This window comes from Methylotenera sp. (genome assembly GCF_013141425.1).
Taxonomy (GTDB): Bacteria; Pseudomonadota; Gammaproteobacteria; order Burkholderiales; family Methylophilaceae; genus Methylotenera.
This window is the reverse complement of the sequence record NZ_JABFRA010000132.1, coordinates 1-42,587: the sequence shown is the minus strand read 5'-3', so window position 1 is coordinate 42,587 and position 42,587 is coordinate 1. Positions and strand designations below refer to the sequence as shown.

The following is a 42,587-nucleotide window of genomic DNA, read 5'->3' as shown; positions in this document are numbered from 1 at the left end:
GGAGAAAAACGGATTAGTAACTTTTTGCTATGGCAACTTGCTTACACGGAATTATATTTTACCGATACCTTGTGGCCAGATTTCAATGAAGAGGCTTTTAAGCTGGCCATTCAGTCCTATCAAAAGCGCGAACGACGCTTTGGTCGAACGAGCGAACAGCTCACTGAAGCTAAAGCTTAGCCATACTTTAAAGATTCCCTATTTCAAACCAATAATTTTAATAAATCATTCTATAAATCATGCTTAAAACTAGAATTATTACCGCTATCGTACTTTTTATTGGCTTTACTGCGGCTTTATTTACAGCCAGTGATTTGGTGTGGAGTTTAATTACTCTGGCGGCAACCATACTCGCCGTCTGGGAATGGTCTAACCTCATTAAGCTAAATAAACATCAAATGTACTTCGCTGTTTCAAGTGCATTGGTTGTTGGATTGACAATAACTTTTGCATCCAAATTAGCCATCACACTTCCACTTAGTCTTTATATTGATGAATGGATATTCGCACTTCTCGGCATTTCAACTATATTTTGGGTTGTTCTTTCACCGATTTGGCTGATTACTAGAAAAAAGATTAATCACAAATTTATATTATCTGCATTAGGGTTGTTGCTTTTGCTCGCTACCTGGGTGGCCCTCGATGGCTTGCACAATATTAGTCCGTGGATGCTATTAGGTATATTGGGTACAGTGTGGTTAGCCGACAGCGCCGCCTATTTTGCTGGGAAAAAGTTCGGTCGTCACAAACTAGCTCCTGAGATCAGCCCAGGTAAAACATGGGAGGGCGTTGCAGGTGCGATATTAGCAGCAACCCTATATGGATTATTGCTCAACCATTATTTATTTTACAGTCATTGGATTATTGTCGGATTGTGGCTTATAGTAATACTTAGTGTGATGGGAGATTTGTTTGAATCGCTACTCAAACGCCAAGCGGGTGTAAAAGATAGTAGCCATCTACTACCAGGCCATGGCGGCGTTTTAGATAGAATTGACGGTTTAATTTCTACGTTACCATTAGTGCTGTTTTATATTTACTTTCCACTTTTTTCAAGCCTGCAATTACATGGCCGATAAATCATCTGGCCACCAGCCACAAAGCGTAACTATATTGGGTGCTACTGGCACCATTGGCACACAAACTTTAGACGTTATTGCACAGCACTCTGATCGTTTTAGCGTCTTTGCTTTATCAGCCAACGATAATGTTAAAAGCTTGTTTGATTTGTGTATGAAGCATGCGCCTAAATATGCGGTCATGCTACAAGAAGCCGCATCAGATGAATTACGTTATAAGCTTAAAACAACTGGATCAGACACGATTGTTTTACAAGGGGTAGATGCCCTGAATAAAATAGCCGCTCATGAACAAGTGGATATTGTGATGGCGGCTATTGTTGGGGCGGCTGGTTTACAGCCAGCCATGGCAGCGGCAAAAGCAGGTAAACGCATTCTTCTGGCAAATAAAGAAACGCTAGTGTTAGCGGGTAATTTGTTTATGCAAGCGGTTATTGAAGGTGGCGCCACTCTACTACCTATAGACAGTGAACATAATGCGATATTTCAAGTAATGCCACAACAGCGCAGCCGTCAACTGAGTGACATGGGAGTTAGACGCGTGTTGTTAACGGCATCTGGTGGACCTTTTCGTAATGCCAGTTTGCAAGAACTTAATACTGTAACACGAGCACAAGCGCTCAATCATCCCAATTGGGTAATGGGGCCTAAAATCACCATCGACTCAGCCACCATGATGAATAAAGGCTTAGAAGTTATCGAAGCGCACTGGTTATTTAATGCGCTTCCTAAGCAGATTGATGTGATTGTTCACCCACAAAGCATCATCCATTCTATGGTTGAATATATTGATGGGAGCGTGTTGGCACAACTTGGCAATCCTGATATGCGAACCCCCATCGCCTATGGGCTTGGTTATCCAACTCGGCTGGCAAGTGGTGTCAGCAGCTTAGATTTACTTAAAATTGCAAGATTAGATTTTTGCGCTCCTGACCTAGAACGCTTTCCGTGCCTGAGGATTGCTTATGATGCATTGAATATAGGCGGTACTGCCCCTGCTATTTTAAACGCAGCGAATGAAGTGGCCGTTGGAGCTTTTTTGGCAGAGAAAATCGGCTTTATGAACATTCCGCAAATTATTGAGACCGTGTTAAGTTCAGCCAAAATTGAACAAGTTGAGTCGATTCATCAATTGGAAATCATTGACGAGCAAGCAAGAAAAGACGCAAAACTAAGGGTCAGTGCTTTATGTTGACTGTTTTCTCATTTATTTTCACCTTAGGCTTGCTGGTCACAATCCATGAGTATGGGCATTTTCAAGTAGCTAAATGGTGCGGTGTGAAGGTGTTAAAGTTTTCCATCGGTTTTGGCAAGCCTCTTTGGGTAAAACGGTTTGGTATTGATAATACTGAATTAGTTATTGCCGCAATCCCTTTGGGGGGCTATGTAAAAATGCTCGACGAACGCGAATTTTCTGACGAGTCGAATGCACCTTCCTATACAGAAACAGAGTTAAAGCGTGCTTTTAATCGGCAATCTGTTTTCAAGCGTATTGCCATTGTCATTGCAGGCCCAGTGGCCAATTTATTGCTTGCCATGTTACTGTATTGGCTATTGTTCATGATGGGGGTCGTTGGCATAAAACCCATAGTTGGCAAGGTCGCTGAGCATAGCCCTGCGGCTGAAGCCAGTCTTGTAGCTGGTGATAGCATTCAAAAAATCAATGGTAATTCTGTTGCCTCCTGGCAAGAGGTCAGTTGGATATTGTTGAAAGAATCATTAAAAAACAATAAGGTAGAAGTTGAGGTGCTGAACAGCCATCAAAAACCCCAAATCCATTCGCTAAATATAGGTAACATTCATGCAGTCAGTAACAATAAAGACCTTTTGAATAGCTTAGGCATCACAGTATTTCAGCCAAATATTCCCGCGCGCATCGATACCGTTATTAAAAATAGCCCTGCTGATTTGGCGGGTTTAAAAACTAACGATTTGTTGCTTAGTATAAATGCCATCAAGATAAAGAGTAGTGATGATTTCATTCAACAAGTTCGAAAAAATCCAAAAGTTGCGCTTGAGGTGATTGTTGAGCGTGAAGAAACTGAAATCCAGATAAAATTGACCCCAGAGCAAGTGTTAGAAAATGATGAAAAAATAGGGCGCATTGGTGCATCATTTAAACAAGATTCAGGGGTGATTGATAAATTTCTTGTTACTACCCATTATTCTGTTTTAGAAGCGTTAATTAAAGCCACAGAGAAAACTTGGGATAACTCAATATTTACCCTAAAAATGCTTGGAAAGATGCTGACAGGTCAAGTCTCGATTAAAAGCATTAGTGGTCCCGTAACTATTGCAAGTTATGCTGGGCAAAGTGCTAGCATGGGATTTAAGGTGTTTATTGGATTTTTAGCGATCATTAGCATTAGTATTGGTATATTAAATCTCTTGCCTATACCAGTGTTAGATGGCGGTCATTTGATGTATTATATGATTGAAATTTTCACGGGTAAACCTACTTCCGAATCGGTTATGATAATCGGTCAGAAAATTGGGTTTACTTTGCTAGGTTTTATGATGATCTTGGCGTTTTATAACGATATCAATCGATTGATAACAGGCTGACTGCATGGCGATAATTAATTTTAAAAACTCAAAAAAAAATGATCAACCCTTAATGAATTTTAAACAAAAATCCTTACTGCTATTAATTTCTGGCTTATTTGCAAATTCTGCATTAGCACTTGAACCCTTTGTTGTTAAGGACATCCGTGTTGAAGGTATACAGCGAACAGAAGCTGGTACGGTATTTACTTATCTGCCAGTAAAAGTGGGCGAGACAATGAACGACGAGCTCGCATCGCAAGCGATTAAATCGCTTTACAACACCGGGTTCTTTAAAGACGTTCGCATAGAGGCGGAAAATGGCGTATTAGTAGTCACCGTGCAAGAACGGTCGTCAATCGCGCAAATTGATTTCAGCGGCAACAAATCATTCCCAACCGATAAAATGAAAGATGGTCTCAAGCAAATCGGCATCGCAGAAGGACAAATATTCGACAAATCACAATTAGATAAGGCCGAACAGGAAATCAAACGGCAATATCTATCTCAAGGTAAATATGGCGCAACGGTAAAAGCTGTCGTTTCACCACTTGAGCGAAATCGAGTTGCAGTGCGCTTTGACATTGAAGAGGGTGCAGTATCTAAAATCCGTAGCATCAATATCGTCGGTAACCAAACATTTTCAACGGATGATTTACGTGCAGAATTTTTACTCACCACGCCCAATTGGATGAGTTGGTGGAATAAAGACGATCAATATTCAAAACAAAAATTAAATGCTGACCTTGAAACATTGCGATCTTTTTACTTAAATCAGGGTTACCTTGAATTTAATATTGATTCAACGCAAGTTTCAATTTCGCCAGACAAGAAAGATATTTACATCACGGTAAATGTGACTGAGGGTGAGAAATATTCGATTTCTGAAGTTAAAATAGCTGGCGAAACCATTGTGCCAGATGAAGAATTGCAACAACTGATCACGATTAAAAAAGGTGATACGTTTAGCCGCGATAAAATAACCCAATCAAGCAAGGCGATAAGTGATCGCTTGAGTAACGATGGTTATGCTTTTTCAAATGTGAATCCAGTACCAGAAGTGAATAAAGAGCAACATACGGCTGCTTTTACCTTTTTTGTCGATCCAGGTAAACGAGTCTATATCAGACGCATCAATATTGCTGGCAATAGCAGAACACGTGATGAAGTGGTGCGCCGCGAAGTGCGTCAATTAGAATCAGCATGGTATGCTTCGAATAAGATTAATCGTTCTAAAGAACGTATTGTTCGTACAGACTTCTTTTCTGATGTGAATATTGAAACTCCTGGTGTGCCCGGCACAACCGACCAAGTGGACTTAAATATTAGTGTCACTGAAAAATCAACGGGTAGCATTCAATTCGGTGCGGGCTTATCGAGTAATGAGGGCGTGGTATTTGGTATTACCGTGAATCAAAACAACTTCTTAGGTACTGGCAATCGTGTTAGCGCACAAGTAAACACTGGTAAAGTAAATACCACGTATTCACTCTCGTTTACTGACCCTTATTTCACGCCAGACGGTGTCAGTCGTGGCTTCGACGTTTATCGTCGTGACGTTAATACCAGTTCACTCAACGTTGCTTCGTACAATAGTTCTTCTTACGGTGGTGGAATAAGATTCGGCGTGCCGCTCAACGAGCGTGATGGCATCAACTTTGGCTTAGCGGCCGACTTTACAAAAGTTGATTTGAATTCACAAAGTCCGACACAGTATCAAAGATTCTGTGGTAATACGACTGGTTGTACTAGTAATTCCGTAGTTGCGTCCGCGGGTTGGGCACACGACACGCGGGATAGCATCATGTTCACAACGAATGGCGTGTTGCAAAAACTAAGCGGAGAAGTTGCGCTGCCGATATTAGACTTAAATTATTATAAGATTGACTACAAGCAAGCTTGGTTCAAGAACGTTTATAAAGACTTTACCTTTATGCTGAATGGTGAAATTGGGTATGCGGACACGTATGGCAATAAAAAATATCCGTTCTTCAAAAACTATTTTATGGGTGGTGTAAACTCCGTTCGCGGCTACGATAATGGCTCATTAGGGCCTAGGGATATCGATCCGATTACGGGTCAAGATTACGCTGTTGGCGGTACCAAACGTATGCTCGGCAACGCTGAATTATTTTTTCCTATTCCAGGCTTGAAAGATTCAAAACAATTTAGACTCAGTGCGTTTGTTGATGGCGGTAATGTTTGGGGCAGTGAATCGGGTTACAGTTTGAGTGATTTGCGTTATTCAACAGGTGTAGGGGTTAGCTGGCTTTCACCATTTGGCCCTTTAAAACTGGTTTACGCAAAACCACTCAATAGCAAAACGGGTGATAACACCCAGAATTTGCAATTCCAATTGGGCTCTCAGTTCTAGCTTAATAAAACAAAGTTCTAGACTGATTTAACGTTAAATCGTTAACCAGTTGATTTTTAGCTGTAAATTTTATGGTAGGTCATAAAAATATTACTTTCGTCTTGTGGCATAATGTGCGAATAGAAATGTAGTTGTTTTAGGAGGTTTTAAGTGAGTAATTTGTTGAAAAAATTAGTATTATCAAGTTTTATGATGTTGACTATCAATGCCTATGCGGTAGATTTAAAGGTAGGTTACGTACAAGTTGATAAAATTCTGCAAGAAGCACCACAAACCGCGGAAAGCGGTAAAAAACTTGAAAAAGAGTTTAGTCCTCGCTCACAAGAACTTGATCGTCTAGCAAAGCAAATCAAAGACTTAGAAACGGCACTTGATAAAGATGGATTGACTATTACAGAAGCAGAGCGACGCAGTAAAGAACGTGATGTGCAAAATATTAAAACAGAGTTTCAACGTAAACAACGTGAACTTCGTGAAGATATTAATCTACGTAAAAATGAAGAACTTGGTAGCTTACAAGATCGCATTAACAAAGCCGTCCAGTCGGTTGCTAAAGCAGAAAATTATGATTTGGTGATGTATAGTGGAGTCGCTTACGCTGCTGATAAAATCGATATAACTGACAAAGTATTAAAATCCCTAGGTAAAAAATAATTCACCTGAACTTTTAATCGTTTATTTCAGAGTCCACTTAATGGGTAAGCGATACTCACTTAGCGATATTGCCAAGACATTAGGCGGCCGCATAGTTGGTGATGAGTCAACTTCAATAGCAAGAGTTGCATCGCTAAGCAAGGCTAGTGTTGGCGACATTTGTTTTATTAATGACGCCAAATACCAAAAAGCACTTGCTTCATGTCAAGCCAGTGCCGTTGTGTTAAGAGAAAAAGATTCCAGCTTAACCAACTTACCTAGAATCTTGGTAGATAATCCGTATGCATATTTCGCCAAGCTCTCCACACTCTTAAATCCTATTTCAGAATATCCTTTGGGAGTTGCATCAAGCGCGGTCGTTGATCCTACTGCAAGCATTCCTGAATCTTGCAGCATTGCACCATTAGCTTTTGTCGGTGCAAATGTTGTACTGGGGGAACACGTTAATATAGGAAGTGGCTGCATTATTGAAAATGATGTGAATATTGCTGACAACACCCGATTAGAGCCACATGTCACCATTAAACACCATTGTTATGTGGGTAGAAATTGTCACATATTTTCAGGTGCTGTTATTGGTTCCGATGGGTTTGGCTATGCAGAAGAATCTGATAAATGGCTAAAAATTCCGCAAGTAGGTCGTGTAATCATTGATGATAATGTTGACATAGGCGCGAATACTACAGTCGATCGTGGCGCATTAGATGATACGATAATAGAAGAGGGCGTTAAACTCGATAATCTCATTCAAATCGGCCATAACTGCATTATTGGAGCCCACACTGTGATTGCAGGATGCACGGGGATCGCAGGTAGCGCAAAAATAGGTAAGCATTGCAAAATAGGGGGGGCTGCAATGATATTGGGGCATTTGGAAATAGCAGATAACGTGACTATTTCACCTGGTAGCATGATTACACGTTCATTGCCTACTGCAGATACCTACACCGCGCTTATGCCTTTTCAAACGCATAAAGCATGGCTTAATACCGCCGCAAAAATTCGCCATTTAGATGACCTTTCGGCTAAAATTAAACAACTTGAAAAAGAAATAGCTCTGTTAAAATCCAACAAGTGAAAACTATAAAACAATATAGTGAAACTATAGAAATGAGCTGAGAAAAACATGACGACAAACACAGATTCTACCAGCATGGACATCCATGAAATACTTGAACATCTTCCTCATCGGTATCCGTTTGTGCTGATAGACCGTGTTATTACAATGGAGCTAGGTAAAGAAATCACCGCCTTAAAAAATGTGACGATTAATGAACCCTTTTTCCCGGGTCATTTTCCTTATCACCCAGTGATGCCAGGAGTGTTAATTGTAGAGGCCATGGCACAAGCTGCAGCAATACTGTCATTTAAGACCATGGGAGTAAAACCCAGCGATGACTCCGTTTATTATTTTGCTGGTATAGATAGCGCGCGTTTTAAAAAGCCAGTTTCGCCAGGCGACCAAATCATACTGAATGTCAAAATCGATCGCATTTTAAAAGGAATTTGGAAATACTCTGGCATAGCAAGTGTAGACGGCACCGTGGTCGCAGAAGCTCAGATGATGTGTATCTTAAAAAATATTGAAAAAAAGTGAACTAAGTAATGTCTGCTGTAAAAATTCATCCAACGGCAATTATAGATGCCTCAGCCGAACTAGATTCAAGTGTAGAAATCGGTCCTTATTCCATTATAGGTGCCAATGTCAAAATTGACGCTGGAACTCGCATTGCTGGCCATGTCATAGTTAATGGGCCAACTATCATCGGTAAACACAACCAAATATTTCAATATTCCTCTCTTGGTGAAGCGCCACAAGATAAAAAATACAAAAACGAACCTACATTGCTGGAAATCGGCGATAACAATACCATACGTGAATTTTGCACCTTTAACCGCGGCACAGTGCAAGATAAAGGCACGACTAAAATAGGCAATGAAAATTGGATTATGGCTTATGTGCATATTGCGCACGATTGCCAAATAGGCAACCACACAATTTTTGCCAATAATTCATCGTTGGCGGGTCATGTAGATATTGACGATTTTGCAATTTTAGGCGGCTTCACACTCATACACCAATTTTGTAAAGTCGGCTCGCATGTGATTACCGCCGTAGGCTCTGTAGTTTTTAAAGATATCCCACCATACATAACGGCTTCTGGTTACGATGCAAAACCGCATGGCATCAATGCTGAGGGTTTAAAGCGTCGTGGTTTTAGTGCAGATAGCATCTTACAAATTAAACGCGCCTATAAAGCCTTGTATCGAAATGGCCTTACCCTGGAAGAAGCCAAGATTGAACTTGCAGCCATGCAAGCAACAAGCCCTGAAATCGGATTACTTACCGACTTTTTGAATATTTCGACACGCGGCATCGTTCGTTAGGTTGCCACATGATTAGAATAGGTATCGTCGCTGGAGAAGCTTCAGGAGATTTGCTTGGTAGTCTCCTCATCCAAGCATTAAAGTCAAAAAACTCTGATATAGAATTTGTAGGGATTGCAGGTCCAAAAATGATAGGTGAGGGCGCACATTCACTTTTCCCCATCGAGCACTTATCGGTACGTGGCTATATAGAAGTTATCAAACACCTGTTCAGCCTACTTAAGCTCAGACGGCAATTGCTAAAGCATTTCTTAAGCAATCGCATCGATTTATTCATTGGTATTGACGCCCCTGATTTTAATTTTTGGTTAGAGAAAAAATTAAAAAACAAAGGCATCAAGACCATCCATTATGTAAGTCCGTCTGTTTGGGCTTGGCGTAAAAACCGAATCAAAAAAATTAAACATGCCGTTTCACACATGCTGGCATTATTTCCATTCGAGCCTGATTTATATCGAAATGCAGGTGTCCCTGTCACCTATGTTGGTCATCCGTTAGCCGACATGTTGCCAATTGAGCCTAACACGACTGCTGCACGTGACCGCTTAAAAATTAGCGCTGGTGCAACTGTCATAGCGATGCTGCCTGGTAGCCGCCAAGGTGAAGTTAAACAACATGCAGAACTTTTTGTGCAAACGGCTAAACTTATTAATGCAATGATTCCGAATACCTTGTTTCTTGTCCCTTTAATTACACGGGAAACACGCCAGATCTTTGAATTGGCGATTTTTCATGAACAAGAGAGCCTGCCAATCCAAATACTATTCGGACACTCGCATGATGCAATGGAAGCGGCTGACTTGGTAATTGTAGCCTCAGGCACAGCGACTCTTGAGGCTGCCTTGTTAAAAAAACCGATGGTAATTACCTATCGAATGTCTAACTTGAGCTGGCAAATACTGAAGCGCATGCGTTTACAACCATATGTAGGTTTGCCAAATATATTGGCTGAGCAATTTATAGTGCCAGAACTCTTACAAGACGATTCAACACCTGAAAAACTTGCTGATGCTTCGTTAAAATTGATGAGTGACACAAAAAATATCGCTAAGATTAAAACTGAATTTACTAGAATTCATCAAATTTTAAGACAAAACACTGCTGAAAAAGCTGCCGAAGCAATTTTCGCACAGCTAAAATAATATTTACAACATATAAAACTATGCAGCTAATTTGTGGTGTGGATGAAGCAGGACGTGGTCCATTAGCAGGCGCAGTCTATGCAGCAGCGGTTATATTAAATCCTGAGAATCCTATACTTGGTTTAGCTGATTCTAAAAAGCTCTCTGAAAAAAAACGTGACTTATTAAGTGTTGAAATAAAAAAGCACGCACTTGCCTGGTCAGTTGAGAGTTGCAGTGTTCAAGAAATTGACGAAATTAATATTTTGCAGGCTAGTTTGTTGGCTATGAAGCGTGCCATTGAATCGCTACAAGTTCAGTTCTCCATTGCGCCTTGCTTAGTGCTAGTAGATGGTAATAAGTGTCCGAGTATTGACATCGCTTGTGAGGCCATCATTAAAGGGGATAGTAAAATCCAGGCAATATCAGCTGCTTCCATATTAGCCAAAGTTGCGAGAGATGCTGAGTTATATCACTTAGACAAGTTATATCCACAATATGGCTTTGCTAAGCATAAAGGATATCCAACCGCTTATCATTTAGCGATGTTACAACTACATGGTGTTTCGCCTGTGCATCGTCTTACTTATGCACCAGTAAAAACATTGCTGTAATATATTATTTTACATAATATACATTATACGAAGTAATTTCCACTTTAATTAAGCCAGAATAATTACTGGCTTAATTCTGCTCTTATAAACTTTTAAGAGAATTTATCGATTGTTGAAAAAAGCAATATTCATCACCTTATCATTGACAAAGGTAATTTCAGTTTCTTTATAGGTGTGTTTTGGATCATAGTTAACTATATTTTTGTAATACCACATTTCAACATTAACACGTTTAGAATTTTTCTCATCTGCACCTACTTTTCCTAAGAAACCAGTTGCACCAGCAGGCTTAACTGATAACTCCTTTTTAAAAGGTGCACCTAATTTCTCGGTTACTATTTTTTTTGTTTTTCCGCTGAATGTGTTTAAAAACTGATCTTCTGTATACTTTTTACTCACGGAAGCGGCTGTAACGGCTGTTGCACCGAATGTAAAAAGTACTGCAGCAACTACACAAAAGCACATTTTGACTGCTGAATTATTCAAATTTAACTGCATGTAAAAATCTCCTATTTTAATCTCTGATTATCTCATTATTATTTTAATTCGTTACATATATCACTATATCTTTTAACAATTAAGATAACGGCTATATAACGCACAAGAACGCTTTTAGCTGACGTACTTATCGAATAATTATTCATTCAATTACTTTTTCAATACTGGTATTTACAGTGACAATTTTAATCCATCGTATCCAACAAAAATGTTTTGAGGCAGTTGATCACTTAATTGTGAAAATTCCAATTCATGCGTCATATGGATTAAGTAAGTCGCTTCGGCATTTATTTGCTTCGCATAGTGCAGACTTTGTTGAAAATTAATATGAGTGTAATGTTTTTCGTATCGAAGGCAATCAAGTAGCAATATTTTTACGCCCTGCAATAGCATTAACGAGCTATCAGGAATGTTTGATACATCCGTAAGATAGGCTATATTACCAATTCTATAGCCGTAGATGTCGCTAATACCGTGTTTGAGTGGGATGGGAATAATTTTTTGTTCAAACAACTCAAATGGCGCATCGATTGAAATGCCTTTAAGTACAGGCAAGTCCCAAAAATTACTTGGTTCGCGTAAGGTATAAGCAAATTTTTGCGAGATGTGTGCAATCGTTTCAGGACTACCATATAGAGGTATTTGACTGCGCTGCAACTGACAAAAAACACGCAAGTCATCAATACCATGTAAATGGTCGGCGTGCGTATGGGTGTATAACACGGCATCTATACGAGTGAGACCCTCCCGCAATGCCTGCTGACGCAGGTCGGGACCAGTATCGATTAGTAGGGTTTTACCATTATTTAACTGAATTACACTGGAGCAACGTGTTCTATTATTGCGAGGATCGTGCGATGTGCAAGTCTGACAATCACAACCGAGCATCGGTGTACCTGCACTAGAACCGACGCCCAGCATTGTTAATTGCATTCAATACAAACCCAAATAAAAAGATTAAGCACGCAATTTTTCTGCGAGACTAAATAAACGAAAAAAATTAGCCGTTGTGGCTTCTGATACCTCTTCAAAAGAAATACCGCGTAAATGTGCAATTTCTTCTGCTACGTGTTTAACATAGGCTGGCTGATTGGTTTTACCGCGATACGGCAAGGGTGCAAGATAAGGAGAGTCAGTTTCCACTAATAATCGATTCAACGGGATTTGCTTGGCAACATTTTTAATTGACTGTGCATTTTTAAAGGTCACAATTCCAGAGAATGAAATATAAAAGCCTAGTTCAATCGCTTGTAAGGCAACTTCTAAATCCTCAGTAAAACAGTGCATCACACCACCAATGTTATGTGCATTTTCTTCACGCATAATACGCAAAGTATCTTCGGCTGCATTACGCGTATGAATTATCAAAGGCTTGCCAGAGGCTATTGCTGCGCGAATGTGCGTACGAAAGCGAGTGCGTTGCCATTCCAAATTACCTGTAAGTCTAAAGTAATCTAATCCAGTTTCGCCAATCGCGACTACTTTAGGGTGATCAGCAAGCTTTAGTAAGGTCTCAAGGCTTGGCTCTTCAATATTCTCATAATCGGGATGCACACCTACCGAGGAAAAGAAATTTTCATTCGTTTCAGCCAAAGCTAATACTTGTGGGAAATCTGGCAGGGTGACGGAAATGCATAAAGCATACCCTACTCCATTATTCTGCATTGCCTGTTTTATGTCAGGCAGGTTGTTAAACAATTCGGGAAAATTAAGATGACAATGTGAATCTACAAGCATATCAGGCCGTTAAAATCACATTGTATTGGTTGGACGAGAAGATTTCAGTGCGCTTCCAAGTAAATTTTCAATTTTATTCTTTGCTTCTAAGCCACCATCTTTATCGCTAAACTGCACCCCTACCCCCTGAGGTCGGCCTGCTTGTGCCGTCGGCGTAACCCAAACCACATGTCCGACCACTTTTAATTTCATTGGGTCGTCGATAAGACTCAGCAGCATAAAAACTTCTTCACCAATTCTGAAAGTTTTACTGGTTGGAATGAATAAACCACCTCCTTTAAGATACGGCATATAAGCCGCATACAGCGCCACTTTCTCTTTAATTGCAAGTGACAATACACCTGGTTTTGGCGTACTTGTAATACTATCCGCAAGGTTCTCAGCCATAATTTATCTCTACCAATTCAAGTTCAGCATTATTAATTAACCTGTTAATTAGGTTGAAAAATCTTTGTATATTCCAACAACAAAGTTTCCATTTGCAACTCGTGATTCAATGGGTGCAGGGCTAATTTACGCAGCGCCTCAATGTTTTTTTGTAACTGAAATAATCTACTCAAGTTTACCTTGTCTGCAAGTACTTGCAAAGCCGTTGTTTGCGTAGCATGATAGCGTATTTTTTGCGTCAAATGCAGCGCCACAATATCATAGATCCATTTCTGCAAGGCAATCACCCCAGATTCTACCGAGCCTGCGATGAACGCAGGTGCGGCAATATGTGGCTGAAGTTTGCTTCCAAGCGCTAACATCCGCCAGATTTCAGTAAGTTGAGTAAACTGAAATTGCTCGGTGAAAACCTTTATTGGCGAACCCTCTAAATAGGCCAACTGCGCTTTTGCATTTGATACGCCCTGCTCGTTAAGCCACGCCAACGCTTGTTTCTCACCTGGAATTGGCATGGTCACTTTTTGACAACGACTGAGAATGGTTGGCAACAAACGTTGTAATTGATGGGCTACTAAGATAAAAATCACACCTTCTGCGGGCTCTTCTAGCATCTTTAACAACGCATTCGCAGAGGCTTGATTTAGGGCTTCTGCGGGGTGTATCAGAATAATTCGCGAGCCTTCGCTACGATGACTTGATAGGCCTAAAAAGTCACTTAATTCACGTATCTGTGCGACTGAAATTTGTGTTTTTTTCTTAGTTTTTTTTGCAGATGAACCCTCTTCATCCGTTTCGGATTCTTGCTCAGGACTAAGCAAACGAAAATCAGGATGACTGTCTTCAGTAAACCAATTACAGCTAGAACAAGTGCCGCATGCATGACCGAGTTCACTTTTATTTGTGCATAAAAGTGATTGGCTAAAATGCCGAGCGAAATCATACTTACCAATTCCTGCACGACCATGCAACAATAAAGCATGTGCTCTACGCTTATCATCTTGGTTTACCAACTGCCAAACTGAAGTTTGCCATGGGTAGAGAGCGGATAAATTTGTCATTAATTTAATCTTTAATTTATTCATAGTGTTGAGAGAATATTCTCAATGGACACTGTAACTTCAGCAAGTGATCTATTGGCATCAATAACACTAAATCTAGCGGGATTATCTTTAGCTCGTTGCAAATAAGCCCTTCTAATTTTATTAAAAAAATCAGCATTTTCGCGCTCAAATTTATCTGGTGCTCGCGCACCTGCAAGCCTTGCCAAACTCACCTCTACTGGCACATCGAATAAAAGTGTAGCATCTGGTTGCAAATCACCTTGCACCCACTGCTCCAATAATTCTATTTTTTTTATTGAAACCCCTTTTGCGCCACTTTGGTAAGCATAAGTTGCATCAGTAAAGCGGTCAGACAGTACATAAGCGCCTCTTGCCAATGCCGGTTGAATCACAGTTGCAATATGTTCGCGCCTCGCAGCAAACATAAGCAGTGTTTCTGTTTCGGCATGCATATTTTCATGCAGCAAAATCTCACGCAAACGTTCACCTAATCCAGTACCACCCGGTTCTCGAGTTGAAACAACTTCATGTCCGCGTGATTGTAAAATAGCAATTATATTCGCAATATGCGTGCTTTTCCCCGCGCCATCCATGCCTTCTAATGTAATGAATTTTGGTTTGATCATTTTCTTTGTTCTATATTGCAATTAATTTGAGTCTGCATTTATTAATTTATCTGCCTAACTACTAAAACCTATCGTTTTAATTGATATTTAACTACCGCGCGGTTATGGTCAGCGAGATTAGTAGAAAAGACATGGCTGCCATCGCCTTTGCCAACAAAATACAAGGCTTTTGTTTTTGCTGGATGCAGCGCAGCCTCAATAGAAGCCAAGCCAGGCATCGCAATAGGAGTTGGGGGCAAGCCGCTTCTTGTGTATGTGTTATAAGGAGTGTCGGCTAATAAATCGTTTTTACGAATATTACCTTTATACTGCGCCCCCATGCCGTAAATAACGGTTGGGTCAGTTTGTAGACGCATTCCAATGCGCAATCTATTTATAAATACACCTGCAATCATCGGCCTCTCGCTTGCTTTACCTGTTTCTTTTTCCACAATCGAAGCCATAATTAACGCTTGATAAGCATTTTTATAGGGCAAGCCAGCTTCACGACTATCCCATGCGGCTTTCAATTTGTTTTGCATGGCATCATAACTGCGCTGCAGAATCACTGTATCGACGGTATTGCGATCGAAATAATAAGTGTCGGGGAAAAATAAACCTTCTGCTATTGTATATTCCGACCCCATTAGTTTTAATATTTCAGATTCAGATAACACTGCAATCGATTGTTTTACAGCATCATTTTTCTCTAGCCTGTCACGCATTTGTGCAAATGTACGCCCCTCAATGAAGGTCGCACTGCCTTGTGTTGCTTTGCCATGATTGAGCGAAAGTAATAATTGATAGGGCGTAACATTTCGATTTAATGTGTAATTACCTGCCTGGAGATTTTTTTCTTTATTGAGTAACTTTGCCAAGATAATAAACCGCCAAGGTTCAATTAATACGCCTTGCGCTACCAATTGATTGGCAATACCTTTAAGCCCACTTTTTGGCTGAATGCTAATCTCTTGGCTATCAGGCAGTAGCTTTAGTGAAGATGTCGCATAGTAAGCTAACCATGCGCCCAATATTAAAATGGTGAAAATACTCAGCAGTAGCCACTTTTTGATACGCTTAATCATGACTTAAGTAGAGTTCTAATCGTGTTTGCTAATGTTTGTTGCGGCATTTTTCTTTCGCCTATTTTTTTTACTTGGAATGCACCATATAAACTATTGCAAATAATCACTTCATCTGCCAGAAGCAATTTCTTAATTTGCAATGCTTGAACCTCAACGGTTAAATTTAATGTTGAAGCTAAACCCATAATACGCTGCCGCGTGACTCCTGCAACTCCACAATCACTTAAGTCTGGAGTAATTAATTTACGATCAAATCGCGCGAAAATATTGCTCATGGTGCATTCAATTGCATTCTCGTGTTGATCTAATATTACGCCATCAAAAATATTCTCATCCTGCCATTCCATGCGTGCCATGACGTTTTCAAGACGATTCAAATGTTTAATACCAGCAAGTCTTGTTTGCGTCGCTAGCCTAGTTTTACAAATATGCAAATTGACACCGTTTGTTAAATTGCCTTCCGAATAACGACGCATTGGCGTATTTAAAACCACTCTTGTTGGGTTTGTTATCGCAGGGGCCGCATAACCACGGTCTCCCTCACCCCGAGTAATAATAATCTTAATAACACTGGTCAAATTTTCCGTAAGTTCTTGTTTTGATATCAGTTGCTGCAGATCGCTCATTAACAGTTCTGCGCTTGGACAAACGATGCCAATGGCAGCACAATCTGCCACCAACTTTTGGTAGTGTAAAGGCCAGCATTCCAGCAATCCATTTTGCATCAGCATAGTACGAAAAACGCCATCGCCATAAGCAAAGCCGCGATCAAGCGGGCTGACAACCTGATTAAAATCACCGTTTATTAGATATGAGCGAGTGCGATGCATAAGCCCTAATTAAACCATAGCAAAGGTCAATAACCAACAGATTAACAGAATAAAAAAGCCTGCAAATAACGCAGGCTATGAATAAAATACAGATTGTTGGGAATGAAAACTTATATTTTTTTGAAAACCAAACTACCGTTCGTGCCGCCAAAACCAAAATTGTTTTTCAGTGCATATTCAATTTTCACGTCACGCGCTGTATTCGCACAGTAATCCAAGTCACATTCTGGATCTTGATTGAAAATATTAATGGTTGGAGGTGACACTTGATTATAAATGGACAGCACGGTAAAGACCGATTCTAGACCACCAGCACCACCCAACAAATGGCCTGTCATTGATTTGGTAGAATTGACGACTAACTTATAAGCGTGCTCACCAAATGCCGCTTTAATGGCATTCGTCTCATTTGAATCACCCAGTGGGGTAGAAGTACCATGCGCATTGATAAACTGCACTGCAGAAGGATCTATACCTGCATTATTCAGTGCATTACGCATGGATCGACGTGGTCCATCCATGTTAGGTGCTGTCATGTGATAAGCATCAGCACTCATGCCGTAACCACTTAACTCAGCATAGATTTTAGCACCACGCTTCTTTGCATGCTCATACTCTTCAAGCACCATGACACCTGCGCCCTCGCCTATTACAAAGCCGTCACGATCTTTATCCCAGGGGCGACTTGCAGTTGCTGGATCATCATTGCGCGTAGAAAGTGCACGAGAAGCAGCAAAACCTCCTACACTCAGGCGCGTAATAGCCGCTTCTGCGCCGCCAGCAATCATCACGTCAGCATCGCCATATTCAATCATGCGTGACGCATCGCCAATAGAATGTGTGCCTGTAGTACAGGCCGTTACAATCGCCACATTCGGGCCTTTAAAGCCAAAAAGAATAGATAAGTTACCTGAAATCATATTGATAATGGTGCCAGGAATAAAGAAAGGCGATATCTTACGCGGACCTGACTCCTGATAGAGTATGTCAGTATCCTCAATAAACTGCATGCCGCCAATACCGGAGCCAATCGACACGCCAATACGCTCCGCATTTTCTTCGGTAGCCACGATACCTGAATCCTTCACCGCCTCGATTGCCGCTGCTAGACCGAACTGAATAAAGGTATCCGTCCGCCTTGCGTCTTTAGCTGTAATAAAATCTTCAGGATTGAAATTTTTCACTTCACCTGCAATGGTGGATGAAAATGCACTCGCATCAAATTTAGTAATTTGAGTAATGCCCGACTTACCAGCAATCAGGTTATCCCATGCGGTTTTAACACCAATCCCTACAGGCGAAACCACACCAAGACCAGTAACGACGACTCTGCGTTTAGACATAAGTTAAGTCTTTCAGAAATGATTAACCCAGAAAACCTTTACAAAAACTGCTAAATGATTTCTGGGTTGTAATGCAATAAGGTAGCTACAGCGCCTTAAGTATGCCTAAAAAGCATACCAAGTAGCCTAGCAACCTGTATGAATTTATTTGAGGTTAGTATTGATGTAATCAATCGCTAATTGAACTGTAGTGATTTTTTCTGCTTCTTCATCAGGAATTTCACAATCAAACTCTTCTTCAAGTGCCATTACAAGCTCAACTGTATCGAGTGAGTCAGCACCTAAATCATCTACAAAAGATGATGCATTTTTAACATCAGCTTCATTTGCACCAAGTTGTTCTGCAACAATTTTTTTAACGCGTTGTTCGATGTCAGACATCTATTTACCCCTTTTATAAAAAATAGCCTAAATATGAAAAATAACTCGGCTAAGACAGTATTCTACCAAAACTCGAACAGAATACCAAAAACTTAATCAATACCAAAATAATATCTCAATTAATTTCATGTCGAAAATTAAAAGATTAAACCATCAACATACCGCCATTCACATGAATTGTTTCACCCGTAATATAGGCAGCGTTAGCAGAAGCCAAAAAAGCCACTGTAGCGGCTATTTCTTTAACGTTACCTAAACGGCCAACTGGAATCCGTGCGAGCATTTTACTGGTAATTTCTTCTGAAAGTTCAGCGGTCATGTCAGTTTCAATAAAGCCTGGCGCTACACAGTTTACCGTAATACCACGACTGCCCACTTCAGCCGCCAATGATTTTGTGAAGCCTGTCATACCAGCTTTGGCAGCTGCATAGTTAGTTTGACCTGCATTGCCCATATGGCCAACTACGGATGAAATGCTGATAATACGCCCAGCACGTGCTTTCATCATTGGGCGTAACACGGCTTGGCTCATGCGAAATACTGAAGTTAAATTGGTGCTAATTACGGCGTCCCAATCATCTTCTTTCATACGCATTAACAACGTGTCACGGGTAATGCCTGCATTATTCACTAAAATGCTGACATCTCCATATTTTTCACTGATAGCTTTCAATGTTGCTTCAATTTGTGCGGCATCATTAACATCCAAAGCCAAACCTTCACCTTTGATATTAGCTGCACTAAATGTGCTACTGATTGACGCTGCGCCAGAAGCAGAAGTGGCGGTTCCAATAACAATTGCACCTTGTAAACCCAGCTCATGTGCGATTGCTGCTCCGATGCCTCGACTAGCACCTGTAATTAAAGCAATTTGTCCAGTTAACATGATAACTCCATGAAAATATTGATTTTTATAAATGAAACTACCATTAAAATTATTCCGTTGTTTAAATTAGATTAGGCCTGCAATTCAGTGAAAGCAGTATGGTTGACCAACGCAACACAAGGCAAGTCAGCCACGATACGTTTCGTTAGACCAGCCAGCACTTTACCTGGACCACATTCTGCAGCCTGTGTAATTCCTTGTGCATGAATCGCTTGTACTGTTTCTACCCAGCGCACTGGGCTGTAGAGTTGGCGCACTAAAGCATCTTTAATTTTATCGCCCGCATGAAAGGCAAGTACATCGGCGTTTTGAATAACGGAAATCTGAGGGATGTTGATAGTGATATTTTTTAAGTACTCAGCGAGCTTAACCGCGGCAGGTTTCATCAGCGCACAGTGTGAAGGTACGCTAACAGGTAAAGGCAATGCCCGTTTAGCGCCTTTCGCTTTAGCCAGTTCCATACCACGCTCAACAGCAGCTTTATTGCCCGCAATCACAACTTGACCAGGGGAGTTAAAATTTACCGCTTCCAATACCTCATTTTGTGCCGCTTCTGCGCATACTTCACGAACAACCTCATCGTCTAGACCTAATATAGCAGCCATCGCGCCCACACCAGCGGGTACAGCACTTTGCATCACTTCCGCGCGATAACGTACTAATGGTAAGGCCTCTGCAAAAGACAAAGCGCCAGAGGCCACCAAGGCTGTGTATTCTCCTAAACTATGACCCGCCAACACACTTGGCTGTTTTTCTGTTGTGGCTTGCCACGCGCGCCATGTAGCAATGCCAGCAATCAGCATAATAGGCTGAGTATTGGTAGTTTCATTAATTGCTTCGTTCGGCTCGGTCGCCATCGCCCAAAAATCCTGCCCTAAGATGTCTGATGCCTCGACGAAGGTATTGCGAACAGTGGTAGAAACCGAGGAAGTTCCATCGGATAAGCCAGCCATCATGCCGACTGATTGTGAACCTTGCCCAGGGAATAGAAATGCAAATTTATTCATGATAGTTTTTAAGTGTTGCAAAAAAGTGATCCCTTGAATGGATCGGTCATTGAAGTCCTATAATAAATTTTAGTATTAAATACTAATATTTAATTAATGCGGAACCCCAGGTGAACCCACCACCAAAAGCCTCCATTAAAATTATCTCGCCACGTTTGATGCGCCCATCTCTAACTGCCACATCGAGCGCAAGCGGAATAGAAGCAGCTGAGGTGTTGCCATGCTTATCTACGGTAACCACAACGCGATCCATGCTCATGTCTAGTTTTTTAGCTGTAGCTTGTAGAATGCGAATATTGGCTTGATGTGGCACCAGCCAATCTACATCTGACTTTTGCAGACCATTGGCGGTCAATGTTTCGTCCACTATGGCATCTAAAGTATTCACTGCCACTTTAAAAACACCGTTACCTTCCATCTCAACGGTATCACAGCCATTGGTACGTGGCACATGAAGCATTTTTTCGTAACTTCCGTCTGCATGTAGATGCGTGGAGATTACGCCCTGCTCTGCACTTGCTTGCAATATCACTGCGCCCGCACCATCGCCCCACAAAATACAATTACCGCGATTAGTCCAATCCACGATCCGAGAAAAAGTTTCTGCACCAATGACTAATGCACATTTTGTAGCACCGGATTTAATAAAATTATCTGCCGTAGCCAGCGCATAAACAAAACCACTGCAAACCGCTTGAATATCAAAGGCTGGACAGCCAGCAATACCTAGTTTATTTTGCAATATCACGGCGGTGCTTGGAAATATTTTATCGGGTGTTGTTGTCGCCACAATAATTAAATCAATATCAGTCGCCGCAATACCGGCAGCCTCAATGGCTTTACGTGCTGCCTGCAAAGCTAAATCACTGGTAGTTTCGTCATCGGCCACAATGTGACGTTCGCGAATACCAGTGCGAGTAAAAATCCACTCATCCGTGGTATCAACCATGCTTTCCAAATCGGCATTCGAGAGTATTTTTTTCGGAAGATAGCTTCCTGTGCCTGCAATTCTAGAATATGTCATTCGTTATCCGTGCTATTAGCATTTGCTGTTACAGCCTGTGACTGAATATGCTCTATTTCCAATTGATCGGTAATGCGCTTAAGCACACCACTACGAGACTCTTCAACTGCCGTATGAATGGCATTTAAAAATGCCACGACATCCGCACCGCCATGACTTTTCACTACAATACCACGCAAACCTAAAAAACTGGCGCCATTATAGAGTCGCGGATCCATACGTTTCTTAAAGGCTTTAAGCACTGGCATAGCCACAATACCCATTAATTTAGTCAGCCAGTTACGCTTGAATTCTTGCGAAAGAAAACGCCCCATCATTTGCGCCAAACCTTCAGAAGCTTTTAGCGTCACATTGCCAACAAAACCATCGCACACCACGACGTCCGTGGTACTTTTAAAAATATCGTTACCTTCTACATTCCCATAAAAATTTAGGTGGCTATTTCGCAGCAACTCACTGGTTTGTTTGACAACTTCATTGCCTTTAATATCTTCAGAACCGATATTTAATAAGCCGATAGTCGGGTTTACTTTATGCTCAACACAGGAAACTAACATGCTGCCCATCACGGCAAATTGTAGTAATTGCTCAGGTGTACAATCTGCATTCGCACCTAAATCTAGAATATAGGTTTTACCTTTTTGGCTTGGAAATATGCCCGCAATAGCAGGTCGATCGATCCCCGGTAAGGTTTTGAGCACAAACCGTGCCGTAGCCATTAATGCGCCGGTGTTCCCCGCACTCACGCAGGCAGAAGCCTCTCCGCTTTTAACTAAGTTAATCGCCACACGCATCGAAGAATCTTTCTTATTCTTAAGGGCCAGTTGCGGGGATTCGTCCATGGTCACCACTTCACTCGCGTGATGAATACGTAATCGCGGCCCAGTCGTTGCTTTACGCCCTTTAAGCTCAGATTCAATCGCGTCGCTCAATCCAACCAAAACAATATTTAACTGATCGTCTTCACTAAGCGCTTTAAGTGCGGCAGGAATAGTAACGTGTGGGCCGTGATCGCCACCCATGGCGTCTATTGCGAGTGTAATATCCATAGGGTTAGTTGTACTCTGTCCGGTTAACTAAACAATTTATTTGCTGACTCAGCAAGCTGAATTTATTAGCGCGACAAAAACATCAACGCCGCACCAGTAATGGCGCGGCGCTAATGAATTCAATCCGTTACTAATCAAATTTCTAATTCTAGGGTTAATCTAGCTAGATTAAATTTGCAAATCAAATGAGACAGTAAAATTACTCACCTTTTGAAGGCAATACTTTACGACCACGATAATAGCCGTTAGGACTAATGTGATGACGTAAGTGAGCTTCACCTGTAGTAGGCTCCACTGCTAAAGCTGGGTTGACTAAAAAGTCGTGTGAACGGTGCATACCGCGTTTTGAAGGTGACTTTTTGTTTTGCTGAACTGCCATAATAAACTCCAATAAAATGATTAAAACATCATCTCAATTACAAACAAACTGACGTATAAATAACTACTTTACATCACTAATTTAAGACTACGTTAAACTGCTAGTGCGGCACTATAATATAAAACATGACTTTTGTCAGCTTTTAATCAGATTTTAAGGCTTAATTAATCCTTTCAAAGCCGCAAATGGGTTTGGTTTCTCACCACTTTGCATTACCAAAGCAGTACAACCCTCCTCATGCATAGGCGCAATAGGCATCGCCATAATGATTTCATCTTCAATTAGTGCAATCACATCCATGGCTTTATTGGCCTGCTGAAGGTCAAAGTCGTCGTTATTGTCAATTTCTAAGGCATTCACGTCAGCATCACTTACGTCGCCAATTAAATAATTAAAACTAAGCTTTAATTTCAGCGGCATTTCACTTAAGCAGCGCTGGCAAATTACCGTTAAATGGATATTTAATGACAAATACAATAAATACTGGCCTAACGCATCTTTCTTGCCTTGCAATTTATAATCGACTGTACCGAGAGCTGACAAGTTTAAATTTTCTGAGTCATTTGGGCGATTTTGCGTGTTAAGTATTCCTAAAAAATCACCTAACCTAGGACTATCCGCTACCAACAATTGACCTGTTAGGTATTCATTTTTTTTAGCAAAAGCAAGATTGTCTATAAATATAGGGTGATTACTCATTTGATTCGCGCTCTAAAATTGGATTAGGGGATTTAGCAATAAGATTGCGCATGTTACAATTGTCCAGTTTTAGTATCAAATTTAAAGGTTGTAACGTGTTTAAAAAAATTCTTGTAGCCAATCGCGGTGAAATTGCAGTGCGTATTGTACGCGCTTGCTCGGAGATGGGCATTAAATCCGTAGCAATTTATGCGGATGCCGATCGCCAAGCTTTACATGTTAAAAAGGCGGATGAAGCCTATAACATCGGCGCAGATCCCGTTGCAGGCTATTTGAATGCTCATAAAATCGTCAACCTTGCTGTGGCCTCTGGATGTGACGCACTTCATCCAGGTTATGGTTTTTTGTCAGAAAATCCTGAGCTTGCTGAAATTTGCGCTCGACGAGGAATTAAATTCATTGGCCCTAACGCCGATGTGATACGCCAGATGGGCGATAAAATTCAAGCCCGAAATGCCATGACCAATGCTGGTATTCCCTGCACGCCTGGTAGCAATGGCAATCTGGCTGATTTAGATGAAGCGATTTCTTTAGCCAAGAAAATTGGCTATCCCGTCATGCTTAAAGCCACTAATGGCGGCGGAGGTCGCGGCATTCGCCGTTGCGATAGCGAGAAAGAGTTGTTAGGCAACTATGACCGTGTGATTTCTGAAGCCAGCAAAGCATTTGGTAAGCCTGAAGTATTTTTAGAAAAATGTGTGGTTTCTCCGCGTCACATTGAAGTGCAAATCTTGGCAGACTCGCAAGGCAATGTTATTCACTTATTTGAACGCGACTGTTCGATTCAACGTCGAAATCAAAAATTGATTGAAATAGCGCCCTCACCACAGCTTACTCAAGCACAACGTGAGTATATTGGTGGTTTGGCAGTAAAGGCAGCCAAAGCTGTAGGTTATGAAAACGCAGGAACAGTCGAATTTTTATTAGATTCTGACAACACGTTTTATTTTATGGAAATGAATACACGTTTGCAGGTTGAGCACACTGTCACAGAAACCATCACGGGTATCGACATTGTGCAAGAACAAATCCGTGTCGCCTATGGTTTGCCCTTACAATACGCCCAAAAAGAAGTGCAATTCAGAGGCTACGCAATGGAATTCCGTATTAATGCGGAAGACCCGAAAAATGACTTTTTACCAAGTTTTGGTAAGATTACGCGCTACTATGCGCCCGGTGGCCCAGGCGTGCGTATGGATGCGGCGATTTACAGCGGGTATGTGATCCCCCCCTACTATGACTCGATGTGTGCCAAACTGACCGTTTGGGCTTTAGATTGGGATAGCGTGATTGAGCGTGGTCGTCGTGCATTGGATGATATGTTGATTTATGGGGTTAAAACTACAATCCCCTATTATCAGGAGATTTTGAAGCATAAAGATTTCCGAGAGGCTAATTTCAATACCAGTTTCGTTGAATCCCATCCAGAGCTGACTAATTATGCAAACGAGATTCCGCCAGAAATGATTGCCGCGGCTATTTCAGCAGCCATTGCCGCGCATGAAGGAATTTAGTTGGTGTGCATTGCAAAAATAAATAAATAAAAGTCAATTGAAGCAAAAAGTTGAATAAATAAATTAAAGTAAAGAGTTAAATATGACAAACCAAACCTCCAAAGTACAATTGACTGAACTCGTTTTACGTGACGGACATCAATCATTAATCGCAACGCGTTTGCGTACAGAAGACATGTTGCCGATTTGCGCAAAACTGGATGCGATAGGTTTTTGGTCGCTTGAGGCTTGGGGTGGCGCTACATTTGACGCCTGTGTGCGTTTTCTTAAAGAAGACCCATGGGAGCGTCTTGCTAAATTACGTAAGGCCTTACCCAATAGTCGCATTCAAATGTTGCTTCGCGGTCAGAACTTATTGGGCTATCGCCATTATTCAGACGATGTAGTTCAGGCTTTCGTAAAAAAATCAGCCGATAACGGCGTTGATGTGTTCCGAATATTTGACGCAATGAATGACATGCGCAACCTAAAAACCTCTGTAGAAGCGGTTAAAAAAGTAGGCAAGCATGCAGAAGGCGCAATTAGTTATACGACCAGTCCAGTTCATGACATTCCCCATTTTGTCGGTTTAGCCAAAGAGCTTGAAGCTATGGGATGTGACACCATTGCCATTAAAGACATGGCGGGACTACTTACCCCACAAAGTACCAGTGATTTAGTGAAGGCGCTACGTGGTGCGATTAGCTTGCCCATTCATTTACATAGCCACGCTACTTCTGGCCTTTCAGCCATGTGCTTTTTAAAAGGTATTGAAGCTGGCGCAACCCTTGTAGATACTTGCAACTCATCCTTTGGTGAAGGTGCTAGCCACTCTTCCACCGAAAGTATTGTAGCGGCACTACAAGACACAGAATATGACACTGGCATTGACTTACCGGCCTTACAAGAAATCACTGCTTACTTCCGCGAAGTGCGTAAAAAATACTGGCAGTTTGAAAGCGACTTCACTGGCGTAGACACTCGTGTACTAGTGAATCAAGTACCAGGTGGCATGATTTCAAACTTGTCGAATCAGCTAAAAGAACAAGGTGCTCTGGATCGCATGGATGAAGTATTGGCTGAGATTCCACGTGTGCGTAAAGATTTGGGTTTTCCGCCATTGGTCACGCCCACTTCGCAAATTGTGGGCACACAAGCAGTGCTCAATGTTGTCACTGGTGGTCGTTATAAATCGATCACCAATGAAGTTAAAAATTACTTATTGGGCCAATACGGCAAATCGCCTGCGGCTGTAAATAATGAGGTCAAACAAAAAGCGGTGGGGGATGGCGAAGTCATTGCCTGTAGGCCGGCTGATTTACTTAGCCCTGAAATGGTAAAATTAGCCAGCGAAGCCGAACGCTTTGCTAAAACAGAAGAAGATGTGCTGACCTATGCAATGTTCCCAGATATTGGTAAAACCTACCTCCAAGAACGCAATGCTGGCTCACTAAAACCAGAGGTGTTACAAGACAAAGCCGCTGTAAATGCTTCTGCACCTCGTTTTGCACCCACTGAGTTCAAAGTAACGCTACACGGTGAAACATTCCACATCAACCTGACGGGTAGCGGTCACGCAGGTGAAGAAAAACGCCCATTCTACGTGTCTATTGACGGCATTGCAGAAGAGGTGATTGTTGAAACCTTGAGTGAAGTCGAAGTTTCTGGCGGTAGCAGTGGTGGAAAAAAGAAAGCCACTGCAGGTGCTACAAAAAGTGGGCGTCCACGCCCTTCTCATGCAGGGCACGTCACTACATCAATGCCAGGTACAGTTGTGGCTGTTAAAGTGAAAGTTGGCGACAAAGTAAACGCGGGGGACGGCGTACTGGTGATTGAGGCGATGAAAATGGAAAATGAAATTCAAGCCGCGGCTTCAGGCGTAGTAGTCGCAGTGCATGTGGCTAAGGGCGATAGCGTAACGCCTGATGAATCTTTGCTTGAAATTCAGCCTGAATAAATGCTTTGAAATTCAACCAAAAACAAACTTGAACCCCAAAGCCGACAGAATATCGCTGTCGGCTTTTATTTTTGTATTCAATTTATGACAAAACAAACTTTAATCCTAGCTTCCTCCTCAGAGTTTCGCCGCGAGCTTTTGCAAAAACTACAAATTCCATTTAGTAGTATTTCACCACGTGTCGACGAAACACCGCTCGTCAATGAAAAGCCACAAGAAACTGCGTTAAGGCTAGCGCAAGAAAAAGCCAAAAAAATCGGCAGCGACTACCCGCATGCCTTGGTAGTTGGCTGCGATCAAGTAGCCACCCTGGATGGAGAACAATTAGGTAAACCGATGAACCACAACAACGCCACGAAGCAATTAAAGCGAATGAGTGGTCGCGAGGTCACTTTTCATAGCGCCTTGTGCTTATACAATGCGACTACAGGTAATATGCAAGCGCAGGTGGTGCCTTATTTGGTGAGGTTTAGGCAACTGAGTGACGAACAAATTGAAAACTATCTCAATAAAGAGCAACCCTACCAATGCGCTGGCAGTGCAAAATCAGAAGGCTTAGGCATTGCGCTCATCGAACGCATGTTGGGAGAGGACCCAAATGCACTCATCGGGCTGCCTTTAATTGCACTGGTGAGCATGCTGCAGGTTGAAGGTGTCGCTATCATTTAAAAAAATAAAATAAATTTAACCCCATTCCACTAGCCATTACGTTTAACCCAATATACAAGCACTTGAAGTGTACGGAAACTTAAAATTTACCAGCGCTTAAAAATTTACATGAGCTAAAAGTACCATAACTTGTGTTTGTAATAAATGGAACAGTTAAACTTAATTTAGATGGGATAAAAATCATGAAGCTCAAATACAAACTTATTTTACTGGCAACACTATCAACCCTAGTCACGGGAGCCATCGCCATGGAATTAGATGAAACTCGCAGCACCCTTACTGACCAGCAATCTGTCGCGGTCACCATCTACAATGGCGATTTGGCCTTGATCAAAGATCAACGTAAGTTAAAAATAAATAACGGCATTATCGACTTAGCCTTACGTGATGTAAGTGCACAGATTCGGCCTGAAACAGCCTTACTTCGCAGTATTAGTCATGCCGGAAGCTTTAGCACACTCGAACAAAACTTTGATTTTGACTTACTGACACCACAAAAATTGCTTGAGAAATATGTCGGAAAAACCGTCAGTATCGTTAAAATTCATCCAACTACCGGATTGGAAACTACAGAAGTTGCTACGGTATTATCAGCCAATAATGGTGTAGTGCTCAAAATAGGCAACCGCATTGAAACCGGCATCCCAGGGCGCATTGTGTATGACAACGTGCCTGAGAATCTGCGTGATCGCCCTACTCTAGTCACAAAACTTAACAACAAAATTGCCGCTGAACAAACCTTAGAATTAAGCTACTTAACCGGCGGCTTAGGTTGGAAAGCCGATTATGTTGCAGAACTCAACCCCAAAGAAGACAGCATTGATTTATCTGGCTGGGTCACCTTAAGCAACACCAGCGGTGCGAGCTACAAAAATGCAAAACTACAACTCGTAGCTGGCGATGTAAATCGTGTGCAAGAACATTTTCCGCGCGCGATGTCTATGCGTAAAAATGCAGACATGGTTGCGGAGGCCGCTGTGCCGATGGCAGAAGAATCGCTGCTTGAATACCACCTCTATACGCTGGATCGCCCGACAACGATTAGTGAGAATCAAACCAAACAAGTGGCCTTGCTCTCTGCAGCTAACGTGCCTGCACGTAAAGAATTGGTGCTACGTGGTGCCGATTACTACTATCAAAGTAGTTACGGTGAGATTGGCACAAAAATTAAAGTGGGAGTATTTGTAGAATTTGACAATAAAGAAGCGGCAAAATTAGGCATACCCTTACCCAAAGGCATTATACGGGTATACAAAAAAGATAACGCAGGTAACGCACAGTTTGTGGGCGAAGACAATATTGACCACACACCTAAAAATGAAGTGGTCCGTTTAAAATTGGGCGAATCATTTGATGTGACTGCCGATAAAAAACAAACCGGTTTCAAGGTACTGCCAAACCCGCAAAAAGGCCATAGCGCCTATGAAAGCGCTTATGAAATCACCCTTAAAAATGCCAAAAAAGAAAAAATGACCGTTGTTATTCAAGAACCCATTTCAGGTGATTGGACTATTACCGCAGAAAATCAGCCGCATAAAAAGGTGAATAGTCACTTAGCCGTTTGGAAAGTTGATGTTCCTGCGGAAAGCAGTGCCACTTTAAACTATAAAGCGATTGTTAAATACTAAATGACTCAAGCAACCCAACTCGGAACGTTATATTTAATTCCAGTAACCCTTGGTGACGACAGCATCACCAGGGTATTGCCACCTGAGGTCGTTAATATCGCAAAGCAGCTCGATTGCTTTGTCGTGGAAAGTGAGAAATCCGCCCGGCATTTTTTAAGCACGATTAAAACCATCAAGCCAGTGCGCGAGTTAAAACTCAATCTTCTCAATGAACATACCGAAGATAGAGCCTTGCCTGACTTACTCAAACCCTTATTGGCCGGTAAAGATATTGGATTAATGAGCGATGCGGGCTGCCCAGGGGTAGCCGACCCTGGCGCCAAACTTGTTGAATTAGCTCACCAAAAAGGCATACGCGTCGTGCCTTTTGTCGGTCCGAGTTCAATTTTACTCAGTTTGATGGCAAGCGGCTTAAATGGCCAGCAATTTGCATTTTTAGGTTACTTGCCAGTCGACAAAACACAACGCAATCAAAAACTAAAAGAAGTTGAAAAGCGCTCGCTCACGCACAAAGAAACACAATTGTTCATAGAAACCCCCTACCGCAACCAACACATGCTAGAAGCTATATTAAGCGTTTGCCAGCCTAACACAAAGCTTTGCGTGGCTTGCGACATTAGCTTGGCAACGGAAACAATCGTTACCAAAACAATAGTAAACTGGAAAAAATCAGCTTTGCCAGATTTACACAAACGGCCAACAGTATTTTTACTATTAGCTTAAACTGACACCCATTGTTTTAAACACTGTTAAGCTTTTTCTGAATCCAACAATCAACACTCCACCTACCAGCTCCAGCAAATAGTAGTGGCGAAAACATGACGAGGTAAATCAGCGGCAATTTGTAGTTACCAAAGCCATCTCCTGACTCATCGATAATGCGATAGCCCGTGAGCAATTGTGAAAGATTGTTCCAATGCTCAGGCCAATGCACAGTTGCAATTGCAACGATAGTCAGCATCATCAGTGAAAAGGTGAAAAATCGAGTGGCGAGCCCAAATACTAGGGCCAATGCGCCTATAATTTCAAACCAAGTGGCGATTCCCCAACTAATCTCGGCCGGCAGTAAATTAAATGGAAACGGGAAGCTTAAATCAGCAAACCAATTCGTGCCGTGTAATTTTTCAATACCAGCCTCACCAAACTCCCAAGCCAGAATTAAACGCAGTAGCAAAGGTGGAACAGCATCTGACAATGCATTTAACTGGTGAATGGTTACTTGATATTGCTTAAGTCCGAAGACTATCAATCGGTTATTCGGCATAATTTTTCCCTATTCTTCATTAAAAAGATTATTCAAAAGCCTTATCGCGCTTTAGATAAGGCTTAGTCGAGAAAAAGGAGGATTACTTACAAGATAAACTAAAATTTACTAATACCATTTGGTTTGCCTGTTGGCTTGGTAGTTTTTGAAAAGTGATAATGAATTCTTAAGCCCAACAGCACGCATAAAACAAGGGCGTAAAATAATGGCTCACGTATGTCTTTTTTAACCAGCCACCAAAAATGCACAATGGCTAAAACTGCAAGGAGGTATACCAGTTGATGCAATTGCCGCCAACGCTCACGCAGTCGTCGCATCATCGAATTTGTGGACGTTAGCGCTAATGGTAGTGCTAATATAAAAGCAGCAAAACCAACCAATATACGTGGGTGCTTTACAATATCTTTACAAATTGCATTCCAGTCAAAGCTAAAATCTAGCCAGACATAAATAACGAGGTGGATACAGGCATAAAAAAACATAAACAAACCCAGCATACGCCTCAACTGAAGTTGCCAAGCACGACCAGTAACCAATCGGATCGGCGTCAGGCTTAAAGTGGCTAACAATATAAATAAAGCCCAAAAACCAGTAGAACGCTCGATTAACTCAATTGGATTTGCAGATAAATTATCTTGAAAACCCAACCAAAACAATCGCATAAGCGGCACAAGGCAAAGCATAAAAACAAATGCTTTTACCCAATTAATCTGTTTCTTGGTGGGAACATGGCGATTAGAAGCCAACATAGCAATAGATTTTTCTTACAATAACGTTAAAAGTTTTTTCGTAAATCAAGTCCTGCGTACATCTGCCCAACCTGCTCGGTGTAGCCATTAAACATCTGCGTTTTGATGCGCCCAGCAAATAAACCTGCACCAATACGTTTTTCAGAGGACTGCGTCCAGCGTGGGTGCTCAACCTGTGGATTTACGTTGGCGTAAAACCCATACTCGCTCGGGCCAGCCTTCATCCAAGCAGTAATCGGCATTTTTTCAACAAAGCGAATCTTTACAATGGCCTTTGCACCTTTGAAGCCATACTTCCACGGCACCACCAAGCGCATCGGTGCGCCATTCTGATTAGGTAGCTGCTCACCATATAGACCAACCGCCATGATAGTGAGCGGATTCATGGCTTCGTCCATGCGTAAACCTTCGGTATATGGCCAATCCAGCAATTGCAGATTTTGCCCAGGCATTTGTTGCTTATCAGCCAGCGTTACAAATTCGATATATTTAGCATTGGCATTGGGTTCAGCCCATTTAATTAACTTAGCCAGTGGCAAACCAATCCAAGGAATGACCATAGACCAGCCTTCAACGCAGCGCATACGATAAATACGCTCTTCTAATGGCGCTAACTTGTAGATATCTTCGATGCTTATGGTTTTGGCTTTCTTGACCTCGCCTTCAATGCTAACTGTCCAAGGATGCGGTTTAAACAATTTACTGTTAATCGCAGGCTCGCTTTTATCGGTGCCAAATTCGTAATAATTATTATAAGTCGTGATGTCATCATAGGCTGTCAGTTTTTCATCTGCGCCATAAGGTGTTTTTGCATAGCCAGTGATTTTCTGACGGGAAGCAAATTTCAACGCATTTGATTGACCGCTCGCGATTAATTTGCTTTCATTATCTAACGACTTTGTACTTGCTACCGCCGCAGCAAGCTGATTACTCAATAGCGCTGTAGAACCTGCCAAAATACCAAATCCTGCCTTCTGGAGAAACTCTCGACGATTATCGAACACCGTCTTAGGAGTAATTTCCGAAGGAAGTATGTCCGATTTCGTTTGGATAATCATGGCCGCTCTCAATAAAGTTGAATAATAAGCTAATGCTAGTAAAGTAATAACTAGCAAAGTAATAAGTAGTAATGCTTAGTCGGTTTGAAATATAATCCCTTACAAAAACTGCACTTAACGATTTTTACAGCATTTAAAACAAGTCTACTGTTTCTTGCTCAATTTCTTTAGTTAAGGCTTCATCATTCGCGGCTACAGCAATCGATTTTGCATGTTCAACTAATCTTTTAGCCTCTGGAATGTCGCCCCTAGCCACTTTGACTTTTGCTAGCACATAACTGCCTTGCGCTTCATAGTAGGCGCCCCCCTGTTCTTTGGCTAACTTAATGATTTTATTTAGTACATTTTCCGCACTCGTATAACTTTTCGTAATGATGTAATACCGACCTAACTCGATACTGGAATGCGCGTACTGATCTAAAGTGCCAGCCGTATCATGCATTAGATAGGCTTTAATTTGATACTCAAGGGCCAAGTCATGCTGATTCATTTTATGGTGCGTAAAAGCTACTTTTTCATAACTCTCACCTCGCTCGTTATCGTTAGCCGCTAGCTTGGTACCCAATAGATACTCGTCCAGAGCCAGCGCAAGTTGATTATTCGTAAGATAGACATCCCCGATTGCATTGTGTCCAATACGCTCATAAGCTTGATATTTAGCAGTTTTTGCATTTGAAATAGTTTGTTGAAAACTAGCAATGGCGAGGTCATTTTTTTTAAGTTGAGCATAGGTGCGACCGATAAGATAACTTGAAATCGTTTTATCTGAAGCATCACTCGACAAAGCATCCAAAGAATTAAATGAAGCCAGCGCTGCATCAAAATCACCCTTGTAGCCATATGCACGCCCCTGACAAATCCTGACTTCTTTGTCTGTTTTATTATATTCAATGGCTTTCTTTGCCTGAATTAATGCAGCATCAAGTTCGCCTTTTTGCAGTAATTGATTACAGGCATTTGCTTCAGTTGAAATTGCAGAAACATTATTTATAAACAATAAGATAAATAATATACTTAAAGTAGTTTTTAACTTAATGGTCATGTTTTCTTTCTAGGTATGGTTATAACTACTTGGCAACAAAACAGATTTATAGGTACTGATGCCAATGCGGCGCACCACTTCCTTGCGCAAAAAAACTTGGGTTCAACAACGTGCTTTTACTGTTATACAGCAAGCTATTCCCAACTACATCAACAATATCACCTCCTGCTTCTAGCAAAATGCAATGAGCGGCGGCGGTGTCCCATTCTGATGTGGGCCCTAACCTAGGGTAAACATCCGCTAGCCCTTCAGCCACCAAACATATTTTAAGAGAGCTGCCCATGCTAATTAGTTCAGGTGTTTCACCTAATGTAGGTACTAAATTACGCATGAAGTCTTGCATTTTTTCATTTGCATGTGAACGGCTTCCCGCAATGGTTAACCGCTTTAAATTCAGCACACGCACATGAATTTTTTCTGCGGCTTTGGTTAAACTTTGCCTATATGCACCAGATCCGCGACAAGCAAAATATAACAAACCTGTCACTGGCGCATACACCACCCCTAACACTGGTTGTTGATTGTCTATTAAAGCAATGTTAACGGTAAATTCTCCGTTGCGTTTTACAAATTCACGCGTACCATCTAAAGGATCAATCAACCAATATTGTTGCCAATGTTGACGTATTTCATAACTTATTTCTTCTGATTCTTCAGTCAAAATCGGAATCTGAGGAGTGAGTTTATTTAACTCTGAGACGATAACTTGGTGTGCTGCTAAATCTGCTTGCGTCAGGGGTGAGTTGTCGTCTTTCCTATGCACATCGAAATCAGTAGCATACACTTGCATGATGGCAAGCCCAGCCTGTTTCGCAATATGAATAACAGATTCTAAATAGGCCTGATAGTTTTGGCTGGTCATAAATCGAGCGCTACTTCAAGCAAGCAATTCAAGTAAAGCCGCCTCATCCAGCACCAACACACCAAGCTCCTGCGCCTTATCTAACTTGCTGCCCGCATCACTACCTGCAATCACATAGTCTGTTTTTTTAGAAACACTACCACTGACCTTGCCGCCAGCGGCTTCAATTAATGCTTTTGCTTCGTCACGTGACAACGTGGGTAATGTCCCTGTCAGCACAAAAATTTTGCCAAGAAAATGCCCCGTAGCAGCCTGTTTACCTTCGCTTTCAGGCCAACTCAGGCCCGCAGCAATGAGCTGTGCTATAACTGTTTGATTATGTGCTTCTGAAAAAAAATTGCTAATCGATTCTGCCACCACGGGGCCTACATCATTTACGTTTAATAAATCCGCGCTACTGGCTTGCATTAACGCAGGCAAGTTACCAAAATGCTTTGCCAAGTCTTTTGCAGTCGCCTCGCCGACATTGCGCATTCCGAGGGCGTATATAAAACGTGCCAGCGTTGTTCTTTTACTAGCTTCGAGAGCATCCAGAATATTTTGGGCGGACTTAGTTGCCATGCGTTCTAACTTACTCAGTGTAACTAAATCCAGTTGGTAAATATCGGCCAGCGTGTGTACCAAATTGGACTCGACTAATTGATCCACTAACTTTTCACCTAAGCCCTCAATATCCATTGCGCGACGCGAAGCGAAATGTGTAATGGCTTGTTTTCGTTGCGCAGGGCAGAATAAACCTCCTGTACAACGTGCTACGGCTTCATCCGCCTGCTTTAAAATATGCGATCCACATTCAGGACATGTGATGGGCATTTCAAAGCGCCGCGCATTTACTGGTCGCCTTTCAAGCACCACGCTCACCACCTCAGGGATCACATCACCGGCACGGCGCACCGTAACCGTGTCGCCAATATGCACATCTTTACGCCGCACTTCATCTTCATTATGCAGCGTCGCATTTGTCACGGTAACACCACCAACAAACACCGGGGCCAACCTTGCTACTGGGGTAATCGCACCCGTACGTCCAACTTGTACGGTAATATCCTCAACCAGGGTAAGCGCTTCTTGTGCAGGAAATTTATGTGCAACCGCCCAGCGTGGGGCTCGCGAAACAAATCCCAGCTCATTTTGCTGATTAAATTGGTTTACTTTATACACCACGCCATCAATATCAAAGAGCAGAGTATTTCGTGCTTGACCTATTTTTTTAAAATAAGACTGCAATCCAGCCAAACCAGTAACGACCTCCCTCAAACTACTTACAGGAAAATATAAGCTTTCTAAATAGTCCATCGCAGCGCGATGGCTTGTTAGTGCGGGCACGCCTTCGGCCGCACCCAAACCATAGGCAAAGAAACTTAAAGGACGTGTTGCGGTAACTTTAGCGTCCAACTGCCGCAAACTACCTGCAGCAGCATTGCGGGGGTTAGCAAATAATTTGTCACCTTTAGTCTGCTGCGCTTGATTGAGCCTTTCAAAATCGCGCTTGAACATCAATACTTCACCGCGTACTTCTAAAAGCTTGGGTGGCTGTTCGCAGTTAAGCCGCAGAGGAATGCAACGCAAAGTGCGCAGGTTATGCGTTACGTCTTCACCCGTGTAACCATCACCACGCGTTGCCCCTTGGGTAAATACGCCATTTTCATAGGTCAGCGTAATCGCCAAGCCGTCAAATTTAGGTTCAACTGCATATTCAATTTGTGCTTGTCCAAGCGCTTCGCGGATACGCTTATCAAAAGCTTCCAATTCACTATCAGCAAAGGCATTATTGAGTGAAAGCATGGCCTGTCGATGGCTGATATTATTAAACGCATTCACTGCCAAGCCGCTTACACGTTGGGTTGGCGAATCTACTGAAATTAACTGAGGATATTGATTTTCTAGCGTTTGTAGTTCGCGGTAGATACGATCGTATTCACTATCAGGTACAGTTGGCGCGTCTAACACATAATATTCATGGTCATATTGCGCAATAAGTTGACGTAGCGCCTCATAGCGTAAGGCCAACTCGTGCTGTTGAGCACTCTCTAACATAGAATTTTTACTATTGGATTCAATGAAATTTACAACGAGTTGGATAAGTTAAAAAACCTTATGAAAATAGGCGGTGCGCGCAATCGGAGCCAGGCACAATGCCGCGAACAAGCATGTTAGCTTGAATCACTTTGAGTTGCTGACGAATTTTTTCAATTTGAATATCGCCAAGCACCTTATTGTTATCATCGACTAATACCGCGCCTAAGCTTAATTCTAGTTGTTCGGCGACCTGCACCATGCGATTAAACATCTCGGCACATTGCCTTACGTGCGGAATATCCAACTGAAAAGTAATGCCTTTTACCACGGATGTACGCAACATTTCAGGGCTAAAAGGATGATCATCCCGATTGAACATCACAAACGACGGATGCAATTGTGTTTTAACCAAAATTTGTTTACTAGCGGACTTCTCATCGGAAGATTCATCAAAATACTTAAAGCTGCCATCTGAAGTTAGTAGCAAACCTTGCGATTCAGCTAGGCCTCTTAGTTTAGTCCCAGTGAAGGGGCCGCTTTCACCATGCACCAAGTGAAAGCCAATGGTTTTATCAACTTCAATACAAAATAAATCCAGAGAATTTGCTGCGTTCAGCGCATCACCTTTCTCTTGCCATTCTACATGACCGTTGATACCCAAGCCCAAAGTTTCAACCGCCAACTGAAAACGATTCAATGTATTGCGTGCCACAGCACCACCACGATCGGCTAACTGAAGGCTGCAAGCTACTTTTGAAATCAATCGATTGAGCGCTTCTTGATTAGATTGCAAGTCTTTAAGGAGATGCCATTGTTTATTTGAATCCAAAACGTGCACAAAAACAGGTTTATCAAAACCGTCAAACAATGACAGCAAGGCATTGCTTAAAGTGCTCACAGAAGTTTCAGTCGCCAAGTACAACAATGCAGTTAGATCTATTTGCCCGTGCAACATGTCTGGCAAGGTTATTGCAGTATCTTGGCTTTCTTGCTGTGGCGTTTCCAGCTTATTTACACCAAAGATACTTGGATTACTTGTTTTCTGAATCGGATTTTCAAAATTTACATTTTCAGGACTACTATTGAATGACGCCTCTTGCTGCAATGCTGTATCTTCGCTAAACACCTCTTTAAAGGCATTTGATTGCTCTGAGAATTTTTTTCTTGGTGTTTCAGGCTGATGATTTGCAATCGTTTCAGCAAGATTAGAGGATAACTTTTCTATTTTTGATTTAATCAGTTGATTATAAGTAGATTCTATTGAATTATCCTCACCAAATGTGGGCTCTATGGCATCACTTTTAGTTAGATTCACGAAACGATCGCTAATTTCTGGTTTTTTTTCTGGCAGAAAACCTACTTCCGCGGATATTTTATCGATAGAAAAGGTGTCTGACCGTTTATCAGCACTTTTCTCAGAAACAACATCCAAGCCACTGTCATTTAGCGTTGGCTCGTCTAACAATGCATCGCGCTTTAAAGGGGCGAAACTTTTCTCGACTTGACGATGGAATCGTCTTTCTTGCCACCAATTAATTGCAAGCACCGCCAATATTATCAAGGCGCCTATACCGATTAACGCTATTTGCAATTCACTCATCTAAAATTAACTTCCAAAATCAATTTAACCTTTAAAATTATCATCATCTACTCAACTGCCTAGTTAAGCCTATTGTAAAGGCTATTATTTTATAGCTTTTTGTTTATATATCAAGCAGTTGCTCATCCATCATGCGAACCGCGGCTTCAATATCTACGTCAACAATACGTGAAACACCAGACTCTTGCATAGTAACACCAATCAATTGCTGCGCCATTTCCATGGTTATTTTATTATGACTTACATATAAAAACTGTGTTTTTTCAGACATTTTTTTCACCATCGTACAAAAACGCTCGGTATTGCTGTCATCTAACGGAGCATCCACTTCATCCATCAAGCAAAAGGGAGCTGGGTTTAGCCTAAATAAGGCAAAAATCAGAGCGAGTGCAGTTAAAGCTTTTTCACCCCCAGAAAGTAAATGAATCGTGCTATTTTTTTTGCCAGGTGGTTGGGCAAAAACCTGCATTCCTGTATCTAAAATCTCTTCGCCGAGCAATTCCAGCCTTGCTTGTCCGCCGCCAAATAGTGTTGAGAACAATTCGCTAAAATGCCGATTCGCCTCATCAAATGTAGCTTGCAAGCGACCACGAGTTTCTTTATCAATCTTTCGTATCGCGTCTTCAAGCGTTTCACTGGCTTCTTTTAAGTCATTACATTGACTATCAAGGTAGTGCTTACGCGTTTGCTCAGATTCTAACTCCTGTATAGCCGCCAGATTCACCGCGCCTAATGCTTCTAATTCTGCCACTAGATTATCGCGCTTTAATTCCAAATCAACGGATTTCAACTTACTTTCAGTGCCATGAATTTCAAGATGCTCAGTTAGTTCTGTCTCGCTGATACCTGAAGCCTGCAACTCGGCTTGGCATTGCTCAAAATTCAAACGTGCCTCTTGTTCATTCAGTCTACCAGCTTCTAATTTATCGCGTATCGGGTGTAATAACTGCTCATTTTGCATGCGCGTGCGTTCCAACTGTTGTAATGTCAACTCACTTTCACTCATTAAATTTCGCGCAGCAATCAGCGCCAACTCCTGCTGCCGTTTGCTATTGATAGCTGTTTCTAAATTTTCTTTTAATGCTTGCATTTTAGTCGCGGCCAGGGTGGTTTCAACTTCATTGCATCGCAATTTAAGACTGGAATTTTCTTCAAGTAAGTGATTAATTTTACCTGTTAAATCATTGATATTATTGTTATTTAACTTTATTTTAAACACCTTTTCTTGGTGTGCACGCTCGAGCAATTGCAATTCGTTTCGTGCATCACTAAAAGCTAATTCAGCAGCAGTTCGCTGCTCGCTTGCAATCTGCCTACCACTATGCAGATTTTCCAAACTTTGTGAAATTTCTTGCAACAGCTTTTCTTTCAAAGCTGACTCAGCAATAAGTTTCAAGCGTTTTTCATTCGCTACAGCTATATCAGCTTGTAGTACACTTTGCCTTTGTAAGGCATTTAATTGTTGCTGTTTAAGCTGTTGTGCTGCTAGATTTAATTGGTGCAACTGCTGCGTAGCTGTTTTTAGCCGCTGATTGAATGTTTGATGAGCCTCTCGTAGCGATATTAGCTTTTGTTCCAATGTCATGATTTGCTGGTTCGCCAGCACTAATTCATGTTGCAAGTCTGGCAGTTTTAACTGTAATTTATCAAGTTGTGCTTGCCGCTCAAGCACACCGTGTAAGTTAGACTGCGCACCAAAATAATTAACACTTTGCTTGGTGAAAATATCCCCATGCTTATTCACTAGGTACTCACCGTTTGCCAATGTTTGGCTCGCTGCAATCGCATCCACGTCATCTTCAAGCAAATAGGCACCTGTAAGCCAGTCTTGCATTACAGTTTGCAAATTGGGCTCTATTTTTTCAATTAATGAATAAAGCGCTCGTTTGTTCGTAACTGCAATTGGTTTGTGCGCTGATGTAGAATTTGATGTAATCGCCAAACTCAGTGCCGATGGCGGTCGTTCTGAAAGTGGTATTTCAGATGCGGTAAGTGCATTCAATCGAAGCCCTAAGGCTGACTCAAATGCCGTTTCCCAACCCGACTTAATACTGATTTTTTGCCAAATTCGCACGCTATTCATTAAACCTGAAGTTTCCAGCCAGGCATTCAAAGCGGCTGCATCATTTCCATTTTGCATTGCTTGCTGAATCTTAGTCAGCGAGCCAATCTCAGCTTCTACCAAGTTCAATGCTCTTTGTTTTGTCGCTAGCAAATCTCTTGCTTCCTTAATCGCCAAGTCAAGTGCATGCTCATTTTGCCGCGTATCCAATACTCGCTTTTCTATTGAAGCTATTTCCGTTTCTGCTTCACTTAACTGTGCTAGCTTTTGTTCTAGGGCCTCTTCTGAAGGAAATTGCAATTGATTTAAATTTAGTTGCAAGCGCTGTAAATATTCGCTCGTTTCAGACTCAGTGCTAGCAATATGCCCAATATTTGCTCGTTCTAGGTGCAAACGCTGCTCTGCTTGGGTTAATGCGGATTGACTAGTATTAAATTCTGCGAGTGCCTGTTGATATTGATTTGATAGAATTGGCAGCGCTTTCCTAGTAGCCTGAATTACTTCTTCAGCCACTGAAAAATCCAAATTTACAATTTGAATTTCATTTTGTGCAATTAACAAACTTTCTTGAAAATTAGCATGCTGAGCGATGTTTTTATCAAGCTGCGCAGTAAGCTGCTGCAATTGCAATTGCATGCGTTCTCGCGCCTCTGAAGTATTTTTGACTTGATTCTCAAGATTAGACACCTCAGCATTAGACTCGTAATATTTACTTTGTGCCTGATTGACGACTTCAATGACAGCAAAATTTTGCTGCCGCGCAAACTCTAAAGCGCTTTCATTATTTCGCAAATTAGCCATTTGCGCTTCAAGCTCATTCACAAGCTTATCTACATTACGTTGCGCTTTTTCCCATTGCACACTAGCATCGCGTTTTTTTAACAACCACACTTGACCTTTAGTCATATTCAATGCAGATTGCAAACGATGATATTGCTCTGCCACTAACGCCTGTGATTGCAAGCGCACAATCTGCTTATCTAATTCACGCAGAATATCCTCTACTCGAACTAAATTCTCTCGGGTATCACGTAAACGCGATTCCGTTTCACGCCGCCGCTCTTTATATTTACTAATGCCAGCGGCTTCTTCTAGAAAAATACGCAGTTCTTCAGGTTTCGCTTCAACGATGCGGTTAATGGTATTTTGTCCAATAATGGCATATGCCCGGCCGCCTAGGCCTGTTCCAAGAAATAAATCAGCTACGTCACGACGGCGAACAACCGTGTTATTGATAAAATAAGTAGAACCTTTATCACGTTCAATAACACGTTTAACTGAAATTTCTGCGTATTGCGACCATTCGCCTGAAGCGCCACCAAAACTGTTATCAAACACCAACTCAACACTAGCCCTAGAGATAGGTTTGCGATTGCCAGAACCGTTAAAAATAACATCATCCATACTATCGCCACGCATTTCCTTTGCGGACGACTCACCCAGTACCCAACGTACAGATTCCATTACATTCGATTTACCACAACCATTGGGACCAACTACACCGACACGCTGACCATGAATGTGTAGCGTTGTTGGATCAACAAACGATTTGAAGCCAGCCAGTTTTAAATGAGTTAAACGCAAATTGAATCGATCAAATAAATAATAGTTTAGTTAAGCTAAATTTTTATAGACTTTTATAAACCAGTATAATAACTTTTTTTTAGTAAGAACACCTTATGACTACGCAATCAATTGGCAGCAAACCAACAGCACAACCCACAAAAACACTTGAAACGTTTGAAAACCCCAATCAAGTGCGAGATTTTCATATCCACATGGAAATTCCTGAATTCACCTGTCTTTGTCCAAAAACGGGGCAGCCTGATTTTGCAGTGATTTATTTAGACTACATTCCAGATCAAACCTGCGTTGAATTAAAAAGCCTAAAACTCTATATTTGGTCTTTCCGTGACCAAGGCTGCTTCCATGAAGCGGTAACCAACACCATATTAGATGACTTGGTAAATGCAACCCAGCCTAAATTTATGCGTGTTACTGCAAAATTCTATGTGCGCGGCGGTGTATTCACCAACGTAGTGGCAGAATATCGCAAAGCAGGTTGGCAGCCATTACCTCGAGTTGAATTGACACAGTTTGAGAGTCAATCAAATATTCGTGGTTAATCAGGTTGGTAAGCAATGCGGGCTATTCAAATAAAATAGCTAAAATTGGCTTCAAAAGTAACCTGTAAGTAAATATTTAATAATGATTGCTAAAACCACCGAAAAATCATTGACAATAAAGCCCGCCATCTTTAATATGGCGCCTCGCTGATAGCTGAAGTTGCTAATAACGAAAAGATGTAGGTACGGGGGTATAGCTCAGCTGGGAGAGCGCTTGCATGGCATGCAAGAGGTCAGCGGTTCGATCCCGCTTACCTCCACCAAAAAGCAATAATTTACTAAAATCGCTAAGGAATATCAGCACTTTGTAGTA

General features: G+C 41.7%; 41 protein-coding genes and 1 tRNA gene. 18 read left to right on the top strand and 24 right to left on the bottom strand.

What is annotated here, in order from left to right:
- The 11 genes from HOO90_RS11595 to rnhB all read left to right on the top strand — a co-directional run.
- On the top strand, window positions 1-180 hold a 180-nt coding region (locus HOO90_RS11595; protein WP_292843234.1), incomplete at its 5' end, for an undecaprenyl diphosphate synthase family protein.
- Between the two features lie 59 nt (window positions 181-239).
- Window positions 240-1,079 carry a phosphatidate cytidylyltransferase gene (locus HOO90_RS11590; RefSeq protein ID WP_292843232.1) on the top strand — a complete coding sequence of 280 codons (840 nt, stop codon included), beginning with the start codon at window positions 240-242 and terminating at the stop codon, window positions 1,077-1,079.
- Entirely contained in the window at window positions 1,069-2,274 is a 1,206-nt protein-coding gene (gene ispC, locus HOO90_RS11585) for a 1-deoxy-D-xylulose-5-phosphate reductoisomerase (protein WP_292843230.1), read from the top strand. The genes HOO90_RS11590 and ispC overlap by 11 nt, the downstream gene beginning before the upstream one ends.
- A complete protein-coding gene (gene rseP, locus HOO90_RS11580) occupies window positions 2,268-3,644 on the top strand; it encodes an RIP metalloprotease RseP (protein ID WP_292843229.1) in 1,377 nt (458 codons plus the stop codon). The genes ispC and rseP overlap by 7 nt, the downstream gene beginning before the upstream one ends.
- A 52-nt stretch (window positions 3,645-3,696) precedes the next feature.
- Window positions 3,697-5,997, top strand: coding sequence for an outer membrane protein assembly factor BamA (gene bamA / locus HOO90_RS11575; RefSeq protein ID WP_292843227.1), 2,301 nt, complete (start codon window positions 3,697-3,699; stop codon window positions 5,995-5,997).
- A 150-nt stretch (window positions 5,998-6,147) separates the two neighbouring features.
- Entirely contained in the window at window positions 6,148-6,651 is a 504-nt protein-coding gene (locus tag HOO90_RS11570; protein WP_292843225.1) for an OmpH family outer membrane protein, read from the top strand.
- A gap of 40 nt (window positions 6,652-6,691) precedes the next feature.
- Window positions 6,692-7,729 (top strand): UDP-3-O-(3-hydroxymyristoyl)glucosamine N-acyltransferase, encoded by a 1,038-nt coding sequence (gene lpxD, locus HOO90_RS11565; protein WP_292843223.1) that lies wholly within the window; start codon window positions 6,692-6,694, stop codon window positions 7,727-7,729.
- Between the two features lie 48 nt (window positions 7,730-7,777).
- Window positions 7,778-8,248: a 3-hydroxyacyl-ACP dehydratase FabZ gene (fabZ, locus tag HOO90_RS11560; protein WP_292843221.1), complete on the top strand. Its 471-nt coding sequence runs from the start codon at window positions 7,778-7,780 to the stop codon at window positions 8,246-8,248.
- A gap of 8 nt (window positions 8,249-8,256) precedes the next feature.
- On the top strand, window positions 8,257-9,039 hold the full coding sequence (gene lpxA, locus HOO90_RS11555; protein ID WP_292843219.1) for an acyl-ACP--UDP-N-acetylglucosamine O-acyltransferase: 783 nt from the start codon (window positions 8,257-8,259) through the stop codon (window positions 9,037-9,039).
- An 8-nt stretch (window positions 9,040-9,047) separates the two neighbouring features.
- The gene (lpxB, locus tag HOO90_RS11550) at window positions 9,048-10,181 is read left to right on the top strand and encodes a lipid-A-disaccharide synthase (protein WP_292843217.1); all 1,134 of its coding nucleotides are present in this window, start codon (window positions 9,048-9,050) and stop codon (window positions 10,179-10,181) included.
- A 20-nt stretch (window positions 10,182-10,201) separates the two neighbouring features.
- Window positions 10,202-10,774 (top strand): ribonuclease HII, encoded by a 573-nt coding sequence (gene rnhB, locus HOO90_RS11545; RefSeq protein WP_292843215.1) that lies wholly within the window; start codon window positions 10,202-10,204, stop codon window positions 10,772-10,774.
- A gap of 102 nt (window positions 10,775-10,876) precedes the next feature.
- Here the strand turns inward: rnhB and HOO90_RS11540 are convergent, their stop codons facing one another.
- From HOO90_RS11540 to HOO90_RS11465, 16 genes are all read right to left on the bottom strand, one after another.
- Entirely contained in the window at window positions 10,877-11,272 is a 396-nt protein-coding gene (locus tag HOO90_RS11540) for a hypothetical protein (RefSeq protein WP_292843213.1), read from the bottom strand.
- Window positions 11,273-11,443: 171 nt separating this feature from the next.
- Window positions 11,444-12,205 (bottom strand): MBL fold metallo-hydrolase, encoded by a 762-nt coding sequence (locus HOO90_RS11535; protein ID WP_292843211.1) that lies wholly within the window; start codon window positions 12,203-12,205, stop codon window positions 11,444-11,446.
- 24 nt (window positions 12,206-12,229) lie between these two features.
- Complete coding sequence (locus tag HOO90_RS11530) at window positions 12,230-13,009, bottom strand: TatD family hydrolase (protein ID WP_292843209.1); 780 nt, start codon at window positions 13,007-13,009, stop codon at window positions 12,230-12,232.
- Between the two features lie 15 nt (window positions 13,010-13,024).
- Entirely contained in the window at window positions 13,025-13,396 is a 372-nt protein-coding gene (locus HOO90_RS11525; protein ID WP_292843207.1) for a PilZ domain-containing protein, read from the bottom strand.
- Window positions 13,397-13,440: 44 nt separating this feature from the next.
- A complete protein-coding gene (gene holB, locus HOO90_RS11520) occupies window positions 13,441-14,454 on the bottom strand; it encodes a DNA polymerase III subunit delta' (RefSeq protein ID WP_292843205.1) in 1,014 nt (337 codons plus the stop codon).
- Window positions 14,455-14,474: 20 nt separating this feature from the next.
- On the bottom strand, window positions 14,475-15,080 hold the full coding sequence (gene tmk, locus HOO90_RS11515; protein ID WP_292843236.1) for a dTMP kinase: 606 nt from the start codon (window positions 15,078-15,080) through the stop codon (window positions 14,475-14,477).
- Window positions 15,081-15,151: 71 nt separating this feature from the next.
- On the bottom strand, window positions 15,152-16,147 hold the full coding sequence (mltG, locus tag HOO90_RS11510) for an endolytic transglycosylase MltG (protein WP_292843203.1): 996 nt from the start codon (window positions 16,145-16,147) through the stop codon (window positions 15,152-15,154).
- Window positions 16,144-16,977 (bottom strand): aminodeoxychorismate lyase, encoded by an 834-nt coding sequence (pabC, locus tag HOO90_RS11505; protein WP_292843201.1) that lies wholly within the window; start codon window positions 16,975-16,977, stop codon window positions 16,144-16,146. Before pabC ends, mltG begins: the two co-directional genes overlap by 4 nt.
- 110 nt (window positions 16,978-17,087) lie before the next feature.
- Window positions 17,088-18,320, bottom strand: coding sequence for a beta-ketoacyl-ACP synthase II (gene fabF, locus HOO90_RS11500; RefSeq protein ID WP_292843199.1), 1,233 nt, complete (start codon window positions 18,318-18,320; stop codon window positions 17,088-17,090).
- 144 nt (window positions 18,321-18,464) lie between these two features.
- Window positions 18,465-18,701 carry an acyl carrier protein gene (gene acpP, locus HOO90_RS11495; RefSeq protein WP_015832083.1) on the bottom strand — a complete coding sequence of 79 codons (237 nt, stop codon included), beginning with the start codon at window positions 18,699-18,701 and terminating at the stop codon, window positions 18,465-18,467.
- 145 nt (window positions 18,702-18,846) lie between these two features.
- Window positions 18,847-19,587: a 3-oxoacyl-ACP reductase FabG gene (gene fabG, locus HOO90_RS11490; protein WP_292843193.1), complete on the bottom strand. Its 741-nt coding sequence runs from the start codon at window positions 19,585-19,587 to the stop codon at window positions 18,847-18,849.
- A gap of 71 nt (window positions 19,588-19,658) precedes the next feature.
- On the bottom strand, window positions 19,659-20,594 hold the full coding sequence (gene fabD / locus HOO90_RS11485) for an ACP S-malonyltransferase (protein WP_292843191.1): 936 nt from the start codon (window positions 20,592-20,594) through the stop codon (window positions 19,659-19,661).
- Window positions 20,595-20,676: 82 nt separating this feature from the next.
- On the bottom strand, window positions 20,677-21,618 hold the full coding sequence (locus tag HOO90_RS11480; RefSeq protein WP_292843189.1) for a beta-ketoacyl-ACP synthase III: 942 nt from the start codon (window positions 21,616-21,618) through the stop codon (window positions 20,677-20,679).
- Window positions 21,615-22,667, bottom strand: coding sequence for a phosphate acyltransferase PlsX (gene plsX / locus HOO90_RS11475; RefSeq protein ID WP_292843187.1), 1,053 nt, complete (start codon window positions 22,665-22,667; stop codon window positions 21,615-21,617). Before plsX ends, HOO90_RS11480 begins: the two co-directional genes overlap by 4 nt.
- A 199-nt stretch (window positions 22,668-22,866) precedes the next feature.
- Window positions 22,867-23,046 carry a 50S ribosomal protein L32 gene (gene rpmF, locus HOO90_RS11470; protein ID WP_292843185.1) on the bottom strand — a complete coding sequence of 60 codons (180 nt, stop codon included), beginning with the start codon at window positions 23,044-23,046 and terminating at the stop codon, window positions 22,867-22,869.
- Between the two features lie 153 nt (window positions 23,047-23,199).
- On the bottom strand, window positions 23,200-23,745 hold the full coding sequence (locus HOO90_RS11465) for a YceD family protein (protein WP_292843183.1): 546 nt from the start codon (window positions 23,743-23,745) through the stop codon (window positions 23,200-23,202).
- Between the two features lie 95 nt (window positions 23,746-23,840).
- On the opposite strand from HOO90_RS11465, the gene HOO90_RS11460 reads away from it, so the two are divergent.
- The 5 genes from HOO90_RS11460 to HOO90_RS11440 all read left to right on the top strand — a co-directional run bounded on the left by HOO90_RS11460 (window position 23,841) and on the right by HOO90_RS11440 (window position 30,215).
- Window positions 23,841-25,259, top strand: a complete 1,419-nt coding sequence (locus HOO90_RS11460; RefSeq protein ID WP_292843181.1) for an acetyl-CoA carboxylase biotin carboxylase subunit — start codon at window positions 23,841-23,843, stop codon at window positions 25,257-25,259.
- Window positions 25,260-25,341: 82 nt separating this feature from the next.
- On the top strand, window positions 25,342-27,195 hold the full coding sequence (oadA, locus tag HOO90_RS11455) for a sodium-extruding oxaloacetate decarboxylase subunit alpha (protein WP_292843179.1): 1,854 nt from the start codon (window positions 25,342-25,344) through the stop codon (window positions 27,193-27,195).
- An 84-nt stretch (window positions 27,196-27,279) separates the two neighbouring features.
- Window positions 27,280-27,864 carry a Maf family nucleotide pyrophosphatase gene (locus HOO90_RS11450; protein ID WP_292843177.1) on the top strand — a complete coding sequence of 195 codons (585 nt, stop codon included), beginning with the start codon at window positions 27,280-27,282 and terminating at the stop codon, window positions 27,862-27,864.
- A 182-nt stretch (window positions 27,865-28,046) separates the two neighbouring features.
- A complete protein-coding gene (locus HOO90_RS11445; RefSeq protein WP_292843175.1) occupies window positions 28,047-29,492 on the top strand; it encodes a DUF4139 domain-containing protein in 1,446 nt (481 codons plus the stop codon).
- Window positions 29,493-30,215 carry an SAM-dependent methyltransferase gene (locus HOO90_RS11440; RefSeq protein WP_292843173.1) on the top strand — a complete coding sequence of 241 codons (723 nt, stop codon included), beginning with the start codon at window positions 29,493-29,495 and terminating at the stop codon, window positions 30,213-30,215.
- A gap of 16 nt (window positions 30,216-30,231) precedes the next feature.
- Here HOO90_RS11440 and HOO90_RS11435 read toward each other — a convergent pair whose 3' ends face one another.
- From HOO90_RS11435 to smc, 8 genes are all read right to left on the bottom strand, one after another.
- Window positions 30,232-30,756 (bottom strand): DoxX family protein, encoded by a 525-nt coding sequence (locus tag HOO90_RS11435; RefSeq protein ID WP_292843171.1) that lies wholly within the window; start codon window positions 30,754-30,756, stop codon window positions 30,232-30,234.
- Between the two features lie 98 nt (window positions 30,757-30,854).
- Window positions 30,855-31,505, bottom strand: coding sequence for a sulfite oxidase heme-binding subunit YedZ (locus HOO90_RS11430; RefSeq protein WP_292843169.1), 651 nt, complete (start codon window positions 31,503-31,505; stop codon window positions 30,855-30,857).
- Window positions 31,506-31,531: 26 nt separating this feature from the next.
- Complete coding sequence (gene msrP / locus HOO90_RS11425; protein ID WP_292843167.1) at window positions 31,532-32,563, bottom strand: protein-methionine-sulfoxide reductase catalytic subunit MsrP; 1,032 nt, start codon at window positions 32,561-32,563, stop codon at window positions 31,532-31,534.
- Between the two features lie 133 nt (window positions 32,564-32,696).
- Window positions 32,697-33,605, bottom strand: a complete 909-nt coding sequence (locus tag HOO90_RS11420) for a tetratricopeptide repeat protein (protein ID WP_292843165.1) — start codon at window positions 33,603-33,605, stop codon at window positions 32,697-32,699.
- A 46-nt stretch (window positions 33,606-33,651) separates the two neighbouring features.
- Window positions 33,652-34,467 carry a 3'(2'),5'-bisphosphate nucleotidase CysQ gene (gene cysQ, locus HOO90_RS11415; RefSeq protein ID WP_292843163.1) on the bottom strand — a complete coding sequence of 272 codons (816 nt, stop codon included), beginning with the start codon at window positions 34,465-34,467 and terminating at the stop codon, window positions 33,652-33,654.
- A 15-nt stretch (window positions 34,468-34,482) separates the two neighbouring features.
- Window positions 34,483-36,504, bottom strand: a complete 2,022-nt coding sequence (ligA, locus tag HOO90_RS11410; protein WP_292843161.1) for an NAD-dependent DNA ligase LigA — start codon at window positions 36,502-36,504, stop codon at window positions 34,483-34,485.
- Between the two features lie 58 nt (window positions 36,505-36,562).
- Complete coding sequence (locus tag HOO90_RS11405; RefSeq protein ID WP_292843159.1) at window positions 36,563-38,086, bottom strand: cell division protein ZipA C-terminal FtsZ-binding domain-containing protein; 1,524 nt, start codon at window positions 38,084-38,086, stop codon at window positions 36,563-36,565.
- Between the two features lie 103 nt (window positions 38,087-38,189).
- Complete coding sequence (smc, locus tag HOO90_RS11400; RefSeq protein ID WP_292843157.1) at window positions 38,190-41,732, bottom strand: chromosome segregation protein SMC; 3,543 nt, start codon at window positions 41,730-41,732, stop codon at window positions 38,190-38,192.
- 95 nt (window positions 41,733-41,827) lie between these two features.
- On the opposite strand from smc, the gene queF reads away from it, so the two are divergent.
- Both queF and HOO90_RS11390 read left to right on the top strand, forming a co-directional pair.
- Window positions 41,828-42,274, top strand: coding sequence for a preQ(1) synthase (queF, locus tag HOO90_RS11395; protein ID WP_292843155.1), 447 nt, complete (start codon window positions 41,828-41,830; stop codon window positions 42,272-42,274).
- Between the two features lie 187 nt (window positions 42,275-42,461).
- Window positions 42,462-42,537, top strand: a tRNA-Ala gene (locus tag HOO90_RS11390).
- Window positions 42,538-42,587 lie beyond the last annotated feature (50 nt).

Excerpts from the sequence above, each read along its gene's own strand:
- HOO90_RS11590 (WP_292843232.1), top strand. The coding sequence starts at position 240 with ATGCTTAAAACTAGAATTATTACCGCTATCGTACTTTTTATTGGCTTT.
- ispC (WP_292843230.1), top strand. The coding sequence starts at position 1,069 with ATGGCCGATAAATCATCTGGCCACCAGCCACAAAGCGTAACTATATTG.
- rseP (WP_292843229.1), top strand. The coding sequence starts at position 2,268 with ATGTTGACTGTTTTCTCATTTATTTTCACCTTAGGCTTGCTGGTCACA.
- bamA (WP_292843227.1), top strand. The coding sequence starts at position 3,697 with ATGAATTTTAAACAAAAATCCTTACTGCTATTAATTTCTGGCTTATTT.
- lpxD (WP_292843223.1), top strand. The coding sequence starts at position 6,692 with ATGGGTAAGCGATACTCACTTAGCGATATTGCCAAGACATTAGGCGGC.
- fabZ (WP_292843221.1), top strand. The coding sequence starts at position 7,778 with ATGACGACAAACACAGATTCTACCAGCATGGACATCCATGAAATACTT.
- lpxA (WP_292843219.1), top strand. The coding sequence starts at position 8,257 with ATGTCTGCTGTAAAAATTCATCCAACGGCAATTATAGATGCCTCAGCC.
- lpxB (WP_292843217.1), top strand. The coding sequence starts at position 9,048 with ATGATTAGAATAGGTATCGTCGCTGGAGAAGCTTCAGGAGATTTGCTT.
- rnhB (WP_292843215.1), top strand. The coding sequence starts at position 10,202 with ATGCAGCTAATTTGTGGTGTGGATGAAGCAGGACGTGGTCCATTAGCA.
- HOO90_RS11540 (WP_292843213.1), bottom strand. The coding sequence starts at position 11,272 with ATGCAGTTAAATTTGAATAATTCAGCAGTCAAAATGTGCTTTTGTGTA.
- HOO90_RS11535 (WP_292843211.1), bottom strand. The coding sequence starts at position 12,205 with ATGCAATTAACAATGCTGGGCGTCGGTTCTAGTGCAGGTACACCGATG.
- HOO90_RS11530 (WP_292843209.1), bottom strand. The coding sequence starts at position 13,009 with ATGCTTGTAGATTCACATTGTCATCTTAATTTTCCCGAATTGTTTAAC.
- HOO90_RS11525 (WP_292843207.1), bottom strand. The coding sequence starts at position 13,396 with ATGGCTGAGAACCTTGCGGATAGTATTACAAGTACGCCAAAACCAGGT.
- holB (WP_292843205.1), bottom strand. The coding sequence starts at position 14,454 with ATGACAAATTTATCCGCTCTCTACCCATGGCAAACTTCAGTTTGGCAG.
- mltG (WP_292843203.1), bottom strand. The coding sequence starts at position 16,147 with ATGATTAAGCGTATCAAAAAGTGGCTACTGCTGAGTATTTTCACCATT.
- pabC (WP_292843201.1), bottom strand. The coding sequence starts at position 16,977 with ATGCATCGCACTCGCTCATATCTAATAAACGGTGATTTTAATCAGGTT.
- fabF (WP_292843199.1), bottom strand. The coding sequence starts at position 18,320 with ATGTCTAAACGCAGAGTCGTCGTTACTGGTCTTGGTGTGGTTTCGCCT.
- acpP (WP_015832083.1), bottom strand. The coding sequence starts at position 18,701 with ATGTCTGACATCGAACAACGCGTTAAAAAAATTGTTGCAGAACAACTT.
- fabG (WP_292843193.1), bottom strand. The coding sequence starts at position 19,587 with ATGTTAACTGGACAAATTGCTTTAATTACAGGTGCTAGTCGAGGCATC.
- fabD (WP_292843191.1), bottom strand. The coding sequence starts at position 20,594 with ATGAATAAATTTGCATTTCTATTCCCTGGGCAAGGTTCACAATCAGTC.
- HOO90_RS11480 (WP_292843189.1), bottom strand. The coding sequence starts at position 21,618 with ATGACATATTCTAGAATTGCAGGCACAGGAAGCTATCTTCCGAAAAAA.
- plsX (WP_292843187.1), bottom strand. The coding sequence starts at position 22,667 with ATGGATATTACACTCGCAATAGACGCCATGGGTGGCGATCACGGCCCA.
- rpmF (WP_292843185.1), bottom strand. The coding sequence starts at position 23,046 with ATGGCAGTTCAGCAAAACAAAAAGTCACCTTCAAAACGCGGTATGCAC.
- HOO90_RS11465 (WP_292843183.1), bottom strand. The coding sequence starts at position 23,745 with ATGAGTAATCACCCTATATTTATAGACAATCTTGCTTTTGCTAAAAAA.
- oadA (WP_292843179.1), top strand. The coding sequence starts at position 25,342 with ATGACAAACCAAACCTCCAAAGTACAATTGACTGAACTCGTTTTACGT.
- HOO90_RS11450 (WP_292843177.1), top strand. The coding sequence starts at position 27,280 with ATGACAAAACAAACTTTAATCCTAGCTTCCTCCTCAGAGTTTCGCCGC.
- HOO90_RS11445 (WP_292843175.1), top strand. The coding sequence starts at position 28,047 with ATGAAGCTCAAATACAAACTTATTTTACTGGCAACACTATCAACCCTA.
- HOO90_RS11440 (WP_292843173.1), top strand. The coding sequence starts at position 29,493 with ATGACTCAAGCAACCCAACTCGGAACGTTATATTTAATTCCAGTAACC.
- HOO90_RS11435 (WP_292843171.1), bottom strand. The coding sequence starts at position 30,756 with ATGCCGAATAACCGATTGATAGTCTTCGGACTTAAGCAATATCAAGTA.
- HOO90_RS11430 (WP_292843169.1), bottom strand. The coding sequence starts at position 31,505 with ATGTTGGCTTCTAATCGCCATGTTCCCACCAAGAAACAGATTAATTGG.
- msrP (WP_292843167.1), bottom strand. The coding sequence starts at position 32,563 with ATGATTATCCAAACGAAATCGGACATACTTCCTTCGGAAATTACTCCT.
- HOO90_RS11420 (WP_292843165.1), bottom strand. The coding sequence starts at position 33,605 with ATGACCATTAAGTTAAAAACTACTTTAAGTATATTATTTATCTTATTG.
- cysQ (WP_292843163.1), bottom strand. The coding sequence starts at position 34,467 with ATGACCAGCCAAAACTATCAGGCCTATTTAGAATCTGTTATTCATATT.
- ligA (WP_292843161.1), bottom strand. The coding sequence starts at position 36,504 with ATGTTAGAGAGTGCTCAACAGCACGAGTTGGCCTTACGCTATGAGGCG.
- HOO90_RS11405 (WP_292843159.1), bottom strand. The coding sequence starts at position 38,086 with ATGAGTGAATTGCAAATAGCGTTAATCGGTATAGGCGCCTTGATAATA.
- queF (WP_292843155.1), top strand. The coding sequence starts at position 41,828 with ATGACTACGCAATCAATTGGCAGCAAACCAACAGCACAACCCACAAAA.